The organism is Pseudomonas sp. WSY_20 (genome assembly GCF_043104335.1).
Classification (GTDB): domain Bacteria; phylum Pseudomonadota; class Gammaproteobacteria; order Pseudomonadales; family Pseudomonadaceae; genus Aquipseudomonas; species Aquipseudomonas parafulva_B.
Genome location: NZ_JBICKP010000049.1, coordinates 1 through 57,671, shown reverse-complemented (window position 1 = coordinate 57,671; position 57,671 = coordinate 1). Strand labels below are relative to the sequence as shown.

The window sequence follows — 57,671 nt, the reverse complement described above, 5'->3', positions numbered from 1 at the left end:
GCTGTTCGGCGCCTTCCCTGGCCATGCGTGTGGCCTCTCGCACTTTTTCCACCTCCTCGTCGCTTGCCGAATCGCTTGAATAACTGATCATCGCGACCCGTGGCGTGATGCCGAAGGTATGCGCCGATGCAGCACTCTGGCGCGCGATCTCGGCGAGTTCGGCGGCATTGGGGTGAGGGTTCATCACGCAGTCGCCGTAGACCAGCACCTGGTCCGGAAACAGCATGAAGAAGACCGAAGAGACCAGGCTGGCGCCCGGTGCGGTCTTGATCAGCTGCAATGCAGGACGGATGGTATTGGCCGTCGAATGCACCAGACCCGAGACCAGGCCATCGACTTCGTCCAGGGCCAGCATCATGGTGCCGATGACCACCGGGTCTTCAAGCTGTTGTTCGGCCATCGGTGCGTTGAGGTTCTTGCTCTTGCGCAGCGCCACCATGGGCTCGACATAGCGCTCGCGGATCAGGTCCGGGTCCAACACCTCCAGCCCTTCGGGCAGGGTGATGCCCTGGGCCCGGGCCACGGCATCGACCGCTTCAGGCTTTGCGAGCAGCACGCAGCGGGCAATGCCGCGTGCCTGGCAGATGGCCGCCGCCTGCACCAGCAGCGGCTCGGCCCCTTCGGGCAGGACGATACGTTTGTTGGCCTGCTGCGCGCGCTGGATCAGTTGATAGCGAAATACCGCAGGTGACAGGCGCATCTCGCGCGGAGCGCCGCAGCGCTGGCTCAACCAGGCGCCGTCGAGGTGGCTGGCCACGAAGTCGGTGATGAACTCGGCGCGCTCGCGGTCATCGACCGGGATTTCCCTGTTCAGGGCATTGAGCTGGTTGGCGGTGTCATATGACCCTGTGCTGACCGACAGGATCGGCAACCCTGCCTGCAGCGCTCCGCGGCATAGCCCCAGGATCCGCGCATCGGGCTTGCTGTCGCTGGTCAGCAGCAGGCCTGCCAACGGCACGCCGTTGATCGCTGCCAGGCTCACGGCGAGGATGATGTCGTCGCGATCGCCGGGCGTCACCACCAACGTTCCAGATGTCAGCAGCGGCACGGTATTGGCCACCGTGCGGGCGCAGATGATGATCTTGGTCATGCGGCGCTGCTCAAAGTCACCGGCATTGAGGACCTGGGCCCCGAGCAGCTCTGCCACATCCCGCGTGCGCGGGGCATTGAGCTCCGGCTGATAGGGAATGCAGCCGATCAGGCGGAAATCATTGCCGCGCAGCAGCGGCGAGTGCTCACGCAGACGCGTTGAGAATTGCTCCATGCTCTGGTCGGTGCGCACCTTGTTCAGGATCACACCCAGCACCTTGGGGTCGCGCGGGCCTCCGAACAGCTGGGCCTGCAGCTCGACCCTGCCGGACAGTTCACTGAGCACTTCCTGTTCGGCGGCCGATACCAGGATCACTTCGGCATCCAGGCTCTTGGCAAGGTGCAGGTTCACGCGGGCTGCGTAGCTGGCGTGACGGGTAGGGACCATGCCCTCGACCACTACCACGTCGTTGCCGACACAAGCCTGCTGGTACAGACGAACGATCGACTCGAGCAGCTCGTCCAGCTGACCATCGCCCAGCATCCGTTCGACCTGGGCCAGGCTCAGCGGCGTCGGCGGCATGATGCCGTGGGTACGAGCGATCAGCTCGGTAGAGCGCTCCGGGCCGGTGTCGCCCGGGTGGGGCTGGGCAACAGGCTTGAAGAAGCCCACTTTCAGGCCGGCGCGCTCCAGCGTGCGCACAAGGCCCAGGCTGATAGACGTAAGGCCGACGCCAAAGTCGGTTGGTGCGATGAAAAAAGTCTGCATGCGTGCTTCTCGAAATAAGCGGTGCAATGGATCAGCGATCAAGGGTAGCGCTATCGGCACCCTGTGCGCACCAACCGCACGGGAACGCCTGGCCAATGCGCTGCGCTCGCTGTTCGGGGTCGAGCACCCATGGGCGCAGCTGCCAGGGCGGCACGTGGCGCAGGTGCTGGGTGTGGCCACAGCTCAACTGGGCGACCCAGTGGCCTTCGGCATCCTGGGAAAAAGCGATGATCCGACTGATGGGCATGGGCGGATCCAGGCGAGGTTCGCAATCGGGCGATGGCTTGGTTACACTTGTGCGTTCTACATTCTTTTGCAAAAGGTCTTGCCCCATGCTGATCGCCGCCAACAAGGCTGTCTCCATCGACTATACCCTGACTAACGACGCCGGGGAGACCATCGACAGCTCCGCCGGTGGCGCGCCGCTGGTTTACCTGCAAGGTGCCGGCAACATCATCCCAGGCCTGGAAAAAGCCCTGGAAGGCAAACAGGCCGGCGACGAGCTGACCGTTTCCATCGAGCCTGAAGAGGCCTACGGCGAATACCTGGCCGAGCTGGTCAGCACCCTGAACCGCAGCCTGTTCGAAGGCGTCGACGAGCTGGAAGTGGGCATGCAGTTCCACGCCTCGGCCCCCGATGGCCAGATGCAGATCGTCACCATCCGTGACGTGGACGGCGACGACGTGACCGTCGATGGCAACCACCCACTGGCCGGCCAGCGCCTGAACTTCCAGGTCAAGGTCGTTGACGTACGTGACGCCAGCGAAGAAGAAATCGCTCACCGTCACATCCACGGTGAAGGTGGCCATCACCACTGATCTTTCTGCGCTAAGCTCAGAAAGTCGCCAGGCGTTCGGGCAAGCCGCCCTGCCTTCCCAAGGAAGGCGACGGCTTGAACGAACGCCTTTTTAGTGGGCGCAATTTGCCCAGGTACCGTCGGCGACCTGAAAAGGGGATTACAGCATGAGTGCATTTCACGACCTGAAGTTGAACGCGCTTGACGGTGGCGATCTGTCCTTGAAACCGTACAAGGGGCAGGTAGTGCTGGTGGTCAACGTGGCCTCCAAGTGCGGCCTGACACCTCAGTACGCGGCGCTTGAGCAGCTCTACCAGACGTACAAGGACAAAGGCTTCACGGTCCTTGGCCTGCCCTGCAATCAGTTCGCAGGGCAGGAGCCGGGGAGCGAAGCGCAGATCCAGGAATTCTGCAGCATGAACTACGGCGTGAGCTTTCCGCTCGGCGCCAAGCTCGATGTGAACGGGCCCCAGCGCCATTCGATGTATCGTCTTCTGGCGGGCGAGGGCGCGGAGTTTCCAGGGGACATTACCTGGAATTTCGAGAAATTCCTGGTGGGCAAGGACGGGCGGGTATTGGCGCGCTTCTCCCCGCGCACGGCGCCGGATGACCCTGGGGTGGTCCAGGCCATCGAAAAGGCCCTGGGCTAATCATGCACCGGGTGCTCACCTCGGCCGCTGCAGTGGCTTCACAGCGGCGGCATGGGCTGTATCGAGGTCGCTTGGCGCGCATGAACGCTCTGTGAAGCGCTGAGCAGGTGCGCTTCGAACTGGTCGACGATTTTCGACCACCCCTGGTGGCTGGCATGCTGTCGAGCGTTGAGCCTCACCCGCCGCAGGGTCTCGCTGTCTTGCAACAGCCAGCAAGCGGCATCGATGAAGGCTGCCGCATCCCCTGGCATGGCCAGCGCCCCATTGTGGCCATGGCCGATGTGCTGCGCAGCCGTTGCCTGGTCATAAGCGACCACCGCCAACCCTGACGCCATGGCTTCGAGCACCACACGGCCAAACGTCTCGATCAGGCTGGGGAACAGAAACAGGTCACTGCTGGCATAGTGCTCGGCCAGTTGTTCGCCTCGCTGGACGCCGCATAGCACAGCCCCGGGGACCTGCTGCTGTAGCTTCCCCCGCAGTGGCCCGTCCCCCACCAGGATCAGGCGTACCCTTCGCTGTGGCAACGCCCGTTGCAAAGCCTCGAAACAGCTTTGCAAAAGCCCCAGGTTTTTCTCCGGTGCCAACCGTCCCACATGCAAGACGGCGATATCATCGTGGCCCAGACCCCAGTGTTCGCGCAGCGCCTGGCTGCGACGGGCCGGGTTGAACAGCTCCGCGTCCACACCGTGCGGCATGTGCACCAGCCGCTCGAAGCCGCGGCGCTCCAGCCAACGCCGTTGGCTCAAGCTGGGCACGAGCGTCAAGACGGCCCGGCGATGAAACCAGCGCAGGTAAAGGCTTAGCAGGCGTCCCACTACGCCCATGCCGTGTTGCCCTGAAAGGTGCGCAACGTGGGTATGCAATCCGCTAACAACGGCGATCCCTAAACGCCGAGCAGTGCGTAATGCGCTCAGCCCCAGGGGGCCTTCAGTGGCGATGTAAATGACGTCAGGCCGTTGCCGGCGCCAGTGCCTTGCCAGCGTGCGCAGGGAGACCTTGTCCCGTTGCAAACCCGGATAGCCGGGCAGTGGCCAGTCGCGCCACAGTCGCACGCCAGGGTTGTGCCCCGAAGCCTGCTCTCCTGGCTGTCGGGGGCGCACGATCCTGACGTGATGGCCACGCAGGCGCAGCCCTTCGCTCAGGTTCAACAGTGTGCAGGCCACGCCGTTGACGTGCGGGGCGAAGGTATCGCTGACGAGGCAGATGTGCAGAGCAGGTGTATTCATGAACAGACTATCCACCTGCTGCATTGCCGGGGCATGACGGCGAAGTGACGTCGGCATGATGCAGGGGGGCATGACGCCTGTAACGCGCACGAATATTCATCACGGCTGCACTCAAGAGGCGCAGTTGCCCGCCGATGCAGTTGCATTCGCCCCCACGCTCCAGGAGAGCGGTGATGTTCAACAACAAGCTCAAGCAAGAAATCCGGCAGTTGCGTGAAGAACTGATGATCATCGACCAGATCAAGAGCAGCCTGGACAGCGAGATGCTGGTGCTGCAACTCGACCCTGCCGGTCGGATCGAACTGGTCAATGGCAATTTCGAAACCGAGATGCTGTATCGGGCTGACCAATTGCTTGGGCGCAACATCGACGACATCGTGCCTGCCCACGTCAAGTCACTGGATTTTCACCAGCGCATGAAAAATGCCATCAGCCGGGGCGAGCATTTCAATGGCGCGTTTCGCCTGCTGCGCGGGGACGGCCAGGAAGCCTGGCTACGTTCGATCCTGCAACCTGTGAAGGGTAGCGACGGGCGCATCAAGTATTTCACCCTGCATTCGAGCGACCTGACCCGTACCATCATCACCTCCCGGGAGCACGAGAGCCTGATCAAGGCGCTGATGCGCTCGACGGCGGTTATCGAGTTCGACCTCGATGGCATGATCCTGACCGCCAACGAGCGCTTCCTGTCGGCAGTGGGGTACCGGCTGGATCAGATCCGTGGCAAGCACCACCGCATGTTCTGCGAACCTGCCGAGGTCAACTCACCCGCCTACCAGGCATTCTGGGACAAGCTTCGCCGCGGTGAGTACATTGCCGAACGCTTCCGTCGGATCGATGCCCATGGCCGGGTGATCTGGCTGGAAGCTTCCTACAACCCGATCTTCAACGCCCACGATGAGCTGTACAAAGTGGTCAAGTTCGCCACGGTCATCACCGATCAGGTGAACCAGGAGCAAGCGGTGGCCCAGGCGGCGGACGTTGCCTACAACACCTCCCGGGAAACGGACACCAGCGCCCGTCGGGCCACAGAGGTGGTCGGGCAGAGCGTCAGCGTCATGCGTGGGCTCGAAGCCTCGATGCTTCAGGCTGCCGAAGGCATCCAGGCGCTGGACACCCAGTCGCGGGTCATCGGTTCGATCATCAAGACCATCAGCGATATCGCCGGGCAGACCAACTTGCTGGCGCTCAACGCCGCCATCGAAGCCGCCCGTGCTGGCGAGCAGGGGCGGGGCTTTGCGGTGGTGGCCGATGAGGTGCGTCAGCTGGCCTCGCGCACCAGCACGGCTACCGAGGAAATAGCCCGTGTGGTACAGCAAAACGAGCAGTTGGCCCAGGCTGCAGTGTCGATCATCGACACCAGCAAGCGCCAGGCCGAAGAAGGCCGCGCGCTGGCGGACCAGACCGGAAACGTGATCGAGGAAATCCAGGAAGGGGCCAGGCGGGTGGTAGATGTGGTGGGGCAGTTTTCCAGCCGCCTGGGGCAGTGATGCCGGGCAGTTGTGCAGGCCGGTTGTGTTCCATGGTGAGGCGACGCGGCGGCGCTCCCGTTGGACGCGCCTAAGATCGGCCGCTGCCTGACGGGCACGCGGCCGGTTCGGTCAGTCACTCGCTCATCGCCAGCCCATCGCCCATACCTGGGCGTCGCGCAGCACCCGCCAATCCAGCCACTCGCTGCGCCCGCTGTGCACCGCCTGCAGTTCCACGCGCAGCAACACGCCCGCTTCGTCGTGCTCCAGGTCGGTGACCAGGAAGTGCTTTTCACGGTTCACCGGCTGCGTCGCGGTCCATTTCGACAGCTTGAGTTTGGCGGGACTGAAGCGGTTCATGGTCTGCTCCTGTAGATGAGGTAGGGTAACGCCTGGGACAGGCTCAGGCTCGATGCGCAGGTGTGTTCACGGCCCGTGCATTGCCATTCTCGCGCACCCAGAACAAGGTAGCCCCAGCCACCGCCGCCGGCATCATCACCACGTTCACCCCCGGGATCAGCAACGCCAGGTAGGTCACCCCGCCAAAGCCCAGGGACTGCCAGCGTTTTTCCCGAAGCCAGGCGAGCATGTCCTGCCAGCTCATCTTATTGTTGTCGGCCGGGTAGTCGATGTATTGGATGGCCATCATCCACACGCCGAAAATCAGCCAAAGCGGCGCGGCGACCACGTTGACCACCGGGATCAACGACAGGATGAACAAGCCGGTGGCGCGCGGCAGGAAGTAGCCGAGCTTGCGCATTTCGCGGCCCAGTGTGCGGGGGATCATCGCCAGCAGCTCGGCCCAGCTGAAGGCCGGGAAGTGATCGTCGCCGCGCACCACCACTTCCACCTTTTCAGCCAGAAAGCCATTGAACGGCGCGGCGATGATGTTGGCCACCAGGGTAAAGGTGAAGAACACCATCAGCACCAGCAACACCACGAACAGGGGCCAGAGGATATAGGTCAGAAAGCTGAGCCAGCTTGGCAGTGTGGGCACCAGCGCGTCCAGCCACTGGCTGAACTGGTGGCCGGCAAAATAGATGAGGCCACCGAACAGCAGCAGGTTGATGGTCAGCGGCAGCAGCACGAACAAGCGCAGGCCAGGGCTCAGGATCAGCTTCAGGCCTTCGCGCAGGTACTGCGGCCCGGAAAGAACGGGGGCTTGCATGTATCACTCCGCAGAAAAGGTGGTTGGCAGACATTACCGAGTTTCAGGGGGATGCGGAAGCTGCACCATCTGGGTGAAACCGGTGGTAACAAAAGCCAATGATCGGACCCTGCCAACGCAACGACGCGCATAGACGATGGCTATGAGGTGGATTGTCTAAGGATATTTCCTTACTCTTTGCCACCTCGCTACAGTGCGCTCATATTTCAGCGTCACCGGCCTGCCCGTGGTGCAGGCCCTACTTCATTTGCACAGCTGGCCTTTTCAGCCCGCTCGACAGGAGTTCGACATGTCCGAAGCACGTCATTCGCGCGTCATCATTCTGGGCTCCGGCCCTGCCGGTTACAGCGCAGCGGTCTATGCGGCCCGTGCCAACCTCAAGCCGCTGCTGATCACTGGCATGCAGGCCGGTGGCCAATTGACCACTACCACCGAAGTCGACAACTGGCCAGGCGACCCGCACGGCCTGACCGGCCCGGCACTGATGCAACGCATGCAAGAGCACGCCGAGCGTTTCGAGACTGAAATCGTCTTCGATCACATCAATGCCGTGGACCTGGCCAACAAGCCGTTCACCCTGACCGGCGACAGCGGCACCTACACCTGCGACGCCCTGATCGTGGCCACTGGCGCCAGTGCTCGCTACCTGGGCCTGCCGTCGGAAGAAGCGTTCATGGGCAAGGGCGTATCGGCCTGCGCCACCTGCGATGGTTTCTTCTACCGCAACAAGCCGGTCGCAGTGGTTGGCGGCGGCAACACGGCCGTTGAAGAGGCGCTGTACCTGGCGAACATTGCCAGCAAGGTAACCCTGGTGCACCGCCGCGATACGTTCCGCGCCGAGAAGATCCTGGTCGACAAGCTGCATGCCCGCGTCGCCGAAGGCAAGATCGAACTCAAGCTCAACGCTACCCTGGATGAAGTCCTGGGCGACAACATGGGTGTGACCGGCGCGCGCTTGAAGAACAACGATGGCAGCACTGACGAGATCAAGGTAGATGGCGTGTTCATCGCCATCGGCCACACCCCGAACACCTCGCTGTTCGAAGGCCAGCTGACCCTCAAGGACGGCTACCTGGTGGTCAGCGGCGGCCGTGAAGGCAACGCCACCGCCACCAACGTCGCGGGTGTGTTCGCCGCAGGTGATGTGGCTGACCATGTCTACCGTCAGGCCATCACCTCGGCCGGTGCTGGTTGCATGGCCGCCCTGGACGTCGAGCGCTACCTGGACGGCCTGGCCAACGCCTCGTTCTGATCCCTCGACCGGGGCCGCCTGGCGGCCCCGTGTTACAGGCTCAGGCGCATCGACAGGTCGACCGCTCGCACATCCTTGGTCATCGAACCTATCGAGATGTAATCCACACCGGTTTCGGCGATGGCCCGCAGGGTCGTTTCGCTGACGCCGCCACTGGCCTCCAGCTTGGCCTTGCCAGCGGTGATCCTGACGGCTTCTTTCATCTCGTCGAGCGTCAGCTCATCGAGCATGATGATGTCGGCACCCGCGCTTAGCGCCTCATGCAATTCCTCCAGGCTTTCCACCTCGATTTCCACCGGCTTGCCGGGGGCGATGCGGTGTGCGGCTTGTACCGCCTCGGCGACGCCACCACAGGCGGCGATATGGTTTTCCTTGATCAGGAAAGCGTCATACAAGCCTATGCGGTGGTTGTAGCAGCCGCCACAGGTCACTGCGTACTTTTGCGCCAGGCGCAGGCCCGGCAAGGTCTTGCGGGTGTCCAGCAACTGTACGTGGGTGCCTTCGACCAGATCCGCCAACGTGCGCGCGCGCGTGGCGACCCCGGACAGCATCTGCAGGAAGTTGAGTGCACTGCGCTCGCCGCTGAGCAGTGCCCGCGCAGGGCCTTCCAGGTGGAACAGCGGTTGGTTGGGCTGGGCGCGATCGCCGTCGACCACCTGCCAGTGCACGGCTACGCGTGGATCGAGTTGACGAAACACCGCATCGACCCAGGCCGTACCGGCCACCACACACGCTTCGCGGGTAATGATCGTTGCCTTGGCCAGCCGCTCGGCCGGGATGAGCTGGGCGGTGATGTCGCCGCTGCCGATGTCCTCCAGCAACGCACGGCGCACGTTGGCTTCGATTTCGGCGGTGAGGTCGGCAAGGCGTAGGTTAGGCATGGTTGGCTCCACAAGCGAGATGCCCGCGATTATAGGGCAGGGCGCAGGCCTGTACAGCCGGTGCTCGGCTGCCATGACGCAACGGGTTGAGCAATCACTGCCTGTACAGGGTCAAGACATTTGCCAAGGAAACGCGTCTGGCAGTAAAAGGAATTATTCCTGATAATGCTGTCTGATATTTGGCGTCATGCTATTGGCGAAACTGGCCGCGTCTAGGCCCGACACCCTGCAAGGAGTACAGGATGCACAAAGAGGGCAAGGTAGTGCCCTTGGCGGCGGCTGAACATGGACGGCGCACGCCCCCCACGAGTCTGCCCATCGCGCTGCTGCAGGTGCGCGATCAGGCCGCCCTGCAACTGCGCCAGGGTTTGCAGGCGCTGTTCGACAATGCCGACGATACCCTGTTCGAGATGGCCGACAAGGCCGCGGACCGGTTCGCTCAGCACCTGTATTTCGAAGCCATGCGCGACTTGCGACTCAAGCGCAAGAGCATCGAGCGGCTGTTTCTCGATACCGTCCATGAAGCCTTCGCGCGCTTGGCCGAGCCTGAGCATACCCCGGCAACCGTCGCTCCCGTATTGTCGTTTACCCCCGGTCAGTCCGAGCGTGCAGCAGCAGTGGAGGCGATGGTGACCAGGGTAAAGGCCCGTGATGGCGTCGCGCTACAGCAGCTGGGCCTGCGCTTGCAGACGCTGCTCGAACGTCATGTGCCTGAGCAGTGCAACCCCCTGAACCCGATTGCCTTGTGCCGCTGCTTTCTCGAGGCCGGGCAAAGCCTGGGTGTAGGGCCGCGCGTTAAGCTGGTGCTGCTCAAGCTGTTCGAACGGTATGTATTGTGCGACGCGCAAGTCATCTATGGCGAAGCCAACAGGCTGCTGATTGCGGCAGGCGTGCTGGGTCAGCTGCCACCGACGCCTTGCCGACGAGCCGGGGACAGTTACTTGCTGGCGGAGCCGGACGAGCGCTCCTACCATGAGCCTGAAGCGAGCGAAGATACCGCAGGCGATGCGTTGTTCGCCTCCCTGCAACCGCTTCTGCGATCCGCACGTGGTTTGTTCGCGCCTCGCCTGGAGGCACCGGCCGGCGCCCAGCCGGTCAGCAGAGCCGATCTGCTGCGGTTACTCTCACATCTGCAGCACTATGTGCCAGAGCCCGATGCGGCTGACGATTTCGCCCTTGGCCAGCAAGTGGAGCAATTGCTGCTGACCATCAGCGTGCGTAGCGGTACCCGCCGCTTTATTGGCGGGGACGACGAAGACATGATCAACCTGATCGATCACGTGTTCAGGTTTATTGCTCGCGACGACAATCTCCCCCCCTGCCTGCGAGCCGTGCTGGCGCGCCTGCAGATTCCGCTGCTCAAGGTGGCGCTGCTGGACAGGGGGCTGCTCAGCCGCGCCAGTCATCCCGCCCGGCGGCTGCTCAACGAAATGGCGGCGGCGGGGCTCGGCTGCGACCCGCGCGAGCAAGAGCAGGGTGATGCGTTGCAACTGCGCGCTGAACGTGTGGTTCAGCGCCTGCTCATCGACTTTGCCGAAGACACGAGTCTGTTCGGTGAGCTACTTGAGGACTTGCTCGGGCAGACCCAGCATGAACGGCGGCGTACCGAGTTGTTCGAGCAGCGCACCCGGGACGCCGAAGAGGGGCGGGCCAATGCATCGCTTGCCAGGCGACAGGTGCAACACGTGCTCAGCCAGCGCCTGCGGGGACGGGTCTGGCCCCAGGCAGTGGTACGGATGCTGATCAACAACTGGAGCCAGGTGATGATGCTGGCTTGGCTCAGACACGGCGAAGCGTCTTTGGGCTGGCGCAGTGCGCTGCAGACCCTCGATACCTTGCTGGCCAGTGTGACGCCATCGCTTCAGCCGCAGGCCCTGGTGCATCAGGTACCACCGTTGCTCAAGTCGTTGCGCGATGGGCTGGCCAGTGTCGGAACCGACTCGCTGGTGACCCGTGAATTTTTCCGCAAACTCGAACAACTGCACATACGTGCTTATGCAGGTGGCGCTGAGGCCGACGAGGACGACATCCTGGTCACCCAGGACATCCTGTTGGCGTTGGCCGAAGAGGCAGACGGACCTGGGCAGCAACCGGCCGGTGACAAGGGCAAGGTCAAGGTCTCGCAGAAGGTGCAACGCTTGCGCATGGGTACCTGGATTGAAGTGTCCGATGACAGTGGCATTCAGCGCTGCAAGTTGGTGGCACGCCTGGACAGTTGCGACAAGCTCGTCTTTGCAAATCGCAGCGGCATGAAAGTGCGGGAGTGGAGTGGCGCAGGCCTTACCCAGGCCCTGGAAGCCGGCACCGTTCGCGTATTGGATGACGGTCCTTTGTTCGAGCGCGCCCTGGAAGCGGTCATAGAGGATTTGCACAGGAGCGGGCTGGCTGCTTTGTGATGATTACCGTGTCAACGCTAGCGGCAGCAGGGCATACTGACGCTCTGTGCAGCACTTTTCAGGACAGGCCCCTCATGCAATTGGACCGTGCCACTGGCTGGTTCCACGGAGACGGAATCACCCACTGCCCCTCACCGAATTTCAACGCCCGCCCGCAAGGTGAGCAGATTTCTCTGCTGGTGCTTCACAACATCAGCTTGCCGCCGGCCAACTTTGGCGGCGGTTACGTCCAGGCGTTCTTTCAGAACCGGCTCGACCCGAACGCACACCCGTATTTCGCCAGCATCGAGCACCTGAAGGTATCTGCACACCTGTTCGTCGAGCGTGGGGGGGCGGTGACCCAGTTCGTCTCGTTGCATGATCGGGCCTGGCATGCCGGCGTCTCCTGTTTCGACGGCCGTGAGGGCTGTAACGATTTCTCGATCGGCATCGAGCTGGAGGGCACTGACGAGATACCGTATACCGATGCGCAGTACCTGACCCTCGACCGCTTGACGCGGCACATCCGCAAGGCCTGGCCGGCCATCGCACCCGAGCGTATCCAAGGGCACAGCGACATTGCCCCCCAGCGCAAGACCGACCCCGGCCCTGCCTTCGACTGGGCGCGGTACCGCCAGGCGTTACAGCGCGAGGAGGGCTGAGGCATGAGTTTTCTGGTATTGATCCTGGTGCTGTGGTTCGAGAAATTTTCGGGCTTGCGCCATCTGGTCCAGCGTGACGGTTTCTTCCTTGGCGAACTGGCGCGCCTTGAGCGCAAAGGTGGGCTGCCTGTAGGGTGGGTACTGGCCGCTGTGGTGCTGGCTCCGGTGCTGGTGCTGACACTGCTGTTACATGTGCTTGAGCCCGTTGCCTACGGCCTGCTGGCCCTGCCAGTGCATCTTCTGGTGCTGGTTTATAGCCTGGGACGTGGCAATGCCAAGGCTTCCCTCGGGCCCGTGCGTGACGCCTGGCACAGGGGCGATGAACAAGCCGCGCTGCACGTGGCCGCACGTGACCTTGGCGTAGTGGCCGATGGGCCACGCAGCCTGCTCGAACGCCTGCAAAGCAGGTTGCTGTGGGAGGCCTACCAGGGCTTTTTCGCCGTCATCTTCTGGTACTTCCTGCTGGGGCCGGCCGTTGCCCTGGCTTACCGCCTTCTGGCGTTGTGCCAAGCGCACAGTCAGCGACCCGCACTCCAGCACCGCGCCGAGCAGCTTCGCCACCTCATGGACTGGGTGCCGGTCAGGGTGGTGGCATTGAGCTTTGCCCTGGTCGGCAACTTCGTGGCCGTTGCCCGCGAAATATTGCACGAGTTGTTGAACTGGCATGTCACTGCCGCGCACCTGGTAGCCCGCGTCGGGCGTATGGCTGATGACGGCAGGGATGCCGGCACTGCCAGTGAGAATGATTGCGGGATGCGACGCCTGGATGGCCTATGGGACCTGGTGCTGCGTTGTGGTGTGCTGTGGTATGCCGCTTTCGCGTTGTGGACCGTGTTGGCCTGACCGCGCGGGGCGGGCCGGCGCGAATCAATGCAGGGCTTGCCAACCGAACAGCTCGCAGGCATTGCGCGTGCTCGCTTCGGCCAATTGCTCGACGGGCACGCCCATCGACTCGGCCAGCGATTGTGCGATGTCTGGCAGGTGCTCGGGGCTGTTGCGCACCCCCGGATGCATGACCGGCGCCATGTCCGGTGCGTCGGTCTCCAGCACCACGCTGTCGAGCGGTAAGCGGGCAATCGTACGGCGCAGCCGCAAGGCCTGGGGCCAGGTCGCCGCGCCGCCCAACCCAAGCCGAAAGCCTAGCTTGATGTACTCACGTGCCTCTTCGTAACTGCCGGCGAATGCATGGATGATACCCGCCCGCATGGGCTTGTAGCGCTTGAGGGTGGCAATCACCTGGGCATGGCTGCGGCGCACGTGCAGCAGGGCCGGTAGCTGGAAGTCGCACGCCATTTGCAACTGCGCTTCGAACACGTCCTGCTGACGAGCCTTGTCCAGTTCAGGGAGGTAGTAATCCAGTCCGAACTCGCCCAGCGCACACAGGCGGCTATCGCCACGCAAGCGCTCCAGCCAGGCGCGCAACTGCTCGATGTGGCTCGGTTGATGATCTTCAAGGTAGACCGGGTGCAGGCCAAGCGCCGCGGCCAGGCGCGAGTCGCTGCAGGCCAGGTCCCATACCCGCTGAAAGTTGGCCTGATGAACCCCCAGCACCACCATTCGCTCGACGCCTTGCGCGCTTGCACGGGCCATCAGGCTCGGGCGGTCGGCGTCGAAGTCCGGGAAGTCCAGGTGCGTGTGGGTGTCGATCAGACGCAGGTTCATGACGGGTCGATTCGTTGCTTGAAGGTGCGCGAGACCGCATGCACGCCTGGTTCGTAGCGTTTTTCTTCAATCGCAGCAAGGGCCAGTTCCAGTGCCTTGGCGGCCATGTCCCCGTGACGTTGGGCCATGGCATTGACCGGCAGCGGCAAGAAGTCGAGCAACTGGTTGTCGCCGAATGTACCCAGCTGCAACCGGCGCGACTCGGTGGGCTGGGCGTGCAGCGCGTCGAACACTCCCTGCAGGAGCACGTACGAAGTGGTGATCAAGGCATCGGGCAGGCCACCCAGCTCATCGATCAATTGCTGCATGAGGCGCTGCCCGCACTCTCGGCTGAACGCTTCGCCCTGGTAGCGGCGCACCTCACCGGCAAAGCCCTGTAGCGCATCGTCGAAGCCACCGGCGCGGGCCTGGCTAACCGACAGTTCAGGGCGTGCGCCGATCAAGGCAATGCTGCCTGGCGAGGTGCTCAACAGGCTGGCGGCCAGACGACGACTGGCATCATGGTCATCGCTGATCACCGAGCAGAAATACCGGGGGTCCAGGCCTCGGTCGATGGCAATGACCGGCAGGCCCTTGTCTTGCAACTCGCGGTAGCTCTGATCGTGCGGCGGCAGGCAGCTGGCCACGAACAAGGCATCGCACCGGCGCGCCCGGAACAGCTGCTGCAACTGGCGCTCGCTGTCGGGCTGGTCGTCACTGCTGGCGATCAGCAACTGGTAGCCCCGGGCCCGAGCCCCTTGCTCAAGGCGCTTGGCAATACGCGCGTAGCTGGGGTTCTCAAGGTCCGGGAGGATGAAGCCCAGCGTGCGGGTATGCCGGCTGCGCAGGCCAGCGGCCTGAGGGTTGGGCGTAAATCCATGGGCCTGCACCACCGCCTGCACGCGCTCCACGGTGCTGTTGCTGATGCGTTGCTGTTCGGCCTTGCCATTGATGACGTAGCTGGCGGTAGTGACGGACACACCGGCCAGGCGGGCGATATCGCTGAGTTTCACCGAGTTTTCCTTGTTATGACCAAAGCTGGCTGTAGGCGATGACCAGGCAGTTTGACCCTGATACCGCAGCGAGCGCAGGCGAGCATTGTCGCAATTGTCCGACAGGATGGGGCTTTTTCATCGGCAGATTATCGAGTAACGTGGCCGCCTGGTCAGATTAAACGTTTCAGCCTCCTGATTTTCTGCCTCTGCTGCCCACTGTGCAAGGCGGTTGAACTGGCCATTTCCGTGAATTTCACAACAATACTCCAGTACCCATCCGGGAACTGCAAAGGGAGAAGGTCATGCTTGAGCTCGCCAAGGAGCAGATAGCCATGGGCCAGACGGCCCCAGACAAGGCACATGCATTGCGCCTGCTGGCGGATCGCCTGGTCGCCGACGGACTGGTCGCCGAGGGCTACCTGCAAGGGTTGCAGGATCGCGAGGCGCAAGGTTCCACGTTCCTTGGCCAGGGCATCGCCATCCCCCACGGTACGCCGCAGACCCGCGACCTGGTGTACACCACGGGCGTGCGCCTGTTGCAGTTTCCCGAGGGTGTGGACTGGGGTGATGGGCAGATCGTGTACCTGGCCATTGGCATCGCCGCGCGCTCTGACGAGCACTTGCGCCTTCTGCAATTGCTGACCCGTGCCCTGGGCGAAACCGATCTGGCAGAAGCCCTGCGCCGTGCAGGCTCGGCCGAGGCCTTGCTCAAACTGCTGCAGGGTGCACCGCAGGCGCTGGCGCTCGATGCGCAATTGATCGCCCTGAACCTTCCGGCCGAAGACTTCGATGAGCTGGCCTGGCGCGGTGCGCGCCTGTTGCAGCGCGCCAACTGCGTGGACAGCGGCTTTGCCGCTGTGCTGCAGCAGGCAGAGCCGCTGCCGCTGGGAGAGGGTTTGTGGTGGCTGCACAGCGAACGCCAAGTTCGCCAGCCAGGCCTGGCCTTCGTCACCCCGGCACAACCTGTGCGTTATCGCGATCAACCGCTGACTGGCCTGTTCTGCCTGGCCAGCCTGGGGGCTGCCCACCAGGCATTGCTCGAACGGTTGTGCGAAGTGTTGATCGAAGGGCGCGGGCAGATGCTCTACCAGGCCACCAGCAGCCGCGCCGTGCTCGAAGTGCTCGGCGGCGAGGCGCCTGCCGACTGGCCGAGCGCACGCATCCTGCTGGCCAATGCCCACGGCCTGCATGCCCGCCCAGCCAAGGTGCTGGCGCAACTGGCCAAACGTTTCGAGGGCGACATTCGCGTGCGCGTGGTCGAGAGCGGTCAGCCTGGCGTCTCGGTGAAAAGCCTGAGCAAGCTGTTGAGCCTGGGCGCGCGCCGTGGCCAGGAGCTGGAACTGGTGGCCGAGCCCGCTATCGCCGCCGATGCCCTGCCTGCGTTACTGGCAGCCATCGAGCAAGGGCTGGGCGAGGAGGTGGAGGCACTGCCGCTTGTCCCAGAGGCCCCCGCGCAGCCAACCGTCGAAAAGGCGAAGGCGCCGGCGGCCGGCAGCCGCGTACAGGGTGTGGGCGCTGCCCCGGGTATCGCGTGCGGCCCTGCCCACGTCGTGACCGAGCGCACGTACGACTACCCGCTGCGCGGCGAGTCGTACGATCAGGAACGTCACAAGCTGACCCAGGCCGTGGCTACCGTCAGTGCCGATCTTCAGGTGCTGGTGCAGCGCAGCGACGCGGCCATCGGCGAGATTTTCGTCACCCATCAGGAAATGCTGGCCGACCCGGCTCTGACCGACGACGTCGAGCAGCGCCTGGCTCAGGGGGAGAGTGCCGCTGCCGCATGGGTGGCGGTGATCGAGTCAGCCGCCAGCCAGCAGGAAGCGCTGCATGACGCTTTGCTGGCCGAGCGGGCTGCCGACCTGCGCGACGTGGGCCGCCGCGTATTGGCCCAGCTGTGCGGGGTCCAGACGCAGAGCGAGCCTGACCAACCCTACGTACTGGTGATGAGCGAGGTCGGCCCCTCCGATGTCGCCAGGCTCGACCCGGCGCGGGTTGCCGGGATCGTCACGGCCCAGGGTGGCGCCACCGCGCACAGCGCCATTGTCGCCCGGGCGCTGGGTATCCCTGCCGTGGTCGGAGCCGGCGCCAGCGTGCTGCTAGTGGAAAACGGCACGCCGCTGCTGCTCGACGGCCAGCGCGGAGTGGTCAACGTCGCGCCGCCAGCCGATGAGCTGCAGCGTGCCTTGGCTGAGCGCGACCTGCGCGAGCAGCGCTTGCAAGCCGCGTGGGCCAACCGTTTCGACCCGGCCGTGACCCGTGATGGCCATGCCATCGAAGTGTTCGCCAACATCGGTGAAAGCAGCGGTATCGCCAAAGTGGTGGAGCAGGGGGCCGAAGGCGTCGGCCTGTTGCGCACCGAGCTGATCTTCATGGCCCATTCCCAGGCGCCAGATGTGGCCACCCAAGAGGCCGAGTACCGGCGCGTGCTCGATGGCCTGGACGGGCGCCCGCTGGTGGTGCGTACCCTGGACGTGGGCGGTGACAAGCCGCTGCCCTACTGGCCGATCGCCGCGGAAGAAAACCCCTTCCTCGGCGTGCGCGGCGTGCGCCTGACCCTGCAGCGCCCGCAGGTGATGGAAGACCAGCTGCGTGCTCTGCTGCGCGCCGCCGATCAACGCCCTTTGCGCATCATGTTCCCTATGGTCGGGCAGATGCACGAGTGGCGCGAGGCACGTGCGATGGTCGAGCGCCTGCGTATGGAGATTCCCGTGGCAGACCTGCAGGTGGGCATCATGGTCGAGGTGCCCTCGGCAGCCTTGTTAGCGCCACAACTGGCGCGCGAGGTGGACTTCTTCAGCATCGGCACCAATGACCTGACCCAATACACCCTGGCCATCGACCGTGGCCACCCCAGCCTGTCCGCCCAGGCCGATGGGCTGCATCCTGCGGTCCTCAGCCTGATCGACATGACAGTGCGCGCCGCCCACGCCCATGGCAAGTGGGTGGGGGTTTGCGGCGAACTGGCGGCTGACCCGCAGGCCGTCGCGGTGCTGCTGGGGCTTGAAGTGGACGAGCTGAGCGTGGCGTCGCGCAGCGTCGCCGAAGTCAAGGCCCTGGTGCGCCAGGCCGATTCCCGTACAGCCCGCGCCCTGGCGCGCGAGGCCTTGCAACAAGACAGTGCCGCCGCGGTTCGCGCGCTGGTGGAGCGTTATTGAATGGCCAAGATCCTGACCCTGACCCTTAACCCTGCCGTGGACATCACCATCGGGCTCGACAGCCTGCGCCCCGGTCACGTCAACCGCAGCCAGGCCCAGCACAGCCACGCAGCTGGCAAGGGCTTGAACGTCGCCCAGGTGCTGGCCGACCTGGGCCATACCGTGACCGTCAGTGGTTTTCTTGGGCAGGACAACCTGCAGGCATTCGAAGCGCTGATCGACTGGCGCGGCTTCTGCGATTGCTTCGTGCGCGTGCCTGGGGAAACCCGCAGCAACCTCAAGCTGGTCGAGGCCGATGGCCGCGTCACCGACATCAATGGCCTGGGCCCGGAAGTGGACGCGGCCGCCCGCGATGCCTTGCTGCGCCTGTTGCGCCAGGAAGCACCGGGGCATGACGCCGTGGTCGTTGCCGGGAGCCTGCCACGCGGAATTAGCCCTCAATGGTTTGGTGATTTGCTCGATGAGCTCAAGGCCATGGGCTTGAAAGTGGCGCTGGACACCAGCGGCCAGGCGCTGCGCGTCGGTCTGCAAAGCCTGCCCTGGCTGGTCAAGCCCAATACCGAAGAGTTGGGCGAAGCCCTGGGCACGCCCGTGGACGATGCCGATCAACAGCGACTGGCCGCCCGACAGCTACTGGATGAGGGCGTCGAGCACGTGGTGGTTTCGGCCGGCGAGCACGGGGTACGCTGGTTCGCCCATGATTTCACCCTGGCGGCGGTACCGCCCAAGGTGAAGGTGGCCAGCACGGTCGGTGCTGGGGACTCCCTCGTGGCCGGCATGCTCCACGGGCTGTTGCAGGGTGAAGCCGCATCGCGCACTTTGGCCCGTGCCACCGCCATCGCCGCACAGGCCGTCACCCAGGTGGGTTTCGGCATCAACGACCATGACCAGTTGGCCCGCCTGCAAGCCGCTGTGAGCCTGACAGAACAACAAGAGGGTTGCCAATGAACATTGTCATTCTCACTGCCTGCCCCAATGGCCAGGTATCGAGCGTGCTCAGCGCACGTCTGCTGGCGGCTGCGGCCCAGCGCCGTGGCTGGACCACCCAGGTCGAGGTGCAGGATGCCGAGCATCCCGAACGACAGCTCGACGCAGCGCAGATCGCCGACGCCGACTGGGTGCTGGTGGTCAGCACCGGCCCGGTGGACCTTACCCGCTTTGTAGGCAAGCGTGTGTACCAGAGCACGCCGTCCCAGGCTTTGGCTGACCGCGAAGGTTTTCTCGACGAAGCAGCTGCCAATGCGCAGCCGCTGATGGCCGTAGCCCCCGATGTCGACACCCGCGAGGAAGTGCGCATCGTTGCAGTCACTGCGTGCCCGACTGGCGTCGCCCATACCTTCATGGCGGCCGAAGCCCTGCAACAGGCCGCGCAACAGATGGGCTACCAGCTCACCGTTGAAACCCAGGGCTCGGTCGGGGCACGCAACCCGCTTTCGGCCCAAGCCATCGCAGCTGCCGACGTGGTGCTGCTGGCCGCTGACATCGAGGTGCCCGCAGCGCGCTTTGCGGGCAAGCGCATCTACCGCTGCGGCACTGGCATTGCGCTCAAGCAGGCCCGCGCCACCCTGGACAAGGCGCTGGCCGAAGCCAAGGTGGAGGAGGGTGGGACTGCTTCGGCCAGCGCTGCCGCCAGCAAGGGCGAAAAAACCGGCGTCTACAAGCACCTGCTGACCGGTGTCTCGTTCATGCTGCCCATGGTCGTGGCCGGGGGCCTGCTGATTGCCTTGTCGTTCGTGTTCGGTATCGAAGCCTACAAGCAAGCGGGGACGCTACCGGCTGCGCTGATGCAGATCGGCGGTGAAGCGGCCTTCAAGCTGATGGTGCCACTGCTGGCCGGCTATATCGCCTGGTCCATCGCCGATCGGCCAGGGTTGGCCCCAGGCATGATCGGCGGGCTGCTGGCCAGCACCCTGGGTGCCGGCTTCATCGGCGGCATCGTGGCGGGCTTTCTGGCCGGCTACAGCGCCAAAGCCATTGCCCGCTGGGCGAAGCTGCCCACCAGTCTGGAGGCGCTCAAGCCGATCCTGATCATTCCCTTGCTGGCCAGCCTGTTCACCGGTCTGGTGATGATCTATGTGGTGGGGCAGCCGGTGGCGGCCATGCTCGAAGGCCTTACGCGGTTTCTCGACAGCATGGGCACCACCAACGCGATCCTGCTGGGGCTGCTGCTTGGTGGCATGATGTGCGTCGACCTCGGCGGACCGATCAACAAGGCCGCTTATGCGTTCTCGGTAGGGTTGCTGGCGTCTTCGAGCTATGCCCCGATGGCTGCCACCATGGCCGCCGGCATGGTACCGCCGATTGGCCTGGGCTTGGCCACGTTCCTGGCCAGGCGCAAGTTTGCCCAGAGCGAGCGAGAGGCGGGCAAGGCGGCCTTGGCACTGGGGCTGTGCTTCATTTCCGAGGGGGCCATCCCATTCGCCGCCAAGGATCCGCTGCGAGTGATTCCGGCGAGCCTGGCAGGGGGCGCGCTGACTGGGGCCTTGTCCATGTACTTTGGTTGCAAACTCATGGCGCCCCATGGTGGACTGTTCGTCCTGTTGATCCCGAACGCCATCAACCATGCCGCGTTGTACCTGTTGGCGATTGTCGCAGGTAGCTTGTTGACGGCGGTGGTGTATGCGCTGATCAAGAAGAACGAAAACGTCGAGCTGATGGTGGCGCCGGCCAAGGGATAGAGGTGCTTAACGGCAAGCCTTTTCGGCTACGGATGCCGCTCTTAAGGGGCGGCGTCAGCCTGGCACAGTGCCGTTTACCGGCACGGTCGGCGAACCCGCTCAACACCCATGCTTGCGCCGCAATGGCACCAGCAGGTCACTCAGACCGTTATGGTCGACTTCATGCATCAAGGCCAGCAACTCCCCTAGCTCCCCTGTTGGAAAGCCCTTGCGCGCAAACCACGCCAGGTAATCGCCCGGCAGGTCGGCAATGATCCGACCTTGGTATTTGCCAAACGGCATACTGCGAGTCACTAACAGTTCAAGACTTTGCTGGTTGAACATTTTTCAGATCTGAACGTGAAAATGCCGACCATACGGCAATCTGCACGAGTACCCAAGCGCAATCATGCAGAATGCTGCTTTCCAAATAATATTTGATTTGGCTAAGTCATTGAAATATATGCATTTTATAAGATTGCTCAATTTGGCACGATCACTGCTCCTATCCAGATGACTATCACCTGCCAAGGAGTTTTGCCATGAGTGACGTTAACAAAGACGTTATCAACGTATTGAACGACCTGATCGAGTACAGCAAAGACGGCGAAAAGGGTTTCCGTGAATCGGCCGATGATGTCAAGAATCCTGAACTGAAAGCGTTCTTCGTTCAACGTGCTGGCGAGTGCGCGAACGCTGCTGCCGAACTGCAAAGCGAAGTACGTAGGCTTGGCGGGGATCCAGAGACATCTACCAGCATTACAGCTGATATCCATCGGGGATGGGTGAACTTCAAGTCCATGCTGACAGGTAAGAGCGAAGAGGCAGTGCTCAACGAAGTCGAGCGCGGTGAGGATCATGCGCTGAAGGCCTACAAAGAGGCCCGTGAGAAACTGGTGAAGCTGGGTCGTAGTGCAACAGACTCCACCTACACCCTGGTCGAGAAACAGCTGCAAGGCGTACAGCGCAACCATGACCAAGTAAAGGCGCTGCGTGATTCGGCCCGCGCCCGCTCTTAAGTGACCGGGCCTTCTACCCGGTTGCGGCCCTTGGCCTTGGCCCGGTAGAGCGCTTCATCCGCACCACCCAGCATGGCTGCTAGGCCCTGCTGGGTGTTTGCGTTGAAGCTGCCAATGCCGATGCTCACCGTGACCGGCTGGGTATCGTTACCGAAAGGAGCGAGTCGCTCGACGCTACGGCATATCCGTTCTGCCAGCAGCCGTGCACCTTGCGCGTCGGTTTCTGGCAGTACCACCTGAAATTCCTCCCCGCCATACCGAGCAGCCAGATCGGCCGGCCGACGGATGCAGGCCTCGATGGCCTTGGCCACCTCGCGCAGTGCGTGATCACCGCCCGCATGGCCGTGGCGCTGATTGAACGCCTTGAAATGGTCCACATCCACCATCAGCACCGTCAGTGGCTGGCGGGAACGCTGGGCACGTGCCCATTCATGGCGCAGCATTTGATCCAGGTGCCGGCGATTGGCCAGGCCGGTCAGGCTGTCGGTCGCGGCCAAGGACGCCAGGCGCTGTTCAGCCTGGTAACGGCGATGCAGCTCCCGGCCGAGCAGCCAGGTCAACCAGATGATCCCTGCACACAGCAGCCCGGTGGCGACGCTGACCAGCAGCGCCGTGCGGCGCCAGGACGCGAACACCTCGTCGGTGGCATGCACCACCAGCACGATCAGCGGCAGGTCGCCCACCCGTGCAAAGGTATACATGTGCTCGCTGTTATCCCCGGCTGAGGCCGCGACGAAGCTGCCACTTTGTTGCCCGAGTATTCGCTGGAAATTGGGCTTGCCGGCGTACTGGCTGCCCACAGATGGGTCGGACGGGCCCATGGGTTGGCGGGCCAGTAGCTGGCCTTCGACGTTGAACAGGTTCACGCTGCTGTTGGCACCGATATCCAGGCGTTTGAACAGATCGGTGACATAGCCAAGGCGCAGTGCGCCAGCCGCAATCCCGGCGAAATTGCCGTTCGGGTCGGTGATGCGCCGGCTGAAGCTGATGCACCAGTCCAGGTCGCCCAACCGGGCCTTGAACGGCGGCCCCACCAGCAGGGCGGTGTTTGGGTTGTGCAAGTGGGTCTGGAACACGCCCGTGTCCCGGAAGTTGGCCTTGCGCGGTACGCTGCTGGTCGAATCACCTACCACGTCACCATTGCTGTTCAGCCACAGTACGTCCCCGCGCTTGCGGTCGGCGAAGGTATCATCGAACAGCAGCCGTTGGCGCAGGGGGCCGGGTACCGAGGGCAGCTCCTTGCGGCCTACCGCCCAGATCAACCCTTGAAGGGCCTGATCATAAAGCTCGACATTGCGCAGGATGTCACTTTCGATCAATTGCACGATGTTGTTGGCCGAGCGTACGGCCGATTGCTCCACGCTCTCACGCTCGCGCATCAGCAAGTAGCTGACGATGGCCACGATGGCGAGCACGGCCAGGCAACTGCCCAGCACGAGAGCCAGTTCAGGGTGCGACCGGGAAGAGGCAAGGCGTAACGGTGAGGTAGGCATGGTCGCGACTGCTGGGGGCCATTTGCGGCGGCGACATTCTAGGCAAGAGGTGATTGTCGGACAAGTTCGCCCGACGGAATCACAGCGCGGCAGAGATCGCCCTGCCGCACGGATTAGCCAGTGTCTGTACCAAGCTGTCAGAACACGTTCAGAGGGTAGTCGACGATGACGCGCACTTCGTCGTTGTTGCTGTTGCCATCGATCGAGGCGTAGCCTTGGCCGCCGCGGTGCGTGGCGTAACGGACCAGCACCGAGAGGTCTTTGAGGTCGCCTTCCTGGAACACGTACTTGACGTCCAGGTCGCGTTCCCAATGCTGGGCCTGCTTGCCATCAGCCCGGTAGTAGTCGTAATGGCTGTTGTCCTGGGCAGCCTTGGTCAGGTCGGCCTTGCCCCGCGAGTACGACAGCGATGCGCTCAGGCCAGGCAGGTCGAGGCCGGCGAAGTCATACCCGTACTGAAGTTTCCAGGACCGCTCGTTCGGCGCATTGAAATCCGAATACATGCGCGAGTTGTCCAGGTAGACGCTGTCTCCGAGGTTGATGTAGTCGAACGGCGTATCGCCGTTAACCCGCTGATAGGCGGCGGTCACGGTATGAGCGCCTGCATTGAGGGTCAGGTGCAGGCTGTAGGTGTTGTTGTCGATGCTGCCCAGCAAGGCCCGGCCTGTGTCTTGCGTATGGTAGAAGTGAGCGCCAGGGTTGAGGCTGACCTGCTCGTTGACCACATAGGTGTAGTCGAAGTCGGCGTAGTACTGGTTCCAGATGTCCTTGAGTTCAGCCGCATACACGCTGGTCGTGATGTTGGGTGTACCGCTCCAGGCTGCGCCCGCCCAGCTCAGGTGCTTGCTCTTGCCGCGCTCATCCAGTGAGCCGTAGTAGGTGTCGATACGGCGATGGCCGCTTTGGTTGTAGGGCTTGGTGAAACTGACCTTGCCACCCTCAAGCAGCAGCCCTTCGACGCTGGTGTTGGTCAGGCTGATACCCCGGAACGTCTGCGGCAGCATGCGGGTTTCGCCACCGGCGATCACGGGGTTGGTCAGAAACAGATCACCGGCCTTGAACTCGGTGTCCAGCGCCTTGAGCTTGAGCGCCGCGCCTGCGGTGGAAAACGAATGCGGGGCTGCCCCCAGTTCACCGTCGCTTTTCACACGGGTCGGCAGGATGCTGGTGCCTGCATGACCACCACCACCGTCGAGCTTCACCCCTAGCATGGCGTGCGCGTCCAGACCGAAACCGACAGTGCCTGGTGTGTAACCGGATTCGAAGCGCGCCACTGCCCCTTGACCCCATTCCCGCGTATCGCGTGCACCGTGATTGTGGGTATCGCGGTTGAAATAAGCATTGCGCAAGTGCAGGTTCAACGACGATCCCTCGACAAAACCCTCGGCGTTGTCATCGGTGGCCTGAGCCGTGACGGGAATACTTGCACTGAGCGCAATGAAAAGCGGGGTGAAGCGAAACGCGAAAGACACCGGTATAGACTCCTTGATCGGTAGGCGGGGCAGTGCTTGTTATAAGGGATGGCCATGCTTGGCGCATGACACAACTGCCAGGAAAAAACACAGCGCATACGAAAAAAAGCCGCTGATAGGGCAGCGGCTTTTAGAGGCTAACATATTGAAACAGATGAATCCCATGGCGCCTGTTGAACGCGCCGAGGCGTAGGCTCAGCTGTCGGCGTCGGTATCGACAACCGCTTTGGACGCTGTCTGCGGCGAGCCTTTGACGGTGTCGGCATGCTGTGTGGCCACTGTTTCACGGGCCTCCTGATGGGCCGCTGCGAACTCGGCGTTGCGGGCCACGAATGCAGGCGACTCTTCGGCCATGGCCAGGGGGGACAACAACAGGGACGACAGGACGAACACGCTGGCAATACCCATACTGTTGGACATTTCTAACTACCTTCTTGCGGTGCAAGTACTAATGAGGACAGGGGTAAAGTTAGTCGTGTGGAGGCAGTTTAAACAGAGCGAAGTTGGATAAGCACTGTTGCGTAAAAGGTAAGTATCGGGGCTGGAATGGCGGGGATTTTCTTTGAAATGCCCGGTTTAGAGCCTTGTAGGGAACTAGTGAGAGCCGAGGTTCAGAGTGGGCGTTAGGGGGCTCACATTCAAACGGTTACTGGACGCGGACGGAGCGCACGCTTGCCTCGGCCAGAACGGCCACGAAGGTGGCAGCTGCAGGTGCTCAGCTTCGCAGCTCACATTGCCGGGGCCGCAAAGCGGCCCCGCCCCTAGAACCCGATAAACGCGTAATAAACTGGTGGCTGGTCAGTCACCTGTACCCCGTGCGCCTGTAACTGTGCCTGCAATGCCGCATCCTCGACATGCAGAGCCCAAGATCCCCAGATGTCCTGGGGCTGCTCTGCAAGCGCTGTGGCAAACGCCTGCATGTCAGGCAAGTAGGCAGTAAAGCCGTTGCCTTTAAGCGCGCTAGTCGTCATGCCCAGTGCATGGCAGACCGCCACCTTGGCCGCGATGTCCTCCCTGTCTGCCTGCCGAGAGGCCTGCACCAACGCCTGCAACTGGGCATCGACCAACTGCGTGCCGTGGATCAGGTCAGGCCCCTGTTGCCAGGCCTCAGGCGGGCAATCCTTGCTCTCGGGCCGCAAGGGGATGTGTGGGTTGATTTCAACCGGATAGATCCTGCACACCAGCGGGCGCTGGTCGTAAATGGCGCACAGGTCGTTGTCGGCCAGATAGCGGCAGCGGCCAGGGTTGAAGGCCGCGAAGGTTACCGACACCCGGATCTGGCCGTCGGCACTGGGTACGGCGTGAGAGCGCAACAGCACATGTTCGCGTTGCTCAGGAGGCATGCCAGGGCCGTCGACGACGAATGCCTCTATCAGCACGATTACCTGCCCACCGTCGCGGGCCCAGCGCTGCGACTCGACCAGGGTCAGGGGCACATGGTGGCCGCTGCAGCACTTGCCACAGCCGGTGCAGGCGAAACGCAGGCTATCGCTCACTTGGTTTGCGGGCTCCATTCACTTACATACGCCCGCTGCTGCTTGCGATCATACAGGCACAACTCGGTACCGGTCCGCTGCTTCATGTGCTTTTGCGGGTACACGCCTTCGATCAGCAGTGCGCTCATGCCGGACTGGTCGTCGAACTCGGCGGGCTTGCCGCGAGCATGGGCGTTCTTGAACTGGCTGGCAGCCAGGCAGGCCTTGAGCATCTGCTGACGGTGCTCGTTCCAGGCCTGGCTGCTGGAGGCCTGGACGAGGCCGCTGAACAGGGCGCAACTGATCAGGATGAGGCTGATACGTTTCATGCGTGGCTTCCTGCTGGTTGCGAGAGGGTCTGGAAGTATGCCCCAGTCAGTCCGAGGGGCAAACCCGCAGCCGTGCTGGCAGGTCAGCGCTCAGCGAAGACCACGGCCCGCGCCGCCACCACCAGGCAGTCGGTCAACTCGGGGGACGAGAACTTGGTCAAGATGGCGTTGGCCCCGGCCTGGGTCGCCTTTTCGCTGCTCATGGCGCTGTCCAGCGAGGTGTGCAGCAGCACGTACACGTGCTGAAAATCCGGGCTCTCGCGCAGGCTGCGGGTGAAGGCATAGCCGTCCATCTCGCTCATCTCGATGTCCGAGACGATGACATTGATCTCCTGCGCCGTGCCTTGCAGCTCCAGCAGAATGCCGATGGCGTCCTTGGCACTGCGGGCGGTACGGCACTCGATCCCCAGGTTGCGCAGGGTATGCACCGACTGTTGCAGGGCGACGTTGCTGTCGTCGACCACCAGGATGTTGGCGGCGGCCAGCAGGCTGGCGTCCTCGACGCTCAGGCCACTGGCGGTCGATTCGACGGGTGCCGGGGCGATGCCGTGAATGACCTTCTCGATGTCGAGCACCTGCACCAAGGTGTTGTCCACCCGGGTAACGCCGGTTATGAACGACTGTTTGCCCGCACCGTAAGGCGGCGGTTTGATGTCGGTGCTCAGGCAGTGCACGATGCGGCTGACCGCCTGCACGTGCAGGCCCTGGCGCGAGCGGCTGATCTCGGTGACGATCAAGCACCCTGCGTTGGGGTCGGCCAGCGGTCGCTCGCCAATGGCGCGGGACAAGTCGATCACCGACAGCGGGTGCCCGCGCAGGGTCGCTACGCCTTTGACATGGGGGTGGGACTCGGGAAGCTTGGTCAGCGCTGGGCACGGAATGATTTCGCTGACCTTGAGCAGGTTGATTGCCATCAGCTTGCCGCTGCGCAGGGTGAACAACAGCAGGGACAACGCGTCCGCGCGGGCATTTTGCTTGGCCATGGTGACCTTCGGTGGGGAACAGGGGATAACAGGTTATCGGCCTGTTCCGTCAAGGCTTTAGGGGCGCCTGCGCTAACGTTCGCGCAAGGCTTCCTTGGCACGGTTCAGGGGTTTGATGAGGTAGTCGAGTATGGTCTTCTCCCCGGTGCGAATATCCACCGTGGCGATCATCCCCGGCACGATCGCAAACTGCTTGCCGGCCTTGTTCTGCAGGCTGTCCTGTTCGGTGCGAATGAACACCCGGTAATAATAGATTTCAGGTTTGACCTCGTCCTGCAGGGTGTCCGGCGAAATCCCCACCACCTTGCCGTCCAAGCCGCCATACACCGAGTAGTCGTAGGCGCTGATTTTCACTTTCGCGGCCTGGTCGGGGTGAATGAAGGCAATGTCCCGTGGCGCGATGCGGGTTTCGATCAGCAGGCGTTCATCCATCGGTACGATCTTCATCACCTGGCCGCCGGGCTGCACTACACCGCCCAGGGTATTGACCTCGATGTCCTTGACGATGCCCCGCACAGGCGAGCGCAGGGTCAGGCGCGTCAATGAGTCGCTGCGGCCACGAATCACCTCCGACAGGCTGTCGGCCTCGGCACTGGCCTTGGCCAGCTCTTCCCTGGCTCGCACCAGGTACTCCGAGCGCGCCTCGGTGGCCTTGAGCTCCAGTTCCGAGCGTTGACGGTTCAGGCGGATGACCTCGACGCGGCTGGAGGCGCCCATCTTCGCCAGGTTTTCGGTGATCTTGAGCTCGCTGCGCACCAGCCGCAGCGAGTCCTCGATACCGGCCAATGTCTGCTCAAGGCCACGGCGGCGGGTGGTGTACAGCGCCGTTTCCGCCTCGATCAGCTCGGGCGACTCGCGCAGGCTGGCCGGGAATTTCAGCGGCTTGCCCGTGACCTCTGCCTGCAGCCGCGCCTGGCTGGCCTTGGCCGCGCGGTACTTGGCTTCGCTTTCGCCCACGCTCGATGATGTCTTGGTCGGGTCAAGCTGGGCCAGGACCTGGCCGCGCTCGACAAGGTCACCTTCGGCCACGCTCATCTGCGCGACGATGCCTCCTTCGAACGACTGGATGACCTGTTCGCGGGAGCTGGGGATGACCTTGCCCGTGCCGGTGGACACCTCGGTCACCTCGAACCAGGCAGCCCAAGCCAGGAATGCCGCCAGCATCACCGCGCACAGGGTGATCAGGCGCCCGGCCCGAAACACCGCCTGGTCATCCTGACCATCGAGATAAGAGGCGGGAAGTTCATGGTTGCTCATGCCTGCGCTCCTTGCAGTTTGGCCAACGCGGCGTCGCGCGCGTCGTCGATCACGATACGGCCGCCGTCGAGCACCAGGATGCGGTCCACCCGTTGCAGCACGCTCAACCGGTGGGTGGCTATCACCAGGGTGCGGCCCTGGCAGAAGCGGTCCAGGTTATCCAACAACCGGCGCTCGGTAATGTCATCGAGCGAAGCAGTAGGTTCGTCCAGCAGCAGCACCTGCGGCTGGCGCACCAGCAACCGCGACAGCACCAGCGCCTGGCGCTGCCCACCGGACAGGCCCAGGCCGCCTTCGAGGATCAGGTGATCCATGCCTTTGGGCAGGCGACGCACGAAATCCAGCGCACCGGTGGCCGACAGCGCCGCCACCAGCTCCTGATCGCTGGCCTGGCCGGCGCCCAGGGTCAGGTTCTCGCGCAAGGTGCCGTGGAACAGCCTGGCGTACTGGGCCAGCAAGCCTACGTCACGGCGCAGGTCGGCCGGGTCCAGGTGCGCCATGGCGATACCGTCCAGGCTCACCTCGCCCTGCATCAGGTCCATGCTGCCGGCCAGCGCCTGCAGCAACGTCGACTTGCCAGCGCCGTTGCGGCCAAGCACGGCAATGCGCTCACCCGGACGAATGTCCAGCTGCGCGATGTTGAGCACAGGCGGCGCTTCTTCGCTGTAGCGGAAGGTGGCCTGGCGTAAGCGGTATTCACCGCGCAGGGCAGGCATGTGCACCCGTGCCTCGCCTTCAGGATGGTCTACTGGCGATTGCATCAGCTTGTCCAGCCCTTGCAGGGCCACCTTGGCCTGCTGCCATCGAGTCAGGACATGGGTCAGTTGGGCCAACGGCGCCATCATGCGCGAGGCCAGCATGGAGGCGGCCACCAGGCTGCCGGTGGTCAGGTCACCGGCGATCACCATGGGCGCACCGATCACGATGACCACGGCGAACACGGCCCCTTGCACATTCTGCGTCCAGGCCACCAGCCCGTTGGTGAGGGTGCGCAGGCGCAGGTTGGTGTGGGCGCAGGCGGCGTTGTACTGGTTCCATTGCCGCTCGAAACGCGCTTCGGCTTGCAGGGCCTTGATCTCGTCCAGGCCTTGGATGCTCTCGACCAGCATGGCGTTGCGCAACGAGGACTCGCGCATCGAGGCATTGGCTAACCGTGCCAGGCGCCGCTGCGCGAGCAAGCCCGGCACCACCATCGCCACCAGGGCTACGATCGGCACGAACACCAGCACGCCGCCGATCAGCCAGAACACGAACAGGAACAGCAGGAAGAAGGGCAGGTCGGCCAGTGCCGTCGCAGTGCTGGAGGTGATCAGGTCGCGGATGGACTCCAGCTCGCGCAACTGCGAAATGAACGAGCCGGTGGACTTGGGCCGCACCGAGTTGCGCAGGCGCAGGGCGTGGCCGTAGACCAGGTCGCTGACGCGCAGGTCGGCTCGCTTGCCCAACAGGTCGGTAACCTTGAGCCGCAGCAGGCGCATGCTGAAGTCGAACACCAGCGCCAGCACCACGCCGCCAAACAGCACATACAAGGTTGGCAGCGATTCGGCCGGAATCACGCGGTCGTAGACCTGCATCGAGAACAGCACCCCGGCCAGCGCCAGAACGTTGGCGACCAGCGAGGCGATCATCACTTGCCCATAAGGGCGCAGGTCGCGCAGCACGATGCGAGCGAACCAGTGACGGTCGTACGGGGCGGTGTAGTCATCGGTGCGCACATCGCGCAGTGGCCGTGCAGGGCGCAGCAGTGCAACGCGGGTGATCCTGCCTTGCAGCGCATCGCGGGGCAGGCGCGAGGTCAGCCCTTGATCGCCTGCGAAGACCACCGCCAGGTCATCCTCCTGGGTCACCGACTCGACCACGGCCAATTGGCCGTCATCAAGCTCCAGCACCAGCGGCGTGCGCCATTGCCGCAAGCCTTTTGCGTCGAAACGCACAAAGCGCAAGGCCAGGCCGGCCTGGCGTGCCATGTGGCGCAGGATTTCGTCCAGGGGCCGGGCATCCTCATCGGCGGCCAGGCGGATGCGCTGGGGGGACACGTCCAGACGATAATGGTGCGCGACCTGCAGCATCACCTCCAGCCAAGGGCCGAGGTCAGCCCGCGCGCTGGTGGCAGGTGCCGGGATGTGGGCCTGTTCGGGCAGTGTCACATTGACCGGATCGCTCATGGCTGAATCTCCACACCTTGCAGGTTACGCCCCTCGAGGCCGAAGGCCGCCCGCAGGGCGCCCGTGTTGTAGAGGCAGTCCACGTCCAGGCGCAGCAGGTCGGAACGGGTGCCGGCCAGTTCGAAGCGCGACTGGTAAATTTCCTGCTCGGCATTGAGTAAGTCGAGCAGGGGGCGCGTGCCCAGGTCCAGGTACTGGCGGCCGTAAAGCATCCGCGCTTCCTGAATGCTGTCCTGGCGGGCCTCGAGCGAGTTCAAGCGGCGGCCCAGCCCCGCTGTTTGCGCGGTGGCCTCGGCCAGGCCGCGGCGGGCCTGCAAGCGCGCGGCATCCTCGGCCGAATCGGCGGCCGTCAGGGCATAGCCCGCCGCGCGACTGCGGGCACTGATGGAGCCGCCCTGGTAGATCGGCACCTCCACGTTGAGGTAGATACCGGCCTGGGTACGGTCCAGGCGTGAGTTGTCACGGTTGTAGTCATTGTCCAGGTAGTGGTTGACCTGGGGCTGCAACGACACGGTAGGGTAGGCCTCGGCCTTGGCCTGGGCCAGTTCGGCCTGGCCCTGGGCACGTTGGGCAAGCGCCATCAGTACCGCTGGCAGGCGCTCGTCGCCCTGGCTCGGCCGCTTGCAGGCCTGGGCCAGTTCCCGAGGCGTTCGTTCGTCCAGGGAGACCGGCGTGGCGCGTCCGAGCAAGGCCGCCAGGGTCGAGCGCCAGCGCTCGTATTGGGCACTGTATTCTTCCAGCACGGCGCGGGCGCTTTGTACCCGCGACTCGGCCTGGACCACGTCGGAGCGGGTACTGGCGCCCATGTCACTGCGCTGGCGGGCCATGCTGGCAATGTCGCCTACCCCACGGATCTGGTCACGGGCAATGCCGATCAGCTGCTCATAGCGGCGCGTTTCGATCCAGGCGTAGGCCGTGTCGCGGGCCAGGTCATCGACCACCAGCAGGATATTGGCCTGGGCCCGGGCGGCTGCGGCCTGGGCAGCGCTGACCGCATGATCGACCTTGCCGAAGTCGTACAGCATCTGCTTGAGCGACAGGTTGATGGCCTGGCTGCTGCGGTCACCGCCGTAGCCGGTGTCATAACCGGTACGCAGGCCGCCGGAAATCTGCGGGTAATAACCTGCGCGGGCGACATTGATACCTTCGCCTTGCTTGTACAGGTTGCCGATGGCCTCGGCGATGCTCGGGTGCCATTGCGCGGCTTGCAACACGGCCTCGGACAGCCCCAAGGGCTGCGCGCCGGCGACCGGGGCCATGCCCACGACGGGCCTTGCCGGTACCGCGTCAGGCGCGTCCCTGAGCAGGGACGGCCCGATCTGGCGTAATGCAGGGTCTATGTCATCGGCGGCCTGGGCCACCGGTTGAAAGTTCAAGGCCAGGAGCCCGAAGGCTCCCAGCAACCACGGTGACAGCGTACTGCTTGGCTTCACAGAGTGTCCTTACTGCTGGTCATCGTCCTTGCCGCCGGGGGTGTACCCGGCGGGTTTGCAGCGGCCTCAGACCACATGGATACCGCTTTGCACCCACAAGTGGTGACTCGGATCCTCCTGGGCCGTGTATTGGTTATAGTCGATACCGTCGGCAGTTTGGTTCCCCACCTTGCTCCAGGTGTCGGTCATGTGAACCGAGTCACTTTCGTCCCCCTTGATGATCAGCGTGTCGCTGGCGCTGTCGGTGACCGCCACCACATCGGCCAGGGTCAATGTCAGGGTTACTGCGCTGGTGTCGTTGAGGTCGATGGTTTCGATCTCGTGCACCCGCCCGACCAGGTTGCCCAGGTCGATGCTGGCATCGCCGCCATTCCAGAGCAGGGTGTCGCTCCCGTTTGCTCCGTTGATGCTGGCAAAGGCCTGGTCGCTGATGACCAGGGTATCGTTGCCCGCGCCCCCCTCAAGCGTGACCGCGCTACCGGTGCTGGCCACCAGCGTGTCATCGCCATCGGTGCCGGCGATTACCTCGCTGGCAGCGACTGCGGCGACACTGGCCAGCGCCGCGCCCTCCTCACCGGTGTCCGCCATGATCGCAGCGGTGGCGGCAAAGCCGGTGACTGGGTCAAGGTTGATGGTGAGCGTGGCGGTGTCGGTGGTGCCGTTGGGGTGGGTCAGCTCGTAGGTGAACACTTCCCGTTGGCCGATCACCGACGCGCTTAGCCCGGCATCGAGGGTATAGGCGTAGCTGCCGTCGGCCTGTACCACCAAGGTACCGTAGTTGCCCTGGACGATGGCCCCGTTGTAGCCCGGGATGGTGAAGGTGTTCGCCGCCGTCAGCACGCTCAGCACCGTCAGGGGCGAGCCCAGGTTGTCGGCGCCCGCGCCGTCGGTCAGCAGGTTGCCGGTGACCGGCGTGTAGCTGCCCACCACGAACTCGTTGAGGTGAGTGGCCGTGGCATTGACCGTGGTGGTCAGCGAGCTGATCAGCCCAATGCCGCCTGCGGTGACCCGCACGTGGTAGGTGCCGGCGCCCTGGTTCTGGAAGGTGTAGCCCGCACCGCCGCCCAGCAGGGTCACCAATGAGCCACCACCCACTGTCTGCACCGTCACGTACTGCCCGGTGGCCGGGTTGAGCTTGAGCAGCTCGAGCGTGGTGCCGTTGAGCAGGGTCAGCAGGTTGGTGGAGTTGAGCACGACCTGTACATCAGCAGTGGTGTTGGCTGCCACGGTGGTGGTGTAGGTGGCCGAGCGGGTACCGAGCACCGGCAAGGACAGCGGTGAGAACGTGGTGGTGCTGCTGGTTTGCAGGTTCACCAGGCTGATGTTGGTGTTGTCGACGTCGTTCACCGCATCCACCACGGTGGCTGGCGCTGCGTAGTTGGTGTTGCTCCACACCTCGGTGGCTTGAGGGCTGTCGATGCGCACGTACAGGTTGGCGGTGTCGGACTTGCCGTTCGGATGCACCAGTTGATAGCTGAATACATCCACCTTGCCGACGCTGCTCGGGCTGCCGTTGGGGGTGTAGGTGTAGCTGCCATCGCCCCTGATCACCAGCGTCCCGTACTGGCCCTGCACCGTGGTGGCGCTGCCAGCGGTCACGTAGCTCCCGCCTTTGAGCACCTGCAGGACCGCGTCGCTGTCCGGCCCACGCGCATCGGTAGTGCCATCGATACCCACGTCGGTGACCACGTTGCCGGACGTTGCAGCGCCTGTACCGGTGAACTGGGTCAGGCTGGTGGTATCGACCTGCAACGTCGTGTTGACCGTGGTCAGCAGGCCGATGCCGCCGCTGCCCACGGTCAGCCGGTAGTCACCGGCACGCAGCTCGCCGATGTCCACGCGCAGGCCTTGGCCCAGCGGCAGCAATACCAGGTCGAGCAGGCCCTGGCTGTTGCCGGTGGCCAGCGTCACCCAGGCGCCACTGGCATTTTTCACCTGCAAGGTGAAGGTGGCGTTGTCCAGCAAGGCCAAGGCACTGCCCGTGTTGAGCGTCAGCGTGGGGTCCGCCGTTGTCCCTGCGCCCACTGTCCAGGTAAAGGTCTTGCTGAAGCCTGCCAGCAGGGTGCTGAACGAGTCCTGGTAGGTGCGGCTGCTGACGACGGGTGCGAGGTTGACCACGGCAGTGGCCAGGTTGTCGCTGGCGATGACCGGTGCATTGGCGTCCACATCGGGCGCGGTAACGGTGACGTTGCCCGACACGTTGCCGCGTGGGTCGCTCAAGGTCACCGACAGCAGCTGGCCATTGTCCTGCGGTGGGTTCAAGGCCACGGTGAAGCTGCCGTTAGGCTGCACGGTACCGGTTTGCAGCACCGTGCCGGTCGCGCTGCGCACGGTGACGGTGGCGCCGGGCTCGCCAGTACCGGTCAGGCTGGTACCGTCGGCATTGACCTGCAGGTTGCCGGCGACCGCTGGCGGGGTGAAGTCCGGCGCCGTCAACGCGGTGGGCGTCGAAACGTTGCCTGCAGCGTCCGTGAGCGTAACCGACAGCGCCTGGTTGTCTATCTGCGCAGCCGCCAGGCTGACCACGAACAAACCGTTGCTGCCGACCGTGGCAGTGCCCAGCACGGTGCCGGCGCTGTTACGCACCTGCACCGTGCTGCCGACCTGGCCCGAGCCGCTGACGGCGGTGCCGGTGGGGTTGATGGTGGCAATCGGCGCGGCAGGCGGCGTGGTGTCGGGTGCGAGCACGCTGGCGCTGCCGGACAGGTTACCGGCGGCATCGGTCTGGCGTACCACCAGCAGTTGCCCATCGTTCTGTGGTGAGCTCAGGGCGATGGTAAAGGTGCCGTTGGCCTGCACCACACCGGTACCGACCTGGCCTCCTGGGCCTTGCACGGTAACGGTAGCGCCTGCTTCACCGTTGCCGGTCAGTACGGTGCCCGCACCGTTGACCACCACGTTGGTCGGCGCAGCAGGTGGTTGGACGTCAGGCGCGGTGAAGGCGGTGTTGCCAGAGGCGTTGCCCGCCGCGTCGGTCTGGCTGACGGTCAGCACCTGGCCGTTCAACTGCGGTGCGTTCAGGTTGATGCTGAACTCGCCGGCGGCGTTGACCTGCCCGGTGCCCAGCACCGCATTGCCGGCGCTGCGCACGGTCACTGTCGCGCCCGCTTCGCCGGTGCCGGTCAGTACCAGGCCATTGCTCGACAGCGCGGCGATGACCGGGTTTGCAGGCGGGGTGATGTCTGCCGCCACCACGAAGGTTGGCTGCGACTCGCCGCCAACCAAGGCAACGGCCGTGACGGTCAGTTGCTGCCCGTTGAGTTGTGCGGCCGTCAGTTGCAGGCTGAACGTGCCGTTCAAGGTGGCGCCGCCGACACCGATCTGGTTGCCCGCCGCATCGTATACCCGAATGCCCGTTCCCGAAGGCGCATTGCCCGACAAGGTCAGGCCATCGCTGGCCAGCACGACGTTGGTAGGGGGTACCGGAGGAGGTGCCAACGGCGTGACGAAGGTGATGCTGGCAGACGTATTGGCCGCCGCATCGGTCTGGTAGACCACCAGCGACGCCACTGAGCCGGCAGGCGGACTGGTGACGATCTGGAAGGTCCCGGCGTCGCTGACTTCACCGGTACCGATCACCGTCCCGTTTTTGCTGATGGTGACGGTTGCGCCTGGCTCGCCACGGCCTGTGATCACGGTGAAGGTGTTGTCCACCGCCAGGTCTGTAACGGCACCGGGCGGCGAGGTATCCCGGGCCAGCAAGGTGGCCGGGATCGACGCGTTGCCTGCTGCGTCGATGGAGACCACGGTCAGAAGCTGGCCGTTGTTCTGGGCTGGGTTCAGGGCGACGGTGAAGGCACCGCCCGCCGCTACCTGGGCGGTGCCGACTTCGACACCGTCCGGCCCGCGCACGCTGATGGTGGTGCCGGCTTCGGCCGTACCGGTGAGGGTCTGGCCGGTGGCATTGAGCACAAGGTCACCCGGCTGCACCGGTGGGGTGAGGTCAGGTGCTTGCAGTTCCACGCCGGGCGATGGGTTGCCGGTGGCATCCTGGGCGATGAGTGTCAGCACTTCACCGTTGATCTGTGCCGGCGTCAGTGCCACCACGAAGCGGCCGTCAGCGGCGACGACCACTTGGCCGACCAGGTCGCCCTGGCTGTTGAGCACCGTCACGCGCGCCCCGACTTCGGCTGTGCCGACCACCTGGGTGCCGCTGCTGTTGATGGTCGCCACCACCGCTTCAGGGGGCGTGATGTCCAGGGCAGTCAGGGTGCTGACCGGCGAGACGTTCTGGGCAGCATCGGTCAGGGTCACCTGCAACCGCTCGCCATTGAGCTGCGGGGTTTGCAGGGCGATGGTGAAGGTGCCTGCGGCGCTCACCACTCCCGTGCCGATCTGCGTCGTGCCCACGAACACCCGCACGGTGGCGCCCACTTCGCCGACGCCACCTAGGGTGTCGCCTGCCGCATTGAGGCGTAACTCGGTCGCCGCTGCTGGCGGCGTCAGGTCGGGCGCCTGCACCGTGACCGCCTCGCTGACGTTGCCAGGTGGGTCGGCCTGCAGCACGGATAGCACCTGGTTATCGACCTGAGCCGGCGACAGGTCCACACGGAAGCTGCCGTCTGCCAGGACTGTGCCCGTGCCCAGCGCCACGCCCGCTGCATCCCTGACGGTTACCGTGGATCCCGGCTCACCCAAGCCGGTGACCACGCTGCCATCGGCGTTGATTGCCACCTGAGTCAATGGCTCTGGTGGGGTGAAGTCAGGCGTTTGCAAGGTGGCGATCGGCGAGACATTACCGGCCGCATCGGCCTGGGTGAAGCTCAGCACCTCGGCGTTGGTGAGCGGCGGGTCGAGGGTCAGCGTGAAGTTGCCGCTGGCATCGACGATGGCGCTGCCGATGTCCTCACCCGCTGCGTTGGTGACGGTCACTTCTGCGCCGGCTTCGCCGCGCCCCGTAATGGTGGCGCCGTCGCTGGAAACCGCCAGCTCCGCCGGTGCGGTTGGCGGCGTGGTGTCGGGCGCGGTGATGACGCTGGCGCCCGATTGGTTGCCGGCGGCGTCGGTCAGCAGCACCTGGACCTGTTGCCCATTGGCCTAAGGCGCCGTGAGGTTGACCTGGAAGGTGCCATCGACGCGCACGGTGTCGGTACCCAGCACACTGCCGTCGGCAGCGATCACCCGCACGGTGACGCCTGGCTCGCCTGTACCGTTGAGCAGGCTGCCACCGCCAGCGAACGCCAGGTCCTGTGCAGGTGTTGGCGCGGTGCGGTCTGGCGCGGTAAGGCTGACGCTGTTCGATTCGTTACCGGCCACATCGGCCTGGCTGGCATTGAGCAGCTCGCCGTCCAGTTGTGCCGTCGCCAGCGTGGCGCTGAAGTTGCCAGCGGCATCGACCACGGCGGTGCCGAGTTCGATACCACCCTCGCCGGTGATGGTCACGGTAGCGCCCGGCTCGCCGCGGCCGGTCACGACCAGGCCATCGCCAGACAGCACCAGGCCGGTCAGCGGCAGCGGCGCCGTGGTGTCCGGCGCCTGCAGCGTGGCAGGTAGCGAAACCGCGCCGTCGGTGCCAGTGGCGGCGATCAGCAGCACTTCGCCGTTGGCCTGCGCGCTGCCAAGGTTGACCGTGAAGCTGCCGTCATTGGCCACTGGGCTGCTGCCCAGGAGTTGCCCATTGGTGCCGTACACGTTGACGGTGGTGCCGCTGGCTGCCGTTCCCGATACCGATAGCCCGTCGGCTGCCAGGACCAGGTCTGCCGGGGTTGCCGGTGCCAAGGGCCCAGGGGCGTTGATCGATTGGGCAGGCGATACGTTCTGCGCTGCATCGGCTTGCACCACGCTGAGGGTTTCACCCACCAGTGCCGCAGGGCTCAGGCTGACGTTGAAACGACCGTCGGCTGCGACCAGGGCTGTGCCTATCAGGCTGCCATCGGCTGCACTGACGCGCACGGTGGCGCCGGCCTCACCGGTGCCTACCAGGCTCGCGCCGTCGGCGGACACGGCCAGGTTACTGACGGCAGCTGGCGGCGTGGTGTCCGCTGCGGTATAGGGCGCAGCGGTCGAGACATTGCCGGCAGCGTCGGTGGCGGTCACCTGCAAGGCCTGACCGTTGGTCTGGGGAGCATTGAGGGTGATCTGGAAGGTGCCGTTGGCAGCGGCGACTGCCGTGCCCAGCACGTTGCCGGCGCTGTCGCGCACGGTCACCGTGCTGCCTGCTTCGGCGCTGCCGGTCATTTGCAGGCCTGAAGGGGCGAGCAGCAGGTCGATCGGCGCGTCGGGTGCCGTAAAGTCCGGCGCAGTCACGGCAACCGCCACCGATGTGTTGTTGCCCGCATCGGTCTGGGTGACGCTCAGGCGCTGCGCGTTGAGCTGCGCGCTGTCCAGGGTCAGGGTGAAGCTGCCATTGGCCGCGACCAGTCCTGTACCGAGGATGGTGCCGTCGACCCCGCGTACGCTGACGGTGGCGCCTGCTTCGCCCAGGCCGGTCAGGGTCAGGCCGTTGTTGTTCAGCACCACGTTGGTCAGGGCGGCCGGGGGTGTGAGGTCTGGCGTGGTGAGGTTGACGGCAACCGAGGTGTTGCCGGCGGCATCGACCTGGGTGACGCCGATGGCTTGGCCATTGGCCTGGGGCGTATCGAACACCACGGTAAAGCGGCCGTCCACACCCACAGTCGCCGTTCCCAGCACGGCGCCGGAGGCGTTGCGCACCTGCACGGTAGCGCCGGGTTCACCGCTGCCGGACAGCTGCCGGCCATCGCCGCTCAACTGCGCGTCGCTCACGGCTGCCGGCGGTGTGCGATCTGGCGTGGCCAGGCTGGCCGGTGCCGACACGTTGCCGGCTGCATCGCTGAGGGTGACCTGCAGCGCGCTACCGGTTGTCTGGGCGCTGGGCAGGGTGATCTGGAACTGGCCACTCTGGTTGACGGTACCGGTGGCCAGTACCGCGCCGCTGGCATCGCGAATCGTCACCAGCGCCCCGGCCTCACCCTGGCCGCTGACGACCGTGGCCGCGTTGTTCAGGCTCAGGTTGTCGGCAGCCAGAGGTGCCTGCAGATCGGGGGCTTGCAAGGTCGCGGCCAATGACACGTTACCGGCCGCGTCCGCCTGGGTCACGATCAGGTTCTGGGCATTGGCCACTGGCGGAACGAAGTTGATCGTGAACAGGCCATTGCTGCCCACGGTCGCGCTGCCCAGGAAGTTGCCCAGGCTATCGCTGACGCGCACGGTGGCGCCCACTTCGCCCTGGCCGGTCAAGGTGCTGCCGATCCGGTCGATGGCCACGTTTGTCGGTGCATCCGGTGGTGTGGTGTCTTCGGCGACCACGGTGGCTGGCACCGAGGGCTGACCGCCTGCCGTCGCTCGCGCGGTGACCTGCAATTTCTGCGCATTGAGCTGGGCATTGAGGAAGAACACGCGGAAGATGCCATCGGTGCCAACCGTCGCCGTGCCCAACGTGGTACCGGCGGATGTCACGGTAATCAAGGTACCGACGGTGCCCTGGCCGGTCAGCAGGAAGCCGTCGTCGCTGATCGCCAGGTTGCTTGGGGCCGCGACTTCGTTGCCGGTCGGGCCTTGCAGCTGTACTTCGGTGGAGGCGTTGCCGGCCGGGTCGATCACGACCACGTCGACCGTTTCGCCCGTGCTCAGGGGCGGGTCGACCGGGATCACGAAGGTGCCGTCCGGGCCTGCCGTTTCACTGCCGCGCTCGGAGCCATCAGGATTGCGGATGACCACCGTGCTGCCAGGTTCGGCCGTGCCGCCGACCGTGGTGCCATCGGGGCTCACGCTGACATCGGTAGCTGGCAGCGGATCGGTGTTGTCCGGTGCTGTCACGCTGATCGGCGCCGACGCATTGCCAGTCGGATCGGTGACCACGACGGTGACCGTCTCTCCATTGTTCTGCGGGGTGGGCAGCGTCACGCTGAAGCCGCCGTCGGCGTCTACTGGGACAGTGACTTGGCCCCCGGCACTGTCGCGTACCGTGACGGTCTGGGCGCCAGGTGCGTTGCCGGTGACGGTGGTGCCGTCTTCGCTGACCACAACGCCAGTGGGTTGCGCAGGTGGGGTGATGTCCGGCGCGGTGACCTGACCGGGCAACGAAACGTTGCCGGCACCGTCGATCAGCACGACGTCCAGCACTTGCCCATCGAGCTGCGCAGGTGACACGGGGACGATGAAATTGCCGCCCTCAGGCACCACGACGCTGCCCAGCACGGTGCCGTCAGCGGCACGTACTTCTGCCGTGGCGCCAGGTTCGCCAACGCCCTGGATGGCAGTGCCGCCCGGGGTGATGACCAGACCCGTGGCGGTTGACGGTGGAGTGCTGTCGTCAGCCGTGAGCGTGGTTGGAGGTGACAGGTTGCCCTGTGCGTCGATGAGGATTACCGACAGCACTTCACCATTGGTTTGTGCAGGGGTGAGAGGGACTTCGAAGTTGCCATCGACCCCTACTTCGACGCTGCCCAGCACATTGCCGGCGACATCGCGGACCTCGACAGTGGTCCCGGCCTCACCTCGGCCGCTCAGTACATTCCCTGCGCCATTGAGCGTGAGGCCAACAGCCGCCACAGGCGGTTCGAGGTCAGGCGCCGTCAAGGTGCCAGGAACGGAGGCGTTGCCGGCAGGGTCGGTTTGGGTGATTGATAGCGCCTGGCCACCGAGTTGCGCCGGTACCAGGGTAACGCTGAAGTTGCCGTCGGCTTGGACCTCGGCAGTGCCCAGCACGATGCCGGCGACGCCGGTCACCGTGACTTGTGCGCCGGGCTCGCCCGTGCCCGTGACGACGGTGCCATCAGCGGACACCAGCAGGGTGCCGGGGATGGCCGGCGGTTCATTGTCTGGTGCAGTCAGGTCGACGGCCTGGGACAGGTTGCCGGCGGCATCGCGCTGTTCGACGCTCAGCACCTGGCCATTGGTCTGCGCGGGGTCGAGCGTGACCGAGAATGCGCCGTTGTCGCCTACTTGGGCAAAGCCCAATACGGCGCCGTTCGGGCCGCGCACGGTCACCGTGGCGCCGGCTTCGCCAGTGCCGCTCACCACGCTGCCTGCGCCGTTGATGACGGCGTCGGCGACCAGTTGGGGTGGCGTGGTATCCGGCGCAGTGAAGGGTACCGGGCCTGCGCTGTTGCCCAGGTTGTCGGTGGCTTCCACGCTCAAGTTTTCGCCGTTGCGCTGGGCAGCGGACAGGGTGACGTCGAAGCGTCCGTCGGCGCCCACGGTTGCGCTGCCCAGCACAGCGCCGTCTGCGTCGCGTACGGTAATGATCGAGCCGACCTGACCTACACCGGTCAGATGGATACCCGCGGTGTCGATAGCCAACGCGGAAGGCTGCAACGGGCCGTCCAGATCGGGCGCCGTGACGGTGGCGCTCGAGGTATTGCCTGCGCCATCGCGCACGGTGACTTCCAGGGTCTGACCATCGGTCTGCGGCGGCGTCAGTTGCACGCTGATGACGCCGTTGGCACCGATCTGAGCCGTGCCGAGCACGTTGCCATCGGCATCGGTGACCTGCACCGTGGCCCCTGCCTCGCCACGTCCGGTCAACACGCTGCCGTTGGTGCTCAACTGCAGATCGGTAGGTTCATTGGGGGCCGTGATGTCGGGAGCGACGATTTGCACGGGCAACGAAGGGGTGCCGTCGCCATCGATGGCGACCACATCCAGGGTTTCACCGTTGGCCTGGGCCGGTGTGAGGCCCACGGTGAAGCTGCCGTCAGGGTTGGCCTGAACGGTGCCGATGACATTGCCCTGCGTATCGCGCACTTCCACCTGGCTGTTGCCAGGGGCTGTGCCGCTGACCGAGGTGCCGTCGCCAGCCACCACGATGTCGGTCGGGCTAGCCGGTACGGGGGCTTGCGAAACGGTGACGTCTATCGCCGTGGAGACATTGCCGGCTGCATCGGTCTGCACCAGCGTGATGGCCTGGCCGGCCACCAACGGCGCATCGAGGTTGACGACGAAGGTGCCGTTGGCCGCGACGGTGCCCGTGCCGATGACCAGGCCCTCGTCATTGCGCACCTGCACGGTGGCGCCCGGCTCGCCCCTGCCTGCAACGGCAAGGCTTCCCGCACCTGCCTGCACGTTGCTGACCGGTACCGGCGGCGTGATGTCGGGGGCGACATAGCCTAGCGGCACCGAGCTGTTGCCTGCGGCGTCGGTGACGGTCACGGACAGGGCCTGACCGTTGGCCTGGGGCGGGTCGAGTGTGAGGGTAAAGGTGCCGCCGGGCTGTGCGATGGCGCTGCCGATCAGGGTGCCGGCGGCGTCGCGCACTTCAACGCGCGCGCCGGCCTCGGCCGTACCGCTCAAGGTCACGCCGTTTTCCAGCGCCAGGTTGGCCGGTTGCAACGGCGCCACCTGGTCAGGGGCGGCCAGCGAGCTTGGCACGGAGATGTTGCCCGCTGCATCGGTGAGGGTGACCTGGAGCGCCGAGCCGTCGATCACCGGCGTCTGCAACTGCACCACGAAGCTGCCGTCGGCTTGTACTGTGCCGGATGCCAGCAGTTGCCCCTGGTCGTTGCGCACTTGGACAGTGGTGCCGGCTTCGCCGCGCCCGGAAACGGTGGCGCCATTGGCGCTGATCACCAGGTCGGTGGCAGGTTGCGGCGGCGTGGTGTCGCCGCCGTTGTCGATCACAGGCGCAGTGACCGAGCCCGGCAATGAGGCATTGCCGGCGGCGTCGGTAGCATTGACCTGCAGCTGCTCGCCGGCCACTTGTGGCGGATTCAGGGTGATGCTGAAGACACCGGTCGCACCCACTACGGCCGAACCCAGCACAGTGACCCCATCAGCGGCCAGCACGCGCACGGTACTGCCAGCTTCGGCGCGCCCCGTGACGATGCTGCCGTCGCCATTGACTTGCAGCTCGCCGGGGATGGCCGGTGGCGTGATGTCCGGCGCCGTCACCTGCACAGGCAGGGAGGCATTTGCGGCGCCATCGATGGCCACCACGTCGAGCAATTCGCCGTTCGCCTGAGCCGGGTTGAGCACGACGGTGAATGTGCCACCGGCGCCTACCACCACACTGCCGACTACGTTGCCATCGGCATCGCGTACCTGCACCTGGCTGCCTGCCGGGGCCGTGCCGCTGATGCTGGTGCCGTCCTCGGCCACCACCAGATCGCTCGGGCTGGCCGGGGCCGGAACCAGAGGAACGTCGAACAGCAGCGGTTCGGACCCATTGCCGCTTGGGTCGGTCTGCACGAGGCTCAGGCGTGCGCCGGGCTGGGCAGGTGGGTTGAGTTCGAGCAGGAAGGTCCCGTTGCCACTCACGATGCCGCTGCCGATTACGCTACCGTTCGCATCGCGCACTTCTACGCGCGCGCCCGCTTCGCCTCGACCGGCCACGGTCAGGCCGGCGTTACCCACCACCACGTTGCTTACCGAAGCCGGCGGCGTGATGTCCGGCGCTTCGAACTGCAGCGGGGTCGAGGTGTTGCCGGCGGCATCTACCAGGCGTACATCGAGTGCTTCGCCGTTGGCCTGCGCGGGTGCCAGGGTGATACTGAAGTTGCCGTTTGCATCGACCAGGCCGGTGCCGATCACGCCCCCGCCAGCAGTGCGTACCTGCACCGTTGCGCCAGGCTCGCCGCGACCGGTCAGCGTGACGCCGCCTTCAAGGGCAAGCGCGGTTGGTTGGGCAGGCGCCAGCAGGTCGGGGCTGACCACGGTGGCTGGGGTGGAGGCGTTGCCGGCGGCATCGGTGAGCACGACTTGCAGGGGGCTGCCGTCCTTCACCGCAGGGTCTAGGGTGACCTGGAAGGTACCGTCGGCATTGACGGTGCCGCTGGCCAACAGGTTGCCTTGACCATCGCGTACCTGCACGGTGGCGCCAGCCTCGCCGCGCCCATTCAGTTGCGCGCCGGCAAGGTTGATGGCCAGGCCCGTGGCAGGTGCAGGCGGCGTGTTGTCCACGGCGTCGATGTCGGGCGCTGTGACATTGCCCCCAGCAGAGGTGTTGCCCGCCGCGTCGGTGGCCGTGACCTGCAAGACCTCGCCGTCGACCTGCGGCGGGTTCAGCGTGATGCTGAAGCTGCCGGTGGCGCCGACCACTGCACTGCCCAACACCGTGGTGCCATCGGCTGCCAGCACGCGCACAGTGCTGCCTGGCTCGCCACGTCCGCTGAGCACCGTGCCGTCGGCATTGACGGCCAGTTCGCTTGGCGTTGCAGGCGCAGTGATGTCCGGGGCGATGATCTGGGTGGGCAGGGAAGAAAGCCCTGCACCGTCGATCGCGACCACATCGAGCAGTTCGCCGTTGGCCTGCGCGGGTGTCAATACGACCGAGAAGCTGCCGTCAGGGCCTGCGACTGCGCTGCCCAGCAACGCACCGTCCGCGCCGCGCACTTCTACCCGAGTACCTGCCGGGGCGGTACCGGTCAGGGCGGTACCGTCTTCTGACAGTGCCAGTTCAGCAGGGCTGGCGGGCGGATTGGTCGCTGGCACCGCGAATGTCACGGCGATCGAAGCATTGCCGCTGGGGTCCACCTGGATCAGGCTCAGTTGCTCACCGGGCTGCGCGGCAGGGTCGAGATTGACCAGGAAAGTGCCGTTGGCGGTAACCACGCCGCGACCCAGCAGGTTGCCATCGATGTCACGCACTTCAACCGTGGCACCGGCTTCGCCACGGCCACTGAGTGCGGTACCCCCTGGGCCGACCAGAAGGTTGGTCACGCCTTCGGGTGGCGTGATGTCCGGGGCGTTGAACTGCAACGGCTCAGACGTGTTACCCGCTGCGTCGACCAGGCTTACGTCCAATGCCTGGCCGTTGGCCTGGGCAGGGGAGAGGGTGACTGTGAACAGGCCGTCGTCGCCAACAATTGCCGAGCCGATCAGGGTACCGGCTGCGGTACGGACCTGCACGGTCGCACCTGCTTCACCGCGGCCAGTCAGGGTCACGCCGCCAGCCAAGGCCAGTTCGGTTGGCTGTACCGGGGCGATCAAGTCAGGGGAGGTAACGGTCGCGGCCTCGGACACGTTGCCAGCGGCATCGGTGAGCGTGACCTGCAGGTCGCTACCGTCTTTGACGGCGGGGTCCAGGTTGACAGTAAAGGTGCCATCGGCGGCCACGGTACCGGTTGCAATCAGGTCACCGGCCGCATTGCGCACTTGGACCGTGGCTCCGGCTTCACCGCGACCACTCAACTGGGTACCCGCCACACCCACTACCAGGTTGGAAGCCGCTTCAGGCGGCGCCGTATCGCCGCCGCCGTCAATGTCCGGCGCGGTGACCGAACTGGCCTGGGATGCATTGCCCGATGGATCGGTGGCAGTGGCTTGCAGCACTTCGCCGTCCACTTGGGCAGGGTTCAAGGTAATGCTGAACACGCCGGTGGCGCCGGCGACCGCCGAGCCCAGCTCGGTGCCGTCAGCGGCCAGAATGCGCACGGTGCTGCCCGGCTCGGCGCGGCCCGTGACCACGGTGCCGTCGGCGCTCACTGCCAGCTCTGCGGGAGCGGCGGGGGCCGTAATATCGGGGGTGGTGACCTGGGCGGGCAGTGACGACACATCGTCGGCGATGGCCACCACATTCAGCAGTTCGCCATTGGCTTGAGCCGGGTTCAGGTCGATGCTGAAGCTGCCGTCGGCATTGGCGATGACGCTGCCGACCAACGCACCGCTGGCATCGCGCACTTCGACGCGTGAGCCTGCCGGGGCAGTACCGGTGAGCACGGTGCCGTCGGCGTTTACCGCCAGGTTGGCTGGGCTTTCCAGGGCTGGGGTCAGGGGCACTTCGTAGTCGACGGCGGGCGAGGCGTTGCCGCTAGGGTCTGTCTGCACCAGGCTCAGTTGCTCGCCGGGTTGCACGGCGGGGTCGAGGTTGACCAGGAAGGTGCCGTTGGCAGTGACCACGGCGCTGCCCAGCAGGGTCCCGTTCGCATCGCGCACCTCCACCGTTGCACCTGGCTCGCCTCGGCCACCGATGACGGTACCGCCAGGGCCGACCAGTACATTGGTGACCGCTTCTGGCGGAGTGATGTCAGGGGCGTCGAACTGCAAGGGCGCCGAGGTATTGCCTGCCCCATCGACCAGGCGTACGTCCAGTGCCTGGCCGTTGGCCTGGGCAGGGGAGAGGGTGATGCTGAAGGCGCCGTCTGCGCCCACGGTGCCTGTACCGATCACGGTGCCGGCGGCATCGCGCACTTGCACGGTAGCACCCGGCTCACCGCGGCCGGTGAAGGTGACGCCATCGGCCAGGGCGAGGTCGGTGGGTTGCGCAGGCCCCACGAGGTCTGGCGATGCCACGCTGGCGGCCGGCGAAGTGTTGCCTGCCGCGTCAGTCAGGGTGACTTGGAGGCTGCTGCCGTCCTTGACGGCGGGGTCCAGGCTGACGGTGAAGGTGCCATCGGCACCAACGGTGCCCGTGGCGAGCAGGTTGCCTGCCGCGTCGCGCACTTGCACGGTGGTGCCGGCTTCGCCGCGGCCGCTCAACTGTGTGCCGGCTAGGCCGACCACCAGGTCCACAGGTGCATCCGGCGGTGTGGTGTCACCGCCATCGACCAAGGGCGCGGTGATGTTGGCTGCCGGCGACGTATTGCCTGCTGCGTCGGTAGCGCTCACCGCCAGGGCCTGGCCAGTGGTCTGCGGGGGTTGCAGCGTGATGCTGAACAGGCCGTCGGCGCCCGCGATGGCGGTGCCCAGCAACGCACCGCCAGGGCCGCGTACCGAAACGGTAGACCCAGGTTCGGCCCGCCCGGTCAGGGTGGCCCCTTGGGCATCGACGGCCAGGTTGGTCGGTGCGAGCGGCGCCGTGAGGTCTGGCGCAACGACGGCACCCGGTGCAGAGACGTTGCCAGCGGCGTCGGTCAGGGTGACTTGCAGGTTCTGGCTATCAAGCTGCGCCGGTGTGAGCACCACCTCGAAGGCTCCATTGGCCCCCACCACGCCGCTGCCGATCACATTGCCGGCAGGGTCGCGGACGTTGACCGTGGTGCCGGGTTCGCCGCGGCCCGACAGGCGCGTGCCATCAGCGGAGACAACGAGCGCCACGGGCGCATCAGGAGCGGTGGTGTCGGTGCCATCGACCACTGGAGCCACAATACCAGCTGCGGCGGACGTGTTGCCCGCTGCATCCTCGGCCGTGACCTGCAACGCCTGGCCCGCTGTCTGTGCCGGTTGCAGGGTAATGCTGAACAAGCCGTCCGCCCCAGCCGTGGCCGAGCCCAGCAGCACGCCGTCAGCCCCTCTGACCGACACCGTGGAACCGGGCTCGGCGCGGCCTGTGAGCGTTGTACCCTGAGCGTCGATGGCAAGTTCGGTCGGCGCCAGCGGAGCGGTCGCATCGGGCGCGGTCACGGTGCCCGGTGCAGACACATTGCCGGCTGCATCGGTCAAGGTCACCTGCAGGTTTTCGTTGTTGATCTGGGGGGCGTTGAGCGCTATATCGAAGCTGCCATCGGCCGCGACCGTACCGGTACCGAGCAGGTTGCCAGCGGCATCGCGAATGTTCACGATCGCACCCGCTTCACCGCGCCCCGACAGGCGCAGGCCATCCGGGGAAACCAGCAGGTCGATGGGGGTTGCCGGTGCCGTGGTGTCAGGTACTGCACCGCCACCACCGCCGCCGCCACTACCGCCGCCCACCGCCGCCGCGCCGCCGCCCACGCCGAGCAATCCCAAGCCTGCGATGGCCCACGTCGGCATCGCGTCGCCCGCCGTACCGATGCCTGCAACCAGTTCGTCCAGAGAAGCCACTTCGTTGAAGGTGAAGCCGGTGAAAGCCTGAGCATTGTATTCGGCTTGCCAGAGGGTGCCGTCTTCGCCGACGAACACCATGTCGCTGCCGACGCCTGCCTGGTTCACCGCGAAGAAATTACCGATGGTGACCTTTTCGCCGGACTTGAGCGTGACGATCAAATCCTGCCCGCGTTGCGTGACGGTGGCGACCTGGTCGGGCGCGACGGGCATCTGCACGACGCCTGGGCCATTGAGAGTGATATTGCCCCAGGCATTCTGGGTGGCGACGGCGGACTGCTTATCGGCGACGACGATGTTTTCCATGAAGTGCTCCCTGCTGGTCGACTGATCCCCCCCGGCCTGAATGCGGCCGGCATTGCTGCACCAGGTCCTCTGGAACGCGATGCGGCAGCCTCGACCGGTCAGTCGAGGCGTGGGCGTTTAGGAGATATAGCAGCCGTGTTCAGACCAACCAGAGGCTTTCTGGGTTAATCCTTTTGTGAGGCATCCCTAGCGAATGCCCAGCCGCCGGGCCAAGCGGCTGAGGTTCGCGCGGTCGAGTTCGAGCACTCTTGCGGTGGCTGCCCAGTTGCCCTGATGTTGATCCAGGCAGGCCTGAATCAACTGGCGTTGGTAGGTGTCCAGCGCTTGGCGCAGGCCTCCAGCACCCAGTTCCGGCACCGCCGTTTCATGGGCGGGGGCGAGCTGTGCAGGCAGCGAAGCAAGTGGCTGAAGATCCAGGTCGGCAGCGGTCAAGGACAAAATCCTGGGACGTACCGTTTGTCGGCCCAACGCCTTGAGCGCCGAGCGGCCGATCAGATGCTCCAGTTCACGCACGTTGCCCGGCCAGTCGTAGGACAGAAGTGCAGCCTGGGTGTCCGCGTCCAGACGTAGGCTGCTCAAGCCCAGGCGTGAGCGATTCTGTTCGAGGAAGTAGCCCGCCAGAAGTAGCACGTCGCGTGCTCGTTCCCGCAGAGGGGGGACATGCAGGGGATATACGCTCAGGCGGTGGTAGAAATCGGCACGCAATCGCCCGCTGCGCACCTCGGCGGCCAGATCGCGGTTGGTGGCGGCGATCAGGCGCACGTCGACGTGGTGTTCGCGGTCCGAGCCCAGCCGCTGCAACTGCCCGCTTTGCAACACGCGCAGCAGCTTGGCTTGTACGGCTAGCGGCAACTCGCCTACCTCGTCGAGAAACAGCGTGCCCCCATTGGCCAGTTCGAACTTGCCTCGGCGCTCTGCATGGGCGCCGGTGAAGGCTCCGCGCACGTGGCCGAACAGCTCGCTTTCCACCAGCGTGTCGGGCAGCGCTGCGCAGTTCAGGCTGATCAACGGCTTGTGGGCGCGGCTGCTCGCCTGGTGCAGGGCTTGGGCTACCAACTCTTTGCCCACCCCGGTCTCGCCGGTGATCAGCACGGTGAGGTCGCTGCTGCCCACCAATCGGATTTCCTCCAGCATGCGCTTGTGGGCCGGGCTCTGGCCGATCAGCTCTCGGTCCTGACCACTGGCCTGGCGATACACCTCTGCTCGCTGATGCTCGTTTTCTGCGCGCAGGGCCAGGCGTTCGATCCGCTCGGCCACGGTCACGGTGGCAGCGGCCAGGCTGGCAAAGGCTTGCAAGGCGTCGAGCTCCAGGCTCTGAAACTGGCCGGGCGTCAGGGCATCGAGGGTGACCAGCCCCCACGGGCGCTCATCGACCATCAAGGGGCAACCCATGCAGTCGTGAACCTCAAGGTCCACGTCCGGCGTATTGACCAGGCCATCGTAGGGGTCCGGCAGCTCGGAGTCGCTGGCAAAGCGGGTAGGGGAGGGGCTGCTCAACAGAATCTGAAAACGTGGGTGCTCACTGACCTTGAAGCGACGGCCAACGGTATCTGGGCTCAGGCCGTCCACGGCCAAGGGCACTAGCCATTGGCCATCGAGCCGGAGCAAGGCGGCAGCGTCACAGGGCAGCAGACTGCGCATGGCTTGCAGTAAACGGCGATAGCGCTCCTGATCGGGCAGGTCGCGGGACAGGTCGCTGACCAGTGGCAGCAAGGCGGTAAGCAATGGCTTGGCAGTCATAGGGACTCCTGTGTGTCTAATTGACTATAAGCCATCGTGTGTCATTTCGACATGCTAGGGCTTGAAGGCCCCGAATTTGCAGGGCCCAGGACTTGGCACGAATGGTGAAATGACCCAGGCATCATTCGAAGCCCATGGCTCAGGAGTTGCTGCAATGCTCAATGCCGAACAACGTGCGATCATCAAGGCCACCGTTCCATTGCTGGAAACCGGCGGCGAGACACTGACCACTCATTTCTACCAAATGATGCTCAACGAGTACCCCGAGGTACGTCCACTGTTCAACCAGGCGCACCAGGCCAGCGGTGACCAGCCGCGTGCCTTGGCCAATGGCGTGCTGATGTATGCCCGTCATATCGACCAGCTCGAACAGTTGGGCGGTCTGGTGGGCCAGATCATCAACAAGCATGTGGCGTTGCAGATCCTGCCCGAGCATTACCCGATCGTTGGCCGCTGCTTGTTGCGGGCCATTGAGGAAGTGTTGGGCAAGGACATTGCCACGGCCGAGGTGATCGACGCCTGGGGCGCAGCCTACGGCCAGTTGGCAGACATTCTCATCAATGCTGAAGAAAGCCTATACAAGCAAAAAGAAGAGGCCGACGGCGGATGGCGAGGGACCCGCGAGTTCCGACTGGCACGGCGAGTGGAGGAAAGCCGCGAAATCGTCTCTTTCTACTTCACCCCAGTGGACGGCAAGCCAGTGCTCAAGGCCGAACCTGGGCAGTACATCGGCCTGAGGCTGATGATCGATGGTGTAGAGCATCGTCGCAACTATTCCCTTTCCGCGTTGTGCGACGGTGGTGAATATCGGATCAGCGTCAAACGCGAATCGGGTGGCACGGTCTCCAACTACCTGCATGACCACCTGATGGTAGGTGACACCCTCCAATTGTTCCCACCAGCCGGTGATTTCACACTGGCCGCCAGTGACAAGCCGTTGGTGCTGATCAGCGGGGGCGTGGGCATAACGCCTACCCTGGCCATGCTAGAGGCGGCCTTGCCGACCGGCCGGCCGGTGCACTTCATTCACTGCGCGCGCAACGGGCAGGTGCATGCGTTTCGCGAGTGGCTCGACACCCAGGCAGCGCAGCACCCGCAACTCAAGCGTTTCTACTGCTACGCCGAAGCGGATGATGCCGCCCACGCCAATGCCGTGGGCTTGCTGGACCAGCATCTGCTGGGCGAGTGGCTCCCTCGTGAACGCGACGTGGACGTCTACTTCCTCGGGCCGAAGCCCTTCATGGCCGCGGTCAAACGTCAGCTTCTGGCCCTGGGCGTACCCGAGCGGCAGACCCGCTACGAGTTCTTCGGGCCGGCCGCGGCGTTGGTGTAAGGGCCTTAGTGCCTAGTGACTATATATAAAGAAGCGTAACGGCCACGCCGAAGGTCGGCCGTCAGGGGCTGCATAGCAGCCCCTTGCTGTGTTGGGGAAATCCGCCAGGGCGATGCTTGCCTGATGCGTTAATCCTGCATTAACCCAGCTGCCATTCACTCCTGCTGAACGATAAGCAGGCGGCAACGGCGGCCTGTCCGGCAGCTTCAATTTTTGCTGCCCCCTCGTTGAACCGTTCTGCCAACGCCCGGTCTGAGCCACACCCCATTGTCGCCAGGAGTATCTATCCATGAAAGGCGGGGCGCCCAGGCCACCGGCGTCTGTGTAGAATTGCGCCAAGCTGGCGGACTACGCTGCGACTATCCATCCAAGGAACCGGCAATGAATGATCAAACATCGCGCCTGAATCGGGAACGGCGCTTTCTGGTACTGTTGGGCCTGATCTGCGTTTCGCTGATCGGTGGCGCTCTCTACATGCAGGTGGTGCTGGGCGAGGCGCCATGCCCGTTGTGCATTCTTCAGCGCTATGCGCTCCTGTTCATCGCCGTCTTCGCATTCCTGGCTGCAGCCATGCCCGGGCGACGCAGCCTGACCTTCTTCGAGGCACTGGTCGTGGTCAGCGCCATTGGCGGAATCATTGCAGCCGGCAACCATGTGTATATACTCGCCAACCCCATGGTCAGTTGTGGCATCGATACCCTGCAGCCCATCGTCGATGACTTGCCCTTGGCCAAGGTCTGGCCGCTGGCGTTTCAGGTGGATGGTTTCTGCAGCACGCCTTACCCACCGGTGCTGGGCCTTTCACTGGCGCAATGGGCATTGATCGCCTTCGTCCTGACGGCGTTGCTGGTGCCACTTGGCATCTACCGCAACCGTCGCCGTCCTTAGACAAAAGTCCCTGAATACGACAAGGTTTTCGCGGGCTCCATCGAGGTACGAAAACCCCTGGCAAGTTGATCCAGATCAAGCTGTAGCCCTTGCTGAATGCGGGTTCCAGGGCTATAGCCAGGGGTGCGACAAAGTGTCGCGAAGTTGAATTTTTCGGCGCTATTGTTACAGAACCTGTAAAGGACTGTTGCTCAATAAGTCATAGTCAAGGGTTGGCGACCTATCTACAATCGCCCCCAATTTCCGTTCGGCACTGCTTGCAAGTCGCAGGATTGAAGGAAGCCCCAGCGCTCCTTTTTGCTGACTTCGTCAAGTTTCGCCCGACGGCGATACCGGGCGGACCCCCCTCCGCGTTTTCCGCACCAAATGGAATTGGTCTGCTATACAGGCCTTTGCCTACGAAACCAAAAGCACCGCTAACTCGCTTGAAGCCAAGGTCCTGCAGTCGGGCCCAGGCAGGAGCGGGTACGGGCGCGCAATGCCTCACTTGGTTGGACGAAGTGTTGGCTATCAAACACCAATTGCATTGAAGCAAGCTGATCTAGAGGTCGTGAGATGAGTAAAAAGCGTTACCCCAGACTGTTTGGCATATTGCCCTTTTTAGGCATGCTTTTACTCAGTGGGTGCAACTGGACCCTGCTCGACCCGAAGGGACAGGTCGGCATTGAGCAAAAGAACCTGATCCTGATCGCAATCGGCCTGATGCTGCTGGTCGTCGTGCCAGTCATCATCATGACCGTGGTGTTCGCCTGGAAGTATCGCGCTTCCAACAAGGCAGCCACCTACACCCCGGACTGGTCGCACTCGACCAAGATCGAGGCTGCGGTGTGGATCATCCCGATCCTGATCATCATCGTGCTGGGTTACGTGACCTACAAGTCCACCCACAAGCTCGACCCGTACCGTCCTCTGGATTCCGACGTGAAGCCCGTGCAGATCGACGTCGTCGCGCTAGACTGGAAGTGGCTGTTCATCTACCCGGAACAAGGTATCGCCACGGTCAACAAGATCGTCTTCCCGGCCAATACCCCGGTCAACTTCCGCGTCACTTCCGACGCCGTGATGAACTCGTTCTTCATCCCGGGCCTGGGTGGCCAGATCTATGCCATGGCGGGCATGACCACCAAGCTGCACCTGATCGCCAACGAAAACGGCGTGTTTGACGGTATCAGCGCCAACTACAGCGGTGCTGGCTTCACCGGCATGAAATTCAAGGCTACTGCCACGTCCCAGGAAGACTTCGAGAAGTGGGTCGCCGAAGTCAAGCAGTCGCCGAAGAAGCTGGACAAGGCCGAATACGAAGCCTTGGCCAAACCAAGCGAAAACAACCCAGTCACGCTGTATAGCGAGGCCTCGCCTGACCAGTTCCAGCTAATCGTCGACAAGTACGAAGGCATGAACCGCGGTCGTTCGAGCCACGAAGAAGCTGGCAGCAAAGACCTGGCCACTACCAAGGGTGTGGAATCGAGTATGCAACCAGCTGCCGGTGCAGAGGAGTAAGAGATGTTCGGTAAATTAAGCCTGGAGGCGATACCCTATCACGAGCCGATAGTCATGGTGACACTCGCCATAATCGCGCTCGGTGGTATCGCTGTCGTTGGTGCAATCACCTACTTCCGCAAGTGGTCCTACTTGTGGACCGAGTGGTTGACGACCGTCGACCACAAGAAAATCGGGGTGATGTACATCATCGTCGCGATGGTCATGCTGCTGCGCGGCTTTGCCGACGCCATCATGATGCGGACCCAGCTGGCTGTTGCCACCGGTGGTTCCGAAGGCTACCTGCCGCCTGAACACTATGACCAGATCTTCACCGCCCACGGTGTGATCATGATCATCTTCATGGCGATGCCATTCTTCACCGGCCTGATGAACCTTGCGGTTCCTCTGCAGATCGGTGCACGTGACGTGGCCTTCCCGTTCCTGAACTCCCTGAGCTTCTACCTGCTGCTGGCAGGCGTGCTGCTGGTGAACATCTCGCTGGGCGTTGGTGAATTCGCCAAGACCGGTTGGGTTGCCTATCCGCCGCTCGCGGGCATTCAGTACAGTCCGGGCGTGGGTGTCGACTACTACATCTGGGCGCTACAGCTCTCAGGATTGGGTACGACACTGACAGGCGTGAACTTCCTCGTCACCGTGATGAAGATGCGCGCACCTGGCATGAAGCTGATGGACATGCCTATCTTCACCTGGACCTGCACCTGGGCAAACGTCCTGATCGTGGCTTCGTTCCCGATCCTGACCGCTGCACTGGCACTGCTGACCGTTGACCGTTATCTGGACTTCCATATCTTCACCAACGAGCTTGGTGGGAACCCGATGATGTACGTCAACCTGTTCTGGGCGTGGGGTCACCCTGAGGTTTACATCCTGATCCTGCCGGCCTTCGGCGTGTTCTCGGAAGTCACCTCCACCTTCGCCGGCAAGCGTCTGTTCGGCCACCACGCGATGATCTACGCATCGGGTGCGATCGCTGTTCTGGGCTTTGCGGTTTGGCTGCACCACTTCTTCACCATGGGTGCCGGCGCCAGCGTCAACACCTTCTTCGGCCTGGCGACGATGCTGATCTCCATCCCGACGGGTGTGAAGCTGTTCAACTGGCTGTTCACCATCTACCAGGGCCGTCTGCGCTTCACCGCGCCGATCCTCTGGACCTTGGGCTTCATGATCACCTTCTCCATCGGTGGCATGACCGGCGTTCTGCTGGCTGTACCGGGTGCTGACTTCGTGCTGCACAACAGCCTGTTCGTGATCGCCCACTTCCATAACGTGATCATCGGTGGTGCGGTATTCGGCTACATCGCCGGCTTCGCCTACTGGTTCCCGAAAGCCTTCGGTTTCACGCTGAACGAGAAGTGGGGCAAGGCTGCCTTCTGGTTCTGGATCTCGGGCTTCTACGTGGCGTTCATGCCGCTGTACGCACTGGGCTTCATGGGTATGACCCGTCGTCTGAACCACTCGGACAACCCACTGTGGGAACCCTACCTGTACGTGGCCGTGGTTGGTGCCGTGCTGATCCTGTTCGGTATCGCCTGCCAGCTGATCCAGCTGTTCGTATCGGTTCGCGATCGTCACCAGAACCTGGACGTGACCGGCGACCCATGGGGCGGCCGTACCTTGGAATGGTCGACTTCCTCGCCACCTCCGTTCTACAACTTCGCCCACATGCCTGAGAAGGTTGGCCTGGATGCCTGGCACGAAGCCAAGGAAGCCGGTGTTGCCTACAAGGTGCCGGGCAAGTACGAAGCGATCCACATGCCGAGCAATACCTCTACCGGTTTGTTCATGGGTCTGTTCCTGACCATCTTCGGCTTCGCTTTCATCTGGCACATCTGGTGGCTGGTCGGCGCAAGCCTGGTTGCAACCATCGCTGTCTTCGTTCGCCACGCTGCGCGTGACGACCAGGGCTACATGGTTCCGGCCGAAGAAGTGGCGCGCATCGAAGGCGAGCGCATGAAAGCGTTGGCCAATGCAGGTGCTCTGCCTGCCGGCGCACGTGTCGAATCGTTTGAGCGGGTGTAATCAATGTCCAGTCAAGTAATGCACGGTGCTCATGGTCACGACCATGGGCACGACGATCACCACCACGACTCGGGCCAGATGACCGTACTGGGCTTCTGGCTGTACCTGATGACCGACTGCATCCTGTTTGCGTCGCTCTTCGCCACCTACGCGGTGCTGTCCGGCAGTTTTGCCGGCGGCCCGTCGGGTCATGACATCTTCCAGCTCGATTTCGTAGCTGTTGAAACGTTGTTCCTGCTGCTGTCCTCGATCACCTTCGGCTTCGCCATGCTGAAGATGTTCGCCGGTAACAAGGCAGGCGTCCTGGGCTGGTTGGCTGTGACCTTCCTGTTCGGTGCAGGCTTCATCGCGATGGAAATCTACGAGTTCCATCACCTGATCGGCGAAGGCTTCGGCCCGAACCGCAGTGGCTTCCTGTCGGGCTTCTTCGCCCTGGTGGGCACCCACGGTCTGCACGTGACGGCTGGTCTGATCTGGATGGCAATCATGATGTACCAGATCAACAAGCACGGCATCACGCCGACCGCCAAGACCCGCATGAGCTGCCTGAGCCTGTTCTGGCACTTCCTGGACGTGGTCTGGATCTGCGTATTCACCGTCGTCTACCTGCTGGGGGTTCTGTAATGGCTAACGCACACGACACTCATCACGAAGGCAGCCACGGCAGCGTCAAGTCGTACATGATCGGTTTCGTCCTGTCGATCATCCTGACCGCGATCCCGTTCGGCCTGGTGATGTTCCCAAGCCTGCCGAAGAACCTGACCGTTCTGGTCGTTGTGGCCATGGCCGTGATCCAGGTGGTGGTACACCTGGTGTACTTCCTGCACATGGACCGCTCGAAAGGGCAACGCAACAACGTATCGACGTTCCTGTTCACCGTCATGGTGATCGCGCTGCTGGTTGGCCTGTCGCTGTGGATCATGTTCAGCATCCACGCCGAAATGCTGGCCAAGTGAGGTAAGACTGCATGTCCGTTAAGCACTTTATCCAAATCACCAAACCGGGGATCATTTTCGGTAACGTGCTTTCCGTGGCAGGCGGTTTCTTCCTTGCCGCGAAGGGCCATGTGGACTTTGCCCTGCTGCTGGCAGTGGTCGTTGGTACTTCCCTGGTGGTGGCGTCCGGTTGTGCATTCAACAACTGCATCGACCGCGACATCGACCAGAAAATGGAGCGCACCAAGAACCGCGTGATGGTACAGGGTGGCATGTCACTGCCCCTCGCGCTGATCTATGCCACCCTGCTTGGGGTGGCGGGTTTCAGCTTGCTCTACGTCCAGGCCAACCCCTTGTCCGCGTACTGCGCACTGATCGGCTTCGTGGTCTATGTGGGCTTCTACAGCCTGTGGCTCAAGCGTAAATCGGTGCACGGTACCTTGGTCGGCAGCCTGTCCGGTGCCATGCCGCCTGTCATTGGCTATTGCGCTGTCAGCAATAGCTTTGACCTGGCGGCTGTGACCCTGCTGGTGATGTTCAGCCTGTGGCAGATGCCGCACAGCTTTGCCATCGCCATCTTCCGCTTCAAGGACTACAGTGCCGCAAACATTCCGGTATTGCCGGTGGCGCGCGGCATCCTGGCTGCGAAAAAACAGATCGTGCTGTATGTGCTGGCATTCGTGCTTGCGACCTTGATGCTCACCCTCGGCGGTTACGCCGGCCTCGGCTACATGGCCGTGGCAGCTGCCATGGGCCTTTACTGGCTGTACATGGCATGGGGTGGCTACAAGGCCGAAGATGACAGCAAGTGGGCACGCAAAGTGTTTGGCTTTTCCATCCTTACCGTCATGGCCTTGAGCCTGATGATGGGTGTGGACAGCCAGACGGCTGCTGACGTGCTGATGACCTACGCACGCTGAAACCACGCCTGCTTCACGAAAACCCCGGCCTGTGTGC

Annotated in this window: 37 protein-coding genes and 2 pseudogenes (1 of these 39 running past the window's edge); 19 read left to right on the top strand and 20 right to left on the bottom strand. The window is 64.0% G+C overall.

The window, feature by feature from the left end; all coding sequences use genetic code 11:
• Window positions 1–1,798, bottom strand: the 5' portion of a protein-coding gene (gene pta, locus ACF8E5_RS12660; protein WP_058639447.1) for a phosphate acetyltransferase. The gene continues 290 nt to the left of window position 1, outside the view; only the first 1,798 of its 2,088 coding nucleotides appear in the window; the start codon lies at window positions 1,796–1,798; its stop codon lies beyond the left edge, outside the window.
• A gap of 31 nt (window positions 1,799–1,829) precedes the next feature.
• Window positions 1,830–2,132: a DUF3565 domain-containing protein gene (locus tag ACF8E5_RS12655; protein ID WP_058639476.1), complete on the bottom strand. Its 303-nt coding sequence runs from the start codon at window positions 2,130–2,132 to the stop codon at window positions 1,830–1,832.
• On the opposite strand from ACF8E5_RS12655, the gene ACF8E5_RS12650 reads away from it, so the two are divergent.
• Window positions 2,131–2,616, top strand: a complete 486-nt coding sequence (locus ACF8E5_RS12650) for a peptidylprolyl isomerase (RefSeq protein ID WP_058605858.1) — start codon at window positions 2,131–2,133, stop codon at window positions 2,614–2,616. The two genes, ACF8E5_RS12655 and ACF8E5_RS12650, sit on opposite strands and share 2 nt — an antisense overlap.
• Window positions 2,617–2,761: 145 nt before the next feature.
• Window positions 2,762–3,244, top strand: coding sequence for a glutathione peroxidase (locus tag ACF8E5_RS12645; RefSeq protein WP_058605857.1), 483 nt, complete (start codon window positions 2,762–2,764; stop codon window positions 3,242–3,244).
• 38 nt (window positions 3,245–3,282) lie between these two features.
• Here ACF8E5_RS12645 and ACF8E5_RS12640 read toward each other — a convergent pair whose 3' ends face one another.
• Complete coding sequence (locus ACF8E5_RS12640) at window positions 3,283–4,473, bottom strand: glycosyltransferase family 1 protein (protein WP_326383386.1); 1,191 nt, start codon at window positions 4,471–4,473, stop codon at window positions 3,283–3,285.
• Between the two features lie 134 nt (window positions 4,474–4,607).
• Between ACF8E5_RS12640 and ACF8E5_RS12635 the strand changes: the two are divergent.
• Both ACF8E5_RS12635 and ACF8E5_RS12630 read left to right on the top strand, forming a co-directional pair.
• Window positions 4,608–5,423: pseudogene (locus ACF8E5_RS12635) on the top strand (PAS domain-containing protein); the annotation flags it as partial.
• Complete coding sequence (locus tag ACF8E5_RS12630; protein WP_371921604.1) at window positions 5,418–5,963, top strand: methyl-accepting chemotaxis protein; 546 nt, start codon at window positions 5,418–5,420, stop codon at window positions 5,961–5,963. The pseudogene ACF8E5_RS12635 and the gene ACF8E5_RS12630, both read left to right, overlap by 6 nt.
• A gap of 123 nt (window positions 5,964–6,086) precedes the next feature.
• On the opposite strand, the gene ACF8E5_RS12625 is transcribed toward ACF8E5_RS12630, so the two are convergent.
• Together ACF8E5_RS12625 and cysZ are read right to left on the bottom strand one after the other, a co-directional pair.
• On the bottom strand, window positions 6,087–6,302 hold the full coding sequence (locus ACF8E5_RS12625) for a TIGR02450 family Trp-rich protein (RefSeq protein WP_023534670.1): 216 nt from the start codon (window positions 6,300–6,302) through the stop codon (window positions 6,087–6,089).
• 43 nt (window positions 6,303–6,345) lie between these two features.
• Complete coding sequence (cysZ, locus tag ACF8E5_RS12620) at window positions 6,346–7,110, bottom strand: sulfate transporter CysZ (protein WP_058605855.1); 765 nt, start codon at window positions 7,108–7,110, stop codon at window positions 6,346–6,348.
• 289 nt (window positions 7,111–7,399) lie between these two features.
• Between cysZ and trxB the strand changes: the two genes are divergently transcribed.
• Window positions 7,400–8,362, top strand: coding sequence for a thioredoxin-disulfide reductase (gene trxB / locus ACF8E5_RS12615; protein WP_058639474.1), 963 nt, complete (start codon window positions 7,400–7,402; stop codon window positions 8,360–8,362).
• Between the two features lie 32 nt (window positions 8,363–8,394).
• On the opposite strand, the gene nadC is transcribed toward trxB, so the two are convergent.
• Window positions 8,395–9,243, bottom strand: a complete 849-nt coding sequence (nadC, locus tag ACF8E5_RS12610; protein WP_197843906.1) for a carboxylating nicotinate-nucleotide diphosphorylase — start codon at window positions 9,241–9,243, stop codon at window positions 8,395–8,397.
• Between the two features lie 242 nt (window positions 9,244–9,485).
• Between nadC and ACF8E5_RS12605 the strand changes: the two genes are divergently transcribed.
• The 3 genes from ACF8E5_RS12605 (at window position 9,486) to ampE (ending at window position 13,123) form a co-directional block, all read left to right on the top strand.
• A complete protein-coding gene (locus ACF8E5_RS12605) occupies window positions 9,486–11,639 on the top strand; it encodes a DUF1631 domain-containing protein (protein ID WP_392475371.1) in 2,154 nt (717 codons plus the stop codon).
• A gap of 74 nt (window positions 11,640–11,713) precedes the next feature.
• A complete protein-coding gene (gene ampD / locus ACF8E5_RS12600) occupies window positions 11,714–12,280 on the top strand; it encodes a 1,6-anhydro-N-acetylmuramyl-L-alanine amidase AmpD (protein ID WP_196186333.1) in 567 nt (188 codons plus the stop codon).
• Between the two features lie 3 nt (window positions 12,281–12,283).
• Window positions 12,284–13,123, top strand: coding sequence for a regulatory signaling modulator protein AmpE (ampE, locus tag ACF8E5_RS12595; RefSeq protein WP_392475370.1), 840 nt, complete (start codon window positions 12,284–12,286; stop codon window positions 13,121–13,123).
• Between the two features lie 24 nt (window positions 13,124–13,147).
• On the opposite strand, the gene ACF8E5_RS12590 is transcribed toward ampE, so the two are convergent.
• Together ACF8E5_RS12590 and cra are read right to left on the bottom strand one after the other, a co-directional pair.
• On the bottom strand, window positions 13,148–13,936 hold the full coding sequence (locus ACF8E5_RS12590) for a TatD family hydrolase (RefSeq protein ID WP_058639473.1): 789 nt from the start codon (window positions 13,934–13,936) through the stop codon (window positions 13,148–13,150).
• A 2-nt stretch (window positions 13,937–13,938) separates the two neighbouring features.
• The gene (gene cra, locus ACF8E5_RS12585) at window positions 13,939–14,934 is read right to left on the bottom strand and encodes a catabolite repressor/activator (RefSeq protein WP_058605850.1); all 996 of its coding nucleotides are present in this window, start codon (window positions 14,932–14,934) and stop codon (window positions 13,939–13,941) included.
• A gap of 284 nt (window positions 14,935–15,218) precedes the next feature.
• On the opposite strand from cra, the gene ptsP reads away from it, so the two are divergent.
• From ptsP to ACF8E5_RS12570, 3 genes are read left to right on the top strand one after another with little or no spacing between them, the layout of a single operon-like run.
• Window positions 15,219–18,071: a phosphoenolpyruvate--protein phosphotransferase gene (ptsP, locus tag ACF8E5_RS12580; protein WP_058639439.1), complete on the top strand. Its 2,853-nt coding sequence runs from the start codon at window positions 15,219–15,221 to the stop codon at window positions 18,069–18,071.
• Window positions 18,072–19,019 carry a 1-phosphofructokinase gene (gene pfkB, locus ACF8E5_RS12575; protein ID WP_392475369.1) on the top strand — a complete coding sequence of 316 codons (948 nt, stop codon included), beginning with the start codon at window positions 18,072–18,074 and terminating at the stop codon, window positions 19,017–19,019.
• The gene (locus ACF8E5_RS12570) at window positions 19,016–20,749 is read left to right on the top strand and encodes a PTS fructose-like transporter subunit IIB (protein WP_078479091.1); all 1,734 of its coding nucleotides are present in this window, start codon (window positions 19,016–19,018) and stop codon (window positions 20,747–20,749) included. The genes pfkB and ACF8E5_RS12570 overlap by 4 nt, the downstream gene beginning before the upstream one ends.
• A gap of 99 nt (window positions 20,750–20,848) precedes the next feature.
• Here ACF8E5_RS12570 and ACF8E5_RS12565 read toward each other — a convergent pair whose 3' ends face one another.
• Window positions 20,849–21,073: a DUF3820 family protein gene (locus ACF8E5_RS12565; RefSeq protein WP_058639436.1), complete on the bottom strand. Its 225-nt coding sequence runs from the start codon at window positions 21,071–21,073 to the stop codon at window positions 20,849–20,851.
• A gap of 197 nt (window positions 21,074–21,270) precedes the next feature.
• On the opposite strand from ACF8E5_RS12565, the gene ACF8E5_RS12560 reads away from it, so the two are divergent.
• The gene (locus ACF8E5_RS12560) at window positions 21,271–21,747 is read left to right on the top strand and encodes a PA2169 family four-helix-bundle protein (protein ID WP_058639435.1); all 477 of its coding nucleotides are present in this window, start codon (window positions 21,271–21,273) and stop codon (window positions 21,745–21,747) included.
• Here ACF8E5_RS12560 and ACF8E5_RS12555 read toward each other — a convergent pair.
• From ACF8E5_RS12555 to norR, 11 genes and pseudogenes are all read right to left on the bottom strand, one after another.
• On the bottom strand, window positions 21,744–23,240 hold the full coding sequence (locus tag ACF8E5_RS12555; RefSeq protein WP_196127446.1) for a diguanylate cyclase domain-containing protein: 1,497 nt from the start codon (window positions 23,238–23,240) through the stop codon (window positions 21,744–21,746). The two genes, ACF8E5_RS12560 and ACF8E5_RS12555, sit on opposite strands and share 4 nt — an antisense overlap.
• 137 nt (window positions 23,241–23,377) lie before the next feature.
• Window positions 23,378–24,712: an OprD family porin gene (locus ACF8E5_RS12550; protein WP_145257158.1), complete on the bottom strand. Its 1,335-nt coding sequence runs from the start codon at window positions 24,710–24,712 to the stop codon at window positions 23,378–23,380.
• 195 nt (window positions 24,713–24,907) lie between these two features.
• Entirely contained in the window at window positions 24,908–25,132 is a 225-nt protein-coding gene (locus ACF8E5_RS12545) for a hypothetical protein (RefSeq protein ID WP_078479089.1), read from the bottom strand.
• A gap of 341 nt (window positions 25,133–25,473) precedes the next feature.
• Complete coding sequence (locus ACF8E5_RS12540) at window positions 25,474–26,208, bottom strand: YkgJ family cysteine cluster protein (protein WP_392475368.1); 735 nt, start codon at window positions 26,206–26,208, stop codon at window positions 25,474–25,476.
• Window positions 26,205–26,516, bottom strand: coding sequence for a hypothetical protein (locus tag ACF8E5_RS12535; protein ID WP_058639430.1), 312 nt, complete (start codon window positions 26,514–26,516; stop codon window positions 26,205–26,207). The genes ACF8E5_RS12540 and ACF8E5_RS12535 overlap by 4 nt, the downstream gene beginning before the upstream one ends.
• 83 nt (window positions 26,517–26,599) lie before the next feature.
• Window positions 26,600–27,499, bottom strand: a complete 900-nt coding sequence (locus tag ACF8E5_RS12530; protein ID WP_145257151.1) for a chemotaxis protein — start codon at window positions 27,497–27,499, stop codon at window positions 26,600–26,602.
• A gap of 72 nt (window positions 27,500–27,571) precedes the next feature.
• Window positions 27,572–28,756, bottom strand: coding sequence for an HlyD family type I secretion periplasmic adaptor subunit (locus ACF8E5_RS12525; protein ID WP_023534727.1), 1,185 nt, complete (start codon window positions 28,754–28,756; stop codon window positions 27,572–27,574).
• Window positions 28,753–30,921 (bottom strand): type I secretion system permease/ATPase, encoded by a 2,169-nt coding sequence (locus ACF8E5_RS12520; protein ID WP_392475367.1) that lies wholly within the window; start codon window positions 30,919–30,921, stop codon window positions 28,753–28,755. The genes ACF8E5_RS12525 and ACF8E5_RS12520 overlap by 4 nt, the downstream gene beginning before the upstream one ends.
• Window positions 30,918–32,354, bottom strand: coding sequence for a TolC family outer membrane protein (locus ACF8E5_RS12515; protein WP_392475366.1), 1,437 nt, complete (start codon window positions 32,352–32,354; stop codon window positions 30,918–30,920). Before ACF8E5_RS12515 ends, ACF8E5_RS12520 begins: the two co-directional genes overlap by 4 nt.
• Window positions 32,355–32,420: 66 nt before the next feature.
• Window positions 32,421–48,296: pseudogene (locus tag ACF8E5_RS12510) on the bottom strand (BapA/Bap/LapF family large adhesin).
• 186 nt (window positions 48,297–48,482) lie between these two features.
• Window positions 48,483–50,036, bottom strand: a complete 1,554-nt coding sequence (gene norR / locus ACF8E5_RS12505) for a nitric oxide reductase transcriptional regulator NorR (protein WP_145257145.1) — start codon at window positions 50,034–50,036, stop codon at window positions 48,483–48,485.
• A 154-nt stretch (window positions 50,037–50,190) separates the two neighbouring features.
• Here norR and hmpA point away from each other — a divergent pair, with 154 nt between their 5' ends.
• The 7 genes from hmpA (at window position 50,191) to cyoE (ending at window position 57,634) form a co-directional block, all read left to right on the top strand.
• Window positions 50,191–51,369: an NO-inducible flavohemoprotein gene (hmpA, locus tag ACF8E5_RS12500; protein ID WP_078479084.1), complete on the top strand. Its 1,179-nt coding sequence runs from the start codon at window positions 50,191–50,193 to the stop codon at window positions 51,367–51,369.
• Between the two features lie 381 nt (window positions 51,370–51,750).
• The gene (locus ACF8E5_RS12495; protein WP_023533466.1) at window positions 51,751–52,257 is read left to right on the top strand and encodes a disulfide bond formation protein B; all 507 of its coding nucleotides are present in this window, start codon (window positions 51,751–51,753) and stop codon (window positions 52,255–52,257) included.
• Window positions 52,258–52,812: 555 nt separating this feature from the next.
• Window positions 52,813–53,757 carry a ubiquinol oxidase subunit II gene (cyoA, locus tag ACF8E5_RS12490; RefSeq protein WP_058606012.1) on the top strand — a complete coding sequence of 315 codons (945 nt, stop codon included), beginning with the start codon at window positions 52,813–52,815 and terminating at the stop codon, window positions 53,755–53,757.
• A 3-nt stretch (window positions 53,758–53,760) separates the two neighbouring features.
• Entirely contained in the window at window positions 53,761–55,779 is a 2,019-nt protein-coding gene (cyoB, locus tag ACF8E5_RS12485) for a cytochrome o ubiquinol oxidase subunit I (protein WP_058639706.1), read from the top strand.
• Window positions 55,780–55,782: 3 nt separating this feature from the next.
• Window positions 55,783–56,403, top strand: coding sequence for a cytochrome o ubiquinol oxidase subunit III (gene cyoC / locus ACF8E5_RS12480; protein ID WP_058606014.1), 621 nt, complete (start codon window positions 55,783–55,785; stop codon window positions 56,401–56,403).
• Window positions 56,403–56,735 (top strand): cytochrome o ubiquinol oxidase subunit IV, encoded by a 333-nt coding sequence (gene cyoD / locus ACF8E5_RS12475; RefSeq protein ID WP_058606015.1) that lies wholly within the window; start codon window positions 56,403–56,405, stop codon window positions 56,733–56,735. Before cyoC ends, cyoD begins: the two co-directional genes overlap by 1 nt.
• Window positions 56,736–56,746: 11 nt before the next feature.
• Window positions 56,747–57,634 carry a heme o synthase gene (cyoE, locus tag ACF8E5_RS12470; protein ID WP_023533464.1) on the top strand — a complete coding sequence of 296 codons (888 nt, stop codon included), beginning with the start codon at window positions 56,747–56,749 and terminating at the stop codon, window positions 57,632–57,634.
• Window positions 57,635–57,671: the final 37 nt, after the last annotated feature.

Coding starts and splice junctions, on each gene's coding strand:
- ACF8E5_RS12650 (WP_058605858.1), top strand. CDS start 2,131: ATGCTGATCGCCGCCAACAAGGCTGTCTCCATCGACTATACCCTGACT.
- ACF8E5_RS12655 (WP_058639476.1), bottom strand. CDS start 2,132: ATGGGGCAAGACCTTTTGCAAAAGAATGTAGAACGCACAAGTGTAACC.
- ACF8E5_RS12645 (WP_058605857.1), top strand. CDS start 2,762: ATGAGTGCATTTCACGACCTGAAGTTGAACGCGCTTGACGGTGGCGAT.
- ACF8E5_RS12640 (WP_326383386.1), bottom strand. CDS start 4,473: ATGAATACACCTGCTCTGCACATCTGCCTCGTCAGCGATACCTTCGCC.
- ACF8E5_RS12625 (WP_023534670.1), bottom strand. CDS start 6,302: ATGAACCGCTTCAGTCCCGCCAAACTCAAGCTGTCGAAATGGACCGCG.
- cysZ (WP_058605855.1), bottom strand. CDS start 7,110: ATGCAAGCCCCCGTTCTTTCCGGGCCGCAGTACCTGCGCGAAGGCCTG.
- trxB (WP_058639474.1), top strand. CDS start 7,400: ATGTCCGAAGCACGTCATTCGCGCGTCATCATTCTGGGCTCCGGCCCT.
- nadC (WP_197843906.1), bottom strand. CDS start 9,243: ATGCCTAACCTACGCCTTGCCGACCTCACCGCCGAAATCGAAGCCAAC.
- ACF8E5_RS12605 (WP_392475371.1), top strand. CDS start 9,486: ATGCACAAAGAGGGCAAGGTAGTGCCCTTGGCGGCGGCTGAACATGGA.
- ampD (WP_196186333.1), top strand. CDS start 11,714: ATGCAATTGGACCGTGCCACTGGCTGGTTCCACGGAGACGGAATCACC.
- ampE (WP_392475370.1), top strand. CDS start 12,284: ATGAGTTTTCTGGTATTGATCCTGGTGCTGTGGTTCGAGAAATTTTCG.
- ptsP (WP_058639439.1), top strand. CDS start 15,219: ATGCTTGAGCTCGCCAAGGAGCAGATAGCCATGGGCCAGACGGCCCCA.
- pfkB (WP_392475369.1), top strand. CDS start 18,072: ATGGCCAAGATCCTGACCCTGACCCTTAACCCTGCCGTGGACATCACC.
- ACF8E5_RS12570 (WP_078479091.1), top strand. CDS start 19,016: ATGAACATTGTCATTCTCACTGCCTGCCCCAATGGCCAGGTATCGAGC.
- ACF8E5_RS12565 (WP_058639436.1), bottom strand. CDS start 21,073: ATGTTCAACCAGCAAAGTCTTGAACTGTTAGTGACTCGCAGTATGCCG.
- ACF8E5_RS12560 (WP_058639435.1), top strand. CDS start 21,271: ATGAGTGACGTTAACAAAGACGTTATCAACGTATTGAACGACCTGATC.
- ACF8E5_RS12555 (WP_196127446.1), bottom strand. CDS start 23,240: ATGCCTACCTCACCGTTACGCCTTGCCTCTTCCCGGTCGCACCCTGAA.
- ACF8E5_RS12545 (WP_078479089.1), bottom strand. CDS start 25,132: ATGTCCAACAGTATGGGTATTGCCAGCGTGTTCGTCCTGTCGTCCCTG.
- ACF8E5_RS12535 (WP_058639430.1), bottom strand. CDS start 26,516: ATGAAACGTATCAGCCTCATCCTGATCAGTTGCGCCCTGTTCAGCGGC.
- ACF8E5_RS12530 (WP_145257151.1), bottom strand. CDS start 27,499: ATGGCCAAGCAAAATGCCCGCGCGGACGCGTTGTCCCTGCTGTTGTTC.
- ACF8E5_RS12525 (WP_023534727.1), bottom strand. CDS start 28,756: ATGAGCAACCATGAACTTCCCGCCTCTTATCTCGATGGTCAGGATGAC.
- ACF8E5_RS12520 (WP_392475367.1), bottom strand. CDS start 30,921: ATGAGCGATCCGGTCAATGTGACACTGCCCGAACAGGCCCACATCCCG.
- norR (WP_145257145.1), bottom strand. CDS start 50,036: ATGACTGCCAAGCCATTGCTTACCGCCTTGCTGCCACTGGTCAGCGAC.
- hmpA (WP_078479084.1), top strand. CDS start 50,191: ATGCTCAATGCCGAACAACGTGCGATCATCAAGGCCACCGTTCCATTG.
- ACF8E5_RS12495 (WP_023533466.1), top strand. CDS start 51,751: ATGAATGATCAAACATCGCGCCTGAATCGGGAACGGCGCTTTCTGGTA.
- cyoA (WP_058606012.1), top strand. CDS start 52,813: ATGAGTAAAAAGCGTTACCCCAGACTGTTTGGCATATTGCCCTTTTTA.
- cyoB (WP_058639706.1), top strand. CDS start 53,761: ATGTTCGGTAAATTAAGCCTGGAGGCGATACCCTATCACGAGCCGATA.
- cyoC (WP_058606014.1), top strand. CDS start 55,783: ATGTCCAGTCAAGTAATGCACGGTGCTCATGGTCACGACCATGGGCAC.
- cyoD (WP_058606015.1), top strand. CDS start 56,403: ATGGCTAACGCACACGACACTCATCACGAAGGCAGCCACGGCAGCGTC.
- cyoE (WP_023533464.1), top strand. CDS start 56,747: ATGTCCGTTAAGCACTTTATCCAAATCACCAAACCGGGGATCATTTTC.